A 57671-nucleotide genomic window follows, 5' to 3' on the forward strand; every position below is an offset into this window, starting at 1 on the left:
AAGATGCGCTTGAACAAACAAATAAGAAAATCAAAAAGTTAATACAAAGTCAACTGGAGCAGTGGATCTCAGGCCTACCTAATTATATCAAGGCTTATTTACCGATTTCACTCTGCGAAAGTTGAGTTATTTATTATCATAAACTGCTATCCATTTTTATTAAAATCCAGATACATTACATAACCTCTGTTCAAAGTCATTCTCAACCAATAATCATAAGAGCCGTATCCTCTTAAATTATCGTCTTTTTTAAATTTCAATTTTTCAAAAGTCCTTATCAATTCTTGTTGAGTTATATCGGTCATCTTAATTGGAACAAACTTTACTTCTGCATTAGTCTTTCTGAAATTAATTTTTCTCTATTTATCTAGGTCATATTTATTAAACCTTACTTGAGAATTACTCCTCTTTTAATATAAATAATGATTAATAGTTATCTTAACATTACTGTATTGTGAATAATATACAAACTAGTATATTTGTAACTGGAATTAAAATGTAAAATAGTATATATAACACTAGAAATATTTAGTGCCATTAACTTAATATGTAAATGTATCACAAATATTCTTGAATGGAGGGAGTGTTTAAAGGATGTTTAGAGTTATTTCAAAAATATTTTTATTCATAACTTTAATTTTAATTTCAATAACTGGTTTGAATCTTAAAGTTCAAGCGGAAGAAAATGATAACGTTGATGTTTATAGTCCCGAGATAGAGACTATTACCGAAACTATCTATCTAGAGATTAGTAATAACTATACTAAACAAATTGCAACAGAAACTTTTGAGGATATTCGAGAAAAAGCACAAGCATCTTATGATGAATTAAATGAAAATAATATCAATTATTCCGAATCTAAAGCACAAAAGGAATCTAATTTTACTCAAAATTCAGCCACTCCCTCTTCAATTACTAGTTATGTAGAAATAGATAGAGTTACAACATATAATAGCGTTACAAACAACATTAATTTAAAATCTACTATTAAAAGCATTATTGGTAGTACACCAACTATAATATTAACTGGTAACCACTTGTACAGTAGCAAGACTTTAGAAGGTAGTTATTCAAAGGTTACTGGATTTGATGTTGAATGGACAGGCAGCAATATTTATGTCGGAAAATCACATTCTATTGATTATAAAGTAACATCTTCTAACTTTTGGATAACTAAAGGCACTGGGGTTACAGGCTATGCAGGCATAGGTACAAAATCGACTTCTAATCAATCCGATCCAGTTTTAACAAATAAGAAAGCCAGTATATATCCAACCGTTTACAATTCTCATGCGAGGACTTATATGCCTCGCCCAACTCAAGCTAATATGTCTGTTGTACCATTAGAATCAAGAGTACCTTGGGATAATACTCTAAGAGGAAGTTATATTTCTGCTTATATAGGTTCCTATGGAAGTCCTTCTTGGGATTGGGCAGCTTATGATATTCACCATGTAATTCCTAGAGAATACGGAGGTACAAACCAGTTTTCGAATTTATTCCCAGTACCGAGAACTGTACATCAACAAACTATAAACCCATGGTGGTCTGCTTACTAAATTTGACGGGGGGAGTAATTTGCACTTTATAACGGAATCTTTAAAAACACTTAAAAATCGTTTAGATCCTAACAATAAAATTGTAATTTATGGGGAAAAAGGAGTTATTAATGAATCTATATGCTTTTTTAACTCACCTGCCTATGAGGATGAAATATTACAATTTGAGAAAGAAAAGAATATAAAATTACCAGAAGATTACAGACTATTTTTAAAATTTTGTAATGGAACAAAATTATTCCAAATAATGATAGGTGAAACAAACATAGGTGGTGGACTTGAGTTATTTTCATTAAATGAGATAAAACAACATTCAGTTAATATTCGACTACCATTTCTACCAATAGGATACGTGTCTGAGAATTACGTTACAATAAATGTAGATAGTATTAAAGATAACTCTCCCAATTATTTGTTTATTAGTAGCTTTTTGGAGTCTAGGTCACTTAATTTAAATGTAGAGCTTTTTATAGACAGATATATTACCTCTCAAGGATCTAATTTTTGGGATTGGCCAATCTATTCAGCAAAAAACTTCTATAACTCCTAGAAAATATAACTGACTCGCAAAATTACTTTTGCAGTAAGAACAATTAATTCAGCATGAATGTTTATACGCAAAAAGCACACTTCCTCAAATTTGAAGTGCACCATATTATATAGACAGTTTAATAAAAATTATGCCATAATGAATACGGTGAAGAGATGACTTCGGTATGCTGCCATGGTCATCTTTTTATGTCCTTTGTTCAAGAGATAACATATATCATAAGTTTCAAGAGGTTCTTCATCTTTAATTTTTCAATCTATTTATTTTCAAACCTCAATTACATCTTGCCTTTAATAACTCTACACACTACTCGCTGTTTTTTATCAAATATCTTTCCCAGATTCTATAATCACTATCAATTTCTTTGACCTTCAAGGAGATAGGATGGTAGATATATTTGTATATCGCTTTCATCTTTTGGCCCTTGCGCATTTTCAATTTAACTAGATAATAAGCTAATTCATATATATGTATTGCTTGTATTGTTTCTAGACTTGATTCGTATTTATCACACTAACCTGAATTATGCGGAGAGAATTCGAATCCCTGGAACAAAAGTATAAATAATCTTTCGTTTTAATATGGGATAGTGACTTAACCTCTACACAGTCATCCTTAATATCCTGCGCAGGATTATAAGAGGTATAGACAGCAATTTGGGATTCATTAAAAATTGAGAACATCTTTACGATAGGAAGCCCAGCCTTCATTCATAACCTTCGTTTCTAGTTGTGGCCAGAAGTATAACATCTCTTCACGCATCATTGTTAATATATCACGTTGCCATTCTTCTAACTCACGACTATATTCTTCGATAAATAATAACAAATCCTTCTCAGGTCTTGGTGGGAACTTCTTCTTTCTTTGGCGAGTAAAATGATCTTCACTGTTTGGCTGATCAATATTCCACAGATCATCATAAGGAGTTTTTGGTTTTAAGATTATTTCCTCCTCTTCTTCGAAGTCACTGTACATGAGCTTCGGTCTTAGTAGTGATGGATCAATATGCTCTTGGATTGCCAGTACTGCATCTAAAAATTGCTCCACTTCATCTTTTCCATATAAAATTTCATATTGTGCTATGCGTTCAGCCGTGGATGTCATACTTTCAACCATATCTCTTCTTGTATTGGAAAAACGCACATTATTTTTGAAGAAATCACAATGGGCTAATACATGGGCAATAATTAATTTGTTTTGCGTTAGTGTGTTTGTATCAAGTAAAAATGCGTAACAAGGATTTGAATTAATAACCAGTTCGTAAATTTGGCTTAAACCAAAATCGTATTGAAGCTTCATTTTATGAAATTGTTTACCGAAGCTCCAATGAGTAAAACGGGTTGGCATACCATAAGCACCAATTGTATAAATTACATCTGCCGGGCAAATTTCATAGCGCATTGGAAAGAAATCTAACCCAAACCCAACGGCAATCTCGGTTATTTCATCAATCGCTTTATGAAGCTGTTTTTCCATAAAATGAATCCCTCCATCCTCCGATATATTGGGAACGTTTAATTTGCAAGGCTATATTAAGCCTCAACTGGTTTTTGGAAAAATCTTTTTAGCGCTTCGTATACATCATTTTTTTGTTTTAATATATAGTATCTGAATTTCGGGTCATCAATTTTACGATAGACACTCATTAACGTTGAGTAACGATTATGTGCATTGACTTCCCCATATCCAAACATGCTCGATACTTCCATTAATTCTTTTACTAACTTCAAACATTTTTCATTATCCGTTGAGAAATTATCACCATCTGAAAAATGTACAGGATAAATATTGAAACGCTTAGGATTATATTTTGCGTTCACTAATTCAAGTGCCTTTGCATATGCTGAGGAGCAGGCTGTACCTCCACTTTCCCCTTTAGTGAAAAATTCTTCCTCTGTTACAACTTTTGCCTCTGTATGATGGGCGATAAATTCAATATCTACATATTCATATTTAGTCCTTAAGAAACGTGTCATCCAGAAGAAAAAGCTTCTTGCACAATACTTCTCAAATGTTCCCATTGAGCCACTTGTATCCATCATCGCTAATACTACAGCCTTGGATTCTGGTTTAATGACCTCATCCCAAGTTTTAAATCTAAGATCATCGTTGGCAATTGGGGCTATTTTTGCTTCGCCTTTCATGGCATTTCGTTTAATGGCAGTTAAGATCGTTCTCTTTTTATCGATGTTCCCCATAAGACCTTTTTTACGAATATCATTAAATTCAATTTTTTCAATTGTTATATTTTCTTTTTCCTTTTGTTGTAAGTTTGGAAGCTCCAGCTCATTGAATAATAAACTTTGTACTTCTTCTAAACTTACTTCAGCTTCATAGTAATCGTCACCTGGGGAATCACCTGGTTTACTTCCTTTACCAGGACCCTTTTCAGCCGTTCCTCGTTCACGGGCAATGACGTCCCCTACTTTACTGTCTCCTCTTCCTTGACCAACATGTTTTGATTTGTCGTAATTATAGCGAATTTTGTATTCATCTAAAGAACGAATTGGTACTTTAATGACTTCTTTACCATTCGACATGATAATACTTTCTTCACTGACAATATCCGGCAAGTTATTTTTTATAGCTTCCCTAACCTTCTCCATATGACGTTGTTGATCCTGATGCCCTTTGCGATGGAGGGACCAGTTTTCCTTGGAGATAACAAAGTTTTTTTGATCTTCGCTCATATTATCCTCACCCATCTATATTTTTAATTTTCATCAACTTGTGGACAACTCGTCAAAAAGTGCAAATTCTTGGTGAATATTCAAAGAGGAAAAGCACTTTTCTTATAATATGAGAATTTTCTGACATATTTCACTGAATTTGAAAAAAATTAAAAAGAGTGTCCTAGATTTTTTTATTAATCAATTAGATGCTCTTTTTAATATTTTTTTGCAATTAGTTTTTTATAGATAAGTAGTGGGATAGGTTTTAGGTTCTGTATATGGAAATAAGTATCCTGATTCTTAATCAAGAAACAGTTATAACTTTTCCACTTTTTCATTTGAGGAAGCATACTTAACTCTTTGAAGATACGAAGATAATGTCATTAGCACAAAGAAAATGATTAACATAACAAACATGACTGGGAATGGAAATTCATTATAAAAGTAAAATACAAATGTTGTATAAACTATTAAACTTACAATACTACTTTTCCAATAGTAAGCTCTTCTTATTGCAGAATGTACAAACACCCATATAAATAGGATTAGAATGCTTAACCATAAGTTCACCTTAATCATCCCTTTATAAAATTCGGTTCTACTTATATGTCATCAACTTTAGAAGATCGCTCTTACTTTCAATTTTACGTCGCATCATTTCCTAATTATACCATAAATAAATGAAGGGAGAGCTTCTGGTTTTTAGAATTTCCTGAAACTTATTGCAAGGTTTCAAGTAAATATACAATTAAGAGAGTACCCCAACAATAGGGCACTCTCTTTTTATTCATACACCGTACTAATTCTTTTTATCTGTTTAAAAGACTTCCAACATATCGTAACAATTCATTCGCACTTGTTGTGTTGTAACCATATTCATCAACAAGTGTTGCAACAACTTCATTAATCTTCTTAAGCTGTGATTCATCAGGTGTTTTAGATGAAGTTGTAATTTTGACGATATCTTTTAGATCTGCAAATAGCTTTTTCTGTATTGCTTCTCGTAATCTCTCATGAGAATTGTAGTCAAAACGTTGTCCTTTTCTAGCATAGGCCGATAAGCGAATAAGGATTTCCTCACGGAATGCTTTCTTCGCATTTTCAGAAACTCCAATTTGCTCTTCAATGGAGCGCATTAGTTTTTCATCTGGATTCATTTCCTCGCCCGTTAACTGATCACGAAGTTTATTTTTATTACAAAACGCCTCTACATTATCTAAGTAATTATTCATTAGATGTTTCGCAGATTCTTCATAGGAGTAAACAAATGCTTTTTGTACTTCATTTTTCGCAATTTCATCGTATTCACGTCTTGCTACAGCTATATAGTTTATATATTTCTCTCGATCCTCTTGAGAAATCGATGGATGTTGATCGAGACCTTCTTTTAATGAGCGCAGAACATCTAACGCATTGATGGATGGCACTTCCTTACGAATGATAGCAGATGAAATTCTATTGATGATATACCTTGGATCAATACCATGCATACCTTCGTTAGGGAATTCTTTCTTCAACTCTGCTACATCGACATCATTGAAGCCTTCAACATTTTCTCCATCATATAAACGCATTTTCTTCAGTAAATCGATACCCTGTTTCTTCGGAATTTCAAGTCTAGTTAATACTGAGAAAATAGCTGCTGCTCTTAAAGCGTGTGGGGCAATATGAACATGTGCCATATCACTTTCACGAATCATTTTTTGATAAATTCGTTCTTCCTCACTCACCTTCAAGTTATAAGGAATCGGAATAACGATAATACGTGAATGAAGCGCTTCGTTCTTTTTATTAGCGATAAAGCTGCGGTACTCTGTTTCATTCGTATGTGCGACGATAAGCTCATCTGCAGAGATTAACGCAAAACGACCAGCTTTAAAATTACCTTCCTGCGTTAAGGATAATAAATGCCATAAGAACTTCTCATCTAATTTCAACATTTCCTGGAATTCCATCATGCCTCGGTTTGCCTTATTTAGCTCTCCATCAAATCGATATGCACGTGGATCGGATTCAGATCCATATTCTGCAATTGTAGAGAAGTCAATGCTTCCAGTTAAATCCGCAATATCCTGTGATTTAGGATCTGAAGGTGTAAATGTTCCAATACCAACTCGTCTATCTTCTGAGAAGAAAATACGTTCAACTAACACATCTTCAATTCGACCACCATACTCTTGTTCCAGACGCATCGTGTTTAATGGTGATAAACTTCCTTCGATACGGATACCGTATTCCTCATAAAATTCATCTCTTAAATGATGCGGAATGAGGTGTAATGGATCTTCATGCATCGGACAGCCTTTAATGGCATAAACAGCACCTTCATCTGTTCTAGAAAATTGTTCAAGACCTCGTTTTAACATCGTTACAATCGTCGATTTACCACCACTTACTGGACCCATTAGAAGCAAAATTCTTTTCCTTACATCTAGTCTTCTTGCGGCTGGATGGAAATATTCTTCAACTAATCGTTCTAATGCTGTTTCAAGACCATACATTTCTCTATTGAAAAAGTTATATGATTTTTGTCCTTCAATTTCTTCTACACCTGCTGTTCTTATCATATTGTAAACACGGGAATGAGCTGTTTGAGCAATTTCTGGTCTTTCTTTAACAAGTCTTAAATATTCCGCAAAAGTACCTTCCCACTTCAACCTGTCCTCATCTTCACGGTATTTCCTTACCTTGTTTAAGATGTCGATAGTCTTACCTCCATTCTTCATGGCATGGTTTATTAAACATACTATGAAGTTCGAGGGATTATGATTCCAAGTCAAATTCGAATTACCGATTGTTAATTTTCACCAATTGTATATTTCACGGCATATTTCACCAATTCTATCTATATTTTTTATTTGCTTGACATAAGTGGAAAAGCAGTAAATTATTATCCGGGGCAATAAACTTATATAATATAGGTAAATTATGCACTAAAACCATACAAACAACTAAAGGAGTGATCATTATGTCAGAAAATTACTATGACAAAAGTAAAGCAAAAAACATATTCCAATTAAAAGAATTAGCTCCTGAACAACTGAAAGCTTTCCAACAATTCGATGTTGCCGTATTAAAAGACGGTGCACTTTCTAAAAAGGAAAAGGAAATTATTGCTGTTGCTATTGCACATGTTACGGAATGTCCGTATTGTATTGAAACTCATACGAAAAAAGCAAAAGTAGCTGGGGCAACGCTTGAAGAATTAGCAGAGGCTGTTTTTGTCACAATGGCAATAGAAGCAGGTGGTGTTGTAACTCATAGCACACATGTTCACAATGCTAACAATGCAGATGCTCCTGATGAATTGTATGCTCGGTCTAATTTAAACTATCTAAAAGAACTAAATAAATATGCTCCAGATGGATTTAAGGGATATTCAAACTTTAGCCATGTTGCCATGAAAGAAGGTCGACTTTCAGCTAAGTTTAAAGAAATCATTGCTGTTGCCGTTGCAACTGCTACCCAATGTCCTTACTGTATTGATGTACATTCTAAAAAAGCTCTCGAAAAAGGAGCAACCAATGAGGAACTTGCTGAAGCAATTTTAGTATCCTCTGCATTATGTGCTGGTGGAGCGTATGCTCATATGATTCAGATGATTGAAAGCTATAATAGTTAGAGCACTATTAATAAAAAAATAATGGGCTACATTCTTTGATTATAGTAATTAAATCACATGCCAAAAGAGTTGTAGCCCATCTTTATTTTGAAAGAAATATATTAAGTTTTTTGTTTTACAATAAATAAAAAGAAAAAGCCAACTACCACCCTTAATGCCCATTGGATAGCAGTTAACGATTCTTGGCCATGAAAAAAATCCACAATGATTCCTCCGTCTATATATGCTTCATTTATTTTCACCTTTTGCAAATGAATTATTCAATTGGTAATCCAATCTTTAAAATTCGTCATTTTTCGATGAAAATAATGAATATTCGAACGCACCCCTTCATATATTTGACATGGTAATGCAATTGAAAGGAGGATATCATGCATTCTCATTCTCAGTTTAAATATTGGCGCCCTTTCGTCGGCCCTTTTGATCCATGTAAACCAATACGTGTAAAAAGTTATTCAACACCTCCAAACTTATATATGAACTTCCAGCCACCTGGACTACCGCAATTCCAATCTCCTAAACAAGCATTAATGCACGGTACACTTTGGCCACAACTATATAGCCCTTACCCAGATCCTAATAAAGGGGTGGAAAAACCGTGAAGAAGCAATTACCACCTGAGTATTACAAGCTTTTAGAAGAAATCCAAGCCATTGATTTTGTAATCGTTGAGTTAAGCCTCTATCTCAATACTCACCCACATGATATGGAAGCAATAAAACAATTTAACGAAGCTTCCCATCATTCCATGCTTCTAAAAATTGAATTTGAAAAGCAATTTGGACCTTTGATGAATTTTGGAAAGAGTTATTCAAATTATCCATGGGATGTAGATGACTCGCCATGGCCATGGCAAGTTTAGATTGTTTAACATGATTGTTAGATGATAACTGAAGTGAAAGGCTTATTTGGAGAAAGTGAGGGGAGTGAATAGGTAATGTTTTATTACGAAAAGAAGCTCCAATATCCGGTTAGAGTAAGTCAATGTAACCCAATGCTAGCAAAGTTTTTAATTGAACAGTATGGTGGAGCAGATGGTGAACTTGCAGCAGCTCTCCGTTATATGAATCAGCGTTATTCAATTCCTGATAAAGTAATTGGTCTATTAAATGATATTGCGATGGAAGAATTCTCGCATTTGGAAATGATTGCCACTATGATATATAAATTAACGAAAGATGCTACTCCAGAAATGATGAAAGCGGCTGGTTTAGGCGATCATTATTCAATACATGACAATGCGCTATTCTATCATAATGCATCTGGTGTTCCATGGACTGCAGCATATATTCAAGCTAAAGGTGACCCTATTGCAGACCTGTATGAAGATATTGCTGCTGAGGAAAAAGCACGTGCAACGTATCAATGGATTATAGATTTATCCGATGATCCAGATTTAAATGATGGTTTGAAGTTCCTACGTGAGCGTGAAGTGATCCATTCTTTAAGATTTAGAGAAGCAGTTGAAATATTAAAAGACGAACAAGGTAAGAAGAAAATATTCTAAGAAATAAATTTCTCCCCTCGCATTAGCAAGGGGATTTTTTATGTTAGAATGACAAAGATTATATTCTTGTAAACTCAATATCTACCATAAGGAGATATAGTTTATAAACAAGCTAGAAAGATTGGTGTAGAACATGAATTCAAAAGCATTAATACTAGCACTTATTACCGTTCTTATATGGGGATCAACATTTGCAGCAAATAGCGTTAGTTTAAATGGAGGATATTCACCTGGACATTTAATACTAGTACGATTTATCTTAGCATCTATTATCTTCATCATTATTGCGATGATTCCAAGGGTTAAATTCAGATTACCTGCTAAAGAGGATTTGTTAAAAATATTCCTATTAGGAGTACTAGGAATAAGTGGTTATCATATTTGTGCTACTTTCGGTCAAGTTACAGTTAGTGCAGGAACTGCAGGTTTATTAATAGGATCTGGTCCAATATTTACTACACTTTTTGCTATGTGGTTCTTGAAAGAGAAATTAGGAAAAGTAGGTTGGTTTGGGCTAGCATTTGGTCTTTTAGGTATTGTCATCATCTCAATCGGTTCAGGAGATTCCTTTGGTATTTCACCAGGAGTGGTATTTATCATATTAGCCGCTATTGCGACCTCTTTATTTTTCGTTTTTCAAAAGCCATTATTTACAAAATATACAGCTATTGAATTAACTGCTTACTTTACATGGGCTGGAACGATTCCGTTTTTCGTCTTTGCGCCTGGGTTACTAACGACAATCCAAAACGCATCTCTTGAGGTGAATATGACGACAATTTATATAGGAATATTCCCTACAGCTGTTGCCTATTTAACTTGGGCTATTGCATTGTCACTATCAGCAGCTAGTTCTGTTTCAAGTGTACTTTATCTTGAGCCCGTTATTGCAATAGTAGTTGCTTGGATTTGGATTAGTGAATTACCTTCCATGATGTCTATTTCAGGGGGGATCATCGCTATTACAGGAGTTATTATTGTTAATTATTTTGGAAAACGTCAGTCAATTATTGAACAAAGAACACTCGAATCCACTACAAAGTAAAAAATCCTTCCTAATGTTCACAGCATTGGGAAGGATTTTTAATTTATTTTTCACGGTATACTATATAATTCAAGATTTGTTTTAGATAAGTTGTGTTTCGCGGAATATTTTCTAATGATTCGATTGCATCGCAATAGTGATCCCACATTGCTTTTTTGGCTCCATCTATCCCTAAAATAGATACAAATGTTGAATTGTTATTATCTACATCAATCCCAACTTTTTTACCGAGTAATGTAGAGTCTCCTTCCACATCTAACAAATCATCTTTAATCTGAAAAGCAATTCCGGCGTGTCTAGAGAACACTTTTAAATAATCTATTTCCTGTTCAGTTGCTTGGGCTAAAATAGCAGGCATGATTAGACTAGCCTCAAATCCTAAACCTGTTTTATAAAAACTAATCGTATTTAACTCTTTTAATGAGAGCGTCCTACCTTTTGACTCTAAATCCATCGCTTGACCTTGACACATTTCAGCAGTCATTCTCGCAGTATATTGTATAAGCTTCACTACAGATTTCGGGTCAAAATTCTCCAACGAAGCTTGCTCTTCAAATGCTTTTTGAGTTAAAAAAAGTCCAGCAAGTTCAGCAGTCGCTACATTAAAAATTTGGTGTACGGTTGGATGCCCTCTCCGAGTTGAAGCATTATCTTGTGATGGTAAGTCATCAAAAATCAATGAAGCAGTATGCATATATTCTAATGATCTTAGAAGTGGGAAAAGATTAAATTCATCTAAACCATAAACTTTAACTCCCATAAACCAAGTCATGATTGGGCGAAGTCGTTTTCCACCACTATCAAGACTATAGTTAGCCGCATCTATTACAGATTCTTTGACATGAAAACTAGAAGAATCAATTTTTAACTGGGCATTTATTTTTTCTTCAATCTCTTTAATTGTATCAGAGAATTCTTCTTGTTCTTCCTTCTCCTTATTAAAGGAATTTAACATTTGATCTCTTAAAAGCTTGTCATAAAAATCAACATCATCTGCTCTATTAACCATTTTCTCAATTAATTTTTGTAGATGACTATTCTTTAAGGCAAAAAGGTTCATGACCATTTCATATGTCTCTATTCCGTTCTTCTCTTTAAAACGCTTCAATCCATTTATCGCTCTATCCAATAGTACTTCTCGTGTTTTTTCGTCAGATCGATAAACATTATGAATTAAGTTCGCAATGACCGTCCAATACATTTCAAAAGGATTAACTAAATCCTTCCTTGTTTGATGATATTTTAAATAGTAAGTATAAGGCGTAACAGCTCCATCATTCTCATCTTGAAACATATCAGCGAAATCATCTGCTAGTTGATTGTAAATTCCATATAAAAAGGTTCTCTCTTCAAACCCTTCGTCTTCTTTTACATTGGTCATTGTTCGAGCAATTAATCTTGAGGATGAGGATTTTAATATGACAGGAACATAGATTTCTTCATTGGTATATTGGGAATTGGATAGATCCTTATTACGATCTACCTCTTGTGAATGAAAGAACACATAGGATTGCTCGTAGAATTTAATTTGTTCCTGCTGGTAGTTTCTCATATATAGAAATGCCTCTTTTAATTCGGCATGAATATAGTTCATGAGCTCTTTATTTTTCCCGTTCCATTCTCCAAAATCGGGAACAACGCCTGTGATTAATGTTTCTCTTATTAAATTTGAATATCTCTTTTTTTCATCAGGATCTAAAACATTTGAATCTAGTAAATCATCTATAAATGGATATGTTAACCCATATGAATAGCCTAATCGAATAGCTTCCTCAAATTTTCGTGAACGTTCATCTTCTGTATAAGACTGATCCATCTCTTCATTCATATGAAGCATAACACCAGCAATGATCTTAATGAGTTTTCTTCTTGCATTTAGAGCGTCCATCTCTTCTGGAAGGTTTTTCGTCACCTTTTGTAGTTTTTCAAACAACCAAATCATCGTCGTTTCTACTTTTTCTTTTTGAGCTTTACGATACATACCTTTGAAACTAAACAACTCAGCAAATTCATCATTTTTTGTTTGATGAGGTTTTTTCATCTGTTCGATTAAGTTTGTAACTATTTCATCGATTCGTTTTTGTGTTTCAATAGAATCTAAAGTTCTACCTAAATCTCGTAAAAAAATATAAGCAACACTTCGTTCTAAATAACTTCTCAATTTTCCTTTGTATTCTAACCAATTAATATATTGATGGTAATTTAGGCTCTGCCGTGGGTCCTTCTTACCTCGTAAAAATGAGAGTATTGCAGTCCGAAAATGAACATGATTCTTTTTCCATAACCGTATATCTTCAGTTAAAGAATGGATATAGGATTGTTTTTGAATTTGGTTATTTAATAAAGTGAAATAGCGCAATGCCTTTTGTTCTTCTTCTAAAGTAACTCTATTTGTATCAATTACGTATAAATCATTATTCATTAAACTCACCTTTACATATATACTGTAAACCTTCCGAACTAAGACACTGTACTTTAATATATATTATTATTTAAAACATTTTAATACGCATAAGTGAAACTTCAATTAATGAAGTGCCAATCTTAAATTAAACTTAATATAGATAAATAAAGGGCTTAACCAGCTAAACCGATTAAGCCTCATTTACTATTATTACTTTTTTATGTTTATATTTCCATTATGTGTTTCGAGTTGGATTAAATTTTTTCCATTTCCAACCACTGTGTCGAAATGTTCTGATCCAAATACTTCGATATTACCATTATGCGTTTTCAATTGATATGTCACATTCGTTGGTTCGTGATCTGTTAGAATTGTTACATTCCCATTATGTGTTTCAAGGCTAATTGGTTCATATAGTTCATTTTTTGTAATACGTACATTTCCGTTACTCGTTTCACCTATGATTTTCCCTGTACTATTTTCTAGAATGATTTCCCCGTTATTGGATTTAAGGTTAATCAATGAACTCTTAACATCTTTTACAATAATTTTCCCATTGTTTGTTTTCATCTTAAGTTCTTTTGTTTCAACATCATTCACGTCAACCTTACCATTATTCGTTTTAGCTTGAATCGATTCATACATATCTTTTGGTAGGTAAACGTTTAATGTAGGGGTTTTAAAAGAAAAGTCAAATGCAAACCAGCCAAACCAAGGTTTCTCAACTTCAATATCAAGTGTATTCCCCTCAATATCTACATTTAGTCGATATTTTTCTTTATTTACTAGTTCTACAAATGCCTCGCCATCAGTTATTTGTAAGTTAATATCAGCATTATTTGTATCAATCTCTATATGATCAAATCGTTCTGTTTCAAGTGCTACCTTTTCTTTCCCTCCCGCTGTAAAGAATCCTGTTATAACACTAGATAAACTAATTCCTATTAGAATGACAAGTAAAATAATAATATACGATTTCTTCATGATTTATTTCGCCCTTTCTCTTCTGCTCGATATCTATATGATAAAGAAAAGCTAATGAAAGCAACATGACCCAAATAAGTAACTTCTTCTAAGTCTCTAGTCTTAGATGGGCACTTCCAGATCGTCAAAAACCTTTGAAACTCTACTTGTGTGCAACTTTCCGTATGTATGTCCTTACTTTATGAAATAAAAAATTTAAAAACTACATCCGCCATAAGAAGCAAACGTAGTTTTAAATGTCTTATTAATTTTTCACATTATCAAGAACATCATCAATTGACTTTGCGACAGTATGTGCGATTGGCTTCCATTCAACTTTCTTAAATAGTGCTACAATTGCAATTGGAATGTACGTAAACATGAAGAATGGAAATGTAAATGAATACCAAATCTTTTTCCAACCAGTACTGTGAATTCGATTCCATTCAGTAATCGTCGTAAGAATTCCCATAAAGAATAAAATACTGTAATACCAAAGGAACGATTTCAAAATAGACATCGTTGTCACTAAAATAATGTCCTTTTCATTGATAAAACCGAAAATGGCAGCAAAATAAAAGCTACTATTTACAGCAATACTAAAACAAGTGATTAACATCGCAGGCATGAGTGTCATAGCCATATCATAACAAGAAAATCTATTCCCTCTATTAAATAAAATTCCACTAAATAGTCGCTTGCCATAATGATTAATTACTTGATAAAAACCTTTTGCCCAACGTAATCGTTGGTGCCATGATTGTTGAAACGTAATTGGCTGTTCATCATAGAGTACTGCATTACGACAATAGCCAATTTTGTCGCCTTGAAGAATTTGAGAAACAGAAAACTCTATATCCTCTGTCAATAAATGATGGACCCATCCACCATTTTCTTTGAATAAATCAGCTTTTACTAAAAAACCAGTTCCAGAAATTGCACAACTATTATTCAATCTCATTCTTGGTAAATTCAAATATTCAGCTTCATGTAAAAACCACAGTCCATAACCTGCCGAAATCCAGTTTTGATCGTAATTTTTTGAATTACGATAACTTGTAATCACTCGATAACCTTCATTGAATGTCTTATTCATTTCTGAAATATAGTTTTTATCTAGTAAATTATCTGCATCTAACACTAAGTAACCATCGTATTTTTTATGTGAGAATTCTTTTTCAATGAATTTCAACATAAAATCTAATGCATAACCTTTACCAACCTGTTCAGTATTAAATCTTTCTTTTACTATCGCACCTGCTCTTCTTGCGACAACAGCTGTTTGGTCGGTACAATTATCTGCAACAACAAAAATATCAATTAATTGTTTCGGGTAATTTTGTGCATGGATACTATCAATCAGTTGGCCAATTACCACTTCCTCATTTCTTGCTGCAATAATGACCCCTATTTTATGGAATTTAAGTTCAATATTATTTAACTCACGTGCCCGTTTTGCTTTAAACGCAATAAACATATAAACGATTTGATATAAATACATCATTGCAAATAATAAAAACATAGCGAAATTAAAGTTTTCTATAAAGTTCGTAATTTGAGAATTCAAGTTTATGCCTCCACATAAAACATTTTAAAAATTCTTTTCCAATTGCTTTAAAAACTTTGTTGTAATAATATTAGACGTTCCAAAAAATGAAAAGTTCTATATTTAAATGTAAAAATTGTTAATTTATAATTAATCATTGTAAATTTGCTATTTATACCATTATTTACCCAATCCTGATGATTATATCCATAACATTGAACAAAAATGCATTTTATGTAATTTTTTGTTTGGAATGATTACTTTTTACTTATTTCCCCAAACAAAAAAGCTGTGTAAATGGACATTATTATCTATATACACAGCACATCGTATTATATTATTTTGTATTGTTTTCTGCTTCCCATTTCGCCACTTCTTCACGGACGATTGGAGCCACCTCTTTACCTAACAGTTCGATTGATCGCATTACATCTTCATGCGGCATTGAACCAACTGGACAATGAAGCATAAAACGGGTTACCCCTACATGTTTACGAAGATAGATAATCTTCTCAGCTACTGTTTTAACATCCCCTACATATAATGCACCTTCTAGACTGCGTGCATAGTCGAATGTTTCTTTCGTATATTGTCCCCATCCGCGCTCTCTTCCAAGAACATTCATAGCATATTGTGTTGGAGGGAAGAACTTATCAACCGCTTCCTCTGTTGTTTCAGCAACAAAACCATGGGAATGAGAAGCAACGCTAAGTTTTGAAATGTCATGCCCCGCTTGTTCTGCAGCACGATAATATAACTTTACAAGCGAACCAAATTGAAGTGGACTGCCACCAATAATAGCAAGAGCAAGAGGTAGTCCCAACACACCAGCACGTACAACAGATTGAGGTGTTCCACCACTAGCAATCCAAATTGGAAGATTTTCTTGGACAGGTCTTGGATACACACCTCTATTTGGAATTGAAGCGCGGTGCTTTCCTTCCCAATTAACAATTTCGTTGTCACGAATTTTTAATAGCAAATCTAACTTTTCATCAAATAATTCATCATAATCCTTCAAGTCATAGCCAAATAACGGAAATGATTCGATAAATGATCCACGACCAGCCATAATTTCAGCTCGACCATTCGATATAGCGTCTACAGTTGAAAACTCTTGAAAAACTCGTACAGGATCATCAGAAGAAAGAACTGTCACTGCACTTGAAAGTCGAATATTTTCCGTTCTAGCAGCTGCTGCAGCTAATAAAACTGCTGGTGTTGAACACGCATAATCTTTTCGATGATGTTCCCCCACCCCATAAATATCTAATCCAACTTCATCAGCTAATACGATTTCTTCTACTACTTCACGTAAACGTTCAGCATGACTTTTTACTTCTCCAGTTTTGACATCAGGTGTTGTTTCAACAAATGTTGTTAAACCTATTTCCATTTTGACTCCCCCTAGTAATATATCCTTTATGATTTCCTACATTTTCTACATTCCATTTCATCATACATTACAAATTGTATACCTTCCAAATTTCCTGTTTCTTGTTTAGATGACGGTTTCTTTAAAATGCGACCCCATTTTATAGAAAAATATCATGGACTCTAATTTTTTTGAGAGAATTTTACATTATACGTATGTTTCATCTACTTGGAAAAGAATATTAACAGGACTTATATGGTTATGATGTAACTAACCATTCACAATGATTAGTAAACATTTATTTTAGAGGCTTCATTCGGAGGGAAATTTTCATGAATCTATTACAAGTACGAAAAGGTCAATTTGTCTATTACAACAATGAGTTACACAAGGTATATTCAGTGAAAACTATGTTTAAACAATCCGTACATCTAATTCGCTTGCGAGATATGACACAACAGTTGTGTATTGCAAAGGAGATCGAAAAATACCAACCGAGGGAACATGATAGTTTTATTTTCAACAAAAAACGTTATACCTTGAGCAAAGAACGCACTGCCCAAGTTGGTGACTATATATTAATAACGAACCCAGATCCTGATTACTTAGATAACTATTCACTAAATGAAATTGAAGTTGTTGCAGTAGTAGAATCTAAAGGGGTTATTACAAAAAACTCAAATGGGATTAAACATAGCGAATATTTGTTAATGATTCCAGGTAGATTTGAATATAGTAATCCTATTGATTATCAGGATAAAGCATTATCTGTTGATGATGATATTAATGAAAATAACTCAGAATATGACGATGAGTCATTACCTTCTATTGGTGATGTATATAAAAAAGTTGATAATGGTTTAGAAGCTATGGTAATTGCCATTCAAGGGAACACCGTTTTTCTAGGTGGTGGTTTCCAATTACCACAAGAAGATTTAATGAATAGTGAAAAGTGGGAATTTCTTTATAACATATTAGATCAATAATAATTGAAAAAATGGGCTGTTTTGAAAGTTTAGCTTTCAGAACAGCCCATTTAAGTTAAAAATTATTGGTAACTAAGTATTCGTAGAAGAGTGATGTGGCACTCGTTAAACGACCATCTTCCGCTTCTACTAAAACATATCCCCATTCATAATCATTTAAATGCAATGCCGTTTTATGATGATCAATAAGCTTTACATTTCCATTTACTTCGTAAAATTGCTGCAACTTTTTTTCATTTTGTTCATTTGGTGATAAGTCTGTAATAAATAAAAATGTGTCAGGATTATCATTTTCTAGGAAGTATTCTATTTCCCGATTTAAAGATGCAATAGAATTATAACGGACTTTTACATCTTGTCCAAAGGCAAGCTTTGCTAAAATTCCACACCCCACTCCATCCAAATCATTATGGGATAATAATTTATACATGTTACACCTCAAATCACTTGAATCAATGAGTTAATTTTCGTTCTACATTTCTAAGGATGATTTTACTACGTGGTATGCTTGGGAATTCATTCATTTCATAGGATAAATCCTGCTTTGGAACCTCGTAGTCCATATGATTTACTAAATAATCTAAACTAATTTTCATCATTTCAATTGTTAGTTGTTCTCCCGCACAGCGATGTCCAGTTAAATACTCTCCACCACCTTGTGGTATAAAGCTAAAACGATCATTTCCTTGGTCAGCAAAACGGTTTGGATTAAATTCTTCCGGATACAACCATAAATTTTCGTCATGGTTTGTACCGTATAAATCCAAATACGCTAACGTATCTTTTTTAATTCGATAATCTCTCCAAGTAAAGTCTTGTTTAACTTTAGCTGCAACAAATGGGAAAAATGGATAGAATCTACGAACTTCATCGATAAACATATACGTGTACTTCTCATCAGCATTTTTTAACTTCTCATACTCATCTGGATGTTGAATGAGTGCATGAGCAACAAAAGCAATATAAACGGATATTGCTACAATTGGTCTGTATATATTTAACATTTCAACCACTACAACGGATGGGTCTAATAATTTCTCATCGGCATCTTTAGCCCAAGTAAATTGGTGTAATGCTGTGTCTTCTGGTGGTATGAGTTTACCATCTCGAATCTTTGTCACTAATTCCATCATCCACTTTTCGACTTTATTTTGAGCATTTCTACCTTTCCAATGTAAAGGCCCAACTGCTCCAGCACCTTCAAACATTTCACTTAATTCTTTTGTTAGCCAGTCTACCTCTTCCTCTTCAACGAGCACACCAGCCCATAAACATGCAACTTTACAAAGTAATTCTTTTACTTCCTCATATAGAACGATTTCTTCTTTCTTACTCCACTGATCCAAAGATTGTTCCCAATATTGGACTGCTATCTCTTGGAATTTTCTTATATTTTCCTCGCCCATGATGGACATAATCATTTCTTTTCGGCTGCGATGTTCTTCCCCGTCTAAAGTTTGAACACCATTTTCACCAAACAAGGTTTGTACTATTCGGTTCGGTGCAGCACCTTCTCTTTTAAATAGATCTTTATCATAAAATACTTGTGCTGCGTCTCTTCCACTCATACATAATGATTTTCTCCCCATAATACGAGTTTCAAAAATTTGAGAATTAAAACTTCTCTTCCTATTCATAATGAACTCGTATCCTTCTTTTAAAAGGGGCATTGTATGGTCTATTCCTTCTTCTCTTGGTATTTGATTTTCTGGCATAATGACATCTCCTTTTTATCTAGTATCGTTATTGTTTGTGAATGTTCAAAAATTACACATTCTCCGTCACCATTCATAATTTGTGCAATTTTTGTTGATACTATTAGAAAGACGTCATTCTTCTTAAATTTAGTTGAATGTATGTCTCGACTTTGTAGGTTTTTCACTGGTTTGACTATGGACAAATAATTATTAAGGGATGACAGCTATGAGTCGACAATCATCGAAAGTAAAAGAAAACAAAATTACATTATTATTACTACTAAGCATATTAAGCTTTGGTATTGTAATTTCAATTTTAAATTTCCTATCCATCGAACCAAGTCTAACGGATCTTCAATTTTACTTAACATTACTAGTCGTAATAGCATTATTATTTAAACCATTACGTATTAATTTGCTTTACATGATAAGCATTGTTGTAAAATCAATGTTGAATATTATTAACAGGTTCATTTTACGGAAGGGTTATACGAATAATGCAAATAACGTTAGTGAACTAAATTGTATGGAAGTTGTACAATTTCTTAAACCAATATTCGAGAAACAAGGCTATCACACTGAGTTAGCAAATAATTCGAAAGAGCTAGAAGCGGACTTAATTTTAAGAAAAGGTTCAAAGACATTCGTAGTTCAGACAAAACGAAAAAACCACAAAGTTGGCACAAAAGTACTTCACGATGTTGTAGGAATAGTTAGACAATACAGCGCAAACGGTGCAATTGTTATTACGAATCAATATTACACATCGTCTGCCAAAAAGTTTGCTAAAAATAAAAATATTAAGCTAATTGACCGGGACGAGCTAATGAAAATGTTAAAAACAACAAATAGAAAATACAGATTTGCAACTGCTTTATCATTCATCTTAAACAAATAGAAATATACAAAACAGGTGCTAGTTGCCCCACAATTTAGAATCATTTCTGAAATGTGTAGGTGACTAGCACCTTTATTATGTTATCCTTTCATATATACATTTTTATGGAAGGTGGCAACTTATCAAACTTTTATATGAAGTTGATACGAACATGGCACAAGATATTGAAGCAAAACGTTTCAGTGAGGTAGAACTTTTTTTAGGAACCGTTCTAAAATATGCAGAAAAACACGGATTAGAAGCTCCAGTTAACAAAATGTTATACGAAAAAATTATTTCCAAAGAATGTGAATATGTTCGCTATAAGATGGCCATAACTTTATCGAACGAAGAGATTGTAATAATTTTGAATAATAAAAGGCTGATTCCAATAAGAATCAACCTTTCTAAATATATCTTTTTATTCGCTAGGAGTTCTACCTCTTAATTGTGCTTCAGCCATTTGCACAAGGCGTTTGGTAATCTCTCCACCTACTGAACCATTAGCGCGTGAAGAATTATCTGCCGATAACTGAACACCAAACTCTTGTGCAATTTCATATTTCATTTGATCCACTGCTGCTTGCGCCCCAGGGAATACTAACTTATTTGAACTGCCGTTGTTAGAAGCCATTTCTTTCACCTCCTTGTGTCATTTAGAATGCACCAGGAGGCTTTTTTAATACATTGTAAAATATTTATTATTGTTATGGATTTTAAACTATCCATTTTTCATCTGTATTAATAGTTTTCAAAGAAATTTGAATGTAATTAATCTTTAATGGCAATTTTTAAGTTAATAAAATTCCAAACTAAATTTCAGAAAAAAGTTCCCCTAGTCGTTTCATTCCTTCTTCAATTTGGTCTGGTGAACTAGAAGAGAGGTTTAAACGCAAATGACGAATCCCATCGTCTGGGTTTTTACAAAAATGAATTCCAGGTACGAAAGCTACTTTATAATCATTAACAGCTTTCTTAAATAGTTCCAAAACATCTGGTTTACCCGGTAGTTCAACCCAAATAAATAACCCACCTTCAGGTTCTGTATATTTCGTACCTTCAGGGAAATATTTTTGAATCGCATTTAACATTGTTTTTAAACGCACTTCATAAATTGGGCGAATTTTTTCGAGATGCCCTGGTAATAGTCCACGATTTAAAAATTCCGCGCAAATTTCTTGTGACAAATTAGACGTATGTGTATCAGCACCTTGTTTTGCAACCGTTAACTTCTGAATAATCTCCGGTTCAGCTAAAACAGTACCAACACGTAATCCTGGAGAAATAATTTTTGCAAAACTATTTAGTAAAACAACATTTCCAGTTTTATCAAACGTTTTAATATTTGGAACTGTTTCTCCTTTAAATCTTAAATCACAATAAGGATCATCCTCTAATACGATAAAATTATGTTCACTCGCAAGCTCTGCAACTTTTTGACGTCTATCCACAGGTAATGTTCTACCAGTTGGATTTTGGAACGTTGGAATTGTATAAAGCATTTTTGGATTATGCTCTTTAATTTTCGCCTCTAAATCTTCAACAATTATGCCCTTTTCATCCATAGAAACAGGAATACATTTTACAAAGTATTTATTAAACACTGAGAAGACACCTAAAAATGTTGGAGATTCAACTAATACAACATCACCAGGATTTAGAAATACATCAGCTAATAATTGAATTCCTTGAGAAGCACCTGTAGTCACAATGACATTATCAACTGTCGCATTAATTCCTTTTGGTTTAGCAATATGATCAACATATGCTTGTCTTAAAGCTGGCCATCCTTCTGTAATACCATATTGTAAAATTTTCGGACCCTTTTCTGTTAATGCTTGATCTGTAATTTCTTTAATCACTTCAATTGGAAATGATTCATTTGCTGGACTTCCGCCTCCAAAAGAAATAATTTCAGGATCTGCTAATGCTTTAAAAATTTCGCGAATAGCGCTAGCTGAAACTTGTCCCATTCGGTCTGCGAATTGATACATAACTGATTTCCTCCTCTAATACAATCCATATCATCTATTTATTATTTAGAATCTAACTAAGTAGTTTTCGATATCGTAATGAACGATTATTTAATATTGTATACCTTATTTTTTAAAATTGTATAAATAATTTCCAATTGTCTTGAAATAGTTCGCAATTTACCAGAAACTTGCTATCGCTATGGAAATATAGAGGTAACTATTTTTAAGAAGCTTTTAAAACTTTTTTATATGACCCACAGCTTGTACGTTTTAATTCTACTCTTATAATCATACATTTAATTACTATTATTTATTGTTATTAGAGAGGAGTATCTTTGTGGCAAAAAAATCACATGATAGTTATGATTTAGTCCTTTATTCAATTGGACTAGCATTAACATTTTTAGTGTTTTTATTATCTAGATGGTTATCAGGGTCAGTAATGAAAGAAATTGAGTCAGGCACTTCATTAGTAGACCTTGTTTTCGACGGAAGTGATCAAATTAGTTTTTTATGGAATTTACTATTACCTACCCTTTTACTCTTCACGGGAATTTCCATTTTACTAGTATTGTTATGGCAAATGGTTAAATCAATTGTTACTAGACATGATTCTAAATTTAATAAACTACTCCTAATATTAATTGTTCATGTAATTGTCATCGACCTGTTATTTGCCTTCAAAAATGGTTGGCAATTACTGTTGTTAAACTTTCAATATATAATCATTACAGGTATTCTTCTTTTCTTATTTGCTTCTACTGTTCGATATTTTGTTAAGGTAAAAAAGAACTAACAAATGATTAAATACATAAATACCTTCAAAATGATAAAAGCCCAAAATCCACAGAGATTTCGGGCCATTTTTATTTAATAAAAACAACGGTATCACCAATATTATATATTTGGAAAACTCGTTCTCCTTTATAATCCCAGCCTAATTGTACTTTTCCGCTATCTAACATACTTTTGATTTCTTCTTTACTTACTTCCCCTGTATATAAAATAATTTCAGCTTCATGAACAAATTGAGCACTTTTTTCATCATTATATTCCTTATATTTTGCCCCTAAATATAAATCGCTTCCGAGCAATTCAGTAATATATTCGGGAATCTCTACTTCTAGGTTTTGAATCTCTCTTGGATAATTTACTTTTAATGAAAAAGATATTTCTTGAAACTTACTTTTATCCGAGTATTTTTCTTTATCATATAATATTAATTATTTATATGTTTCTTCATCGATAGGAGTAATTTCAGTACGTATTAATACCGCAGGGTTAATTTGAAAATAAAGATAGCAGCCTGCGACGATCACTCCTAATAATGCGTAACAAAGGATTTTTAAAGTTATTTTATGTTTCATTTAATCCCTCGCATTCGATAGATGTAGTTCTACTAGTACAAATCAAACCCAATATTCATTTCTATAGTTATCCTATATGCATAAAATTTACTTTTAATTAATAAAATAAATTAATTTTGCAAATTTAACTGTTCTATATTATCGTTGATAATTTTCTAAAAATTTTGTTTAGGCTATTGCTTTTCATGGAGAATCGATGTATTATTTTAATAATTAAATTTAATACATACTTATTTCAAAAAATTTGAAGTAAGGATAGAGGCGCAAAAACCATTAGTACACTTTTTGAGGATGATGAGATCCGATGATAACTGTGGAAAGGGGAATTTGCCGAAGTTTCAAGAACTCTCATTGGTCTTGAAGCTGGTTCTGCATTGAATAAGTGCAGGATTGTCATATAGGAAACTATGTGGAGGGCTATCTTACGCGAAGAAATGAAGTCTATTTCTAAGCAACAACGACCCTTCGTTGTTGCTTTTTTGCGTTTATTTTAACGCCCTTCTCCCTCTATTTTTTTTTAATAAAAAGTTAAGGATGTGGAGAAGAATGAATTTCGGAAATATTTTAACGGCAATGGTAACTCCTTTTGACCAACAAGGTGAAATTGATTGGCAAGCAACTGAAAACTTAATTAACTATTTAATTGCAAACGGTACTGACGGATTAGTTGTATCGGGTACTACTGGTGAATCACCAACGTTATCTGATGAAGAAAAAATTCAATTATTTAGATTTGCAGTAAAAGTAGTAGATGGAAGAATTCCTGTCATTGCAGGTACAGGCTCATATAATACAAGAGCTTCAATTGAACTAACAAAACAAGCTGAAAATGCTGGTGTTGATGGCATTATGCTTGTTACACCATACTATAACAAACCTTCTCAAGAAGGAATGTACGAACACTTTAAAGCAATTGCTGCTGAAACGACTTTACCAATTATCCTTTACAATATTCCTGGTAGAAGCGTTGTAAATTTATCTGTTGATACAGTAGTTGAGCTTTCTAAAATTAAAAATATTGTTGCTATTAAAGAAGCAAGTGGCGATTTAAGTGCTATGTCTGAAATGATTGAAAGAACTCGAGATGGATTTTCACTATACAGTGGAGATGATGGGCTAACAATCCCTGTGTTATCAATTGGGGGAACTGGCGTTATTTCAGTGGCATCTCATATCATTGGAAATGAAATGCAAGCAATGGTTAAAAAATTCCAACTTGGTAACTTCCAAGAAGCGGCTCGTGATCATCGTCGACTTCTTCCAGTGATGAAAATTTTATTCGCTACACCTAACCCAACTTCTGTAAAAGCGGCTCTAAATTTAAATGGTATTCCTGTTGGTGGTGTTCGACTTCCAATGACACCATTAAATAATGAACAGCTAGTTTCATTACAAAGAGTTTTAGATAACCACTTACAAAATGAAGTTTTGTCTTAATAGATTCAGTAAGAGTGTGGGTCAGTTAGCCCCACTCTTATTTTTTTGTTCCATGTTTATAAGAATTAGTAGATAATTAGTTGAAAGATAATTTTGACAATAGGGGTGTCACTTATGAATACATATAAAATCGCAGTTATTCCTGGAGATGGCATAGGAAAAGAAGTTGTTCCTGCTGCCATTGAAGTATTAGACAAAATCGCTGAACTTGATGGTCGTTTTAAATTTGAATGGACTTATTTTCCTTGGGGTTGTGATTACTATTTAGAACACGGGGTCATGATGCCAGAAGACGGTATTGATACATTAAAACAATATGATCAAATCTTTCTTGGCGCAGTCGGAATGCCCGACCTTGTACCAGACCATATTTCACTTTGGGGGTTACTAATTAAAATCCGCAGAGGAATGAAACAATCGATAAATGTACGTCCCGCTAAACTTCTAGCTGGCTTAGAATCACCTTTGAAAAACCCTCAAAACTTCGACATCACTGTTGTTCGTGAAAATTCAGAGGGAGAGTATTCAGATAGTGGTGGCCGCATTCACAGTGGCTCTGATGAAATCGCGATTCAAAACGCAGTATTCACAAGAAAAGGTACAGAAAGAGTTATGCGTTATGCTTTTGAATTAGCCAAACACTCTAGAGGACATGTAACAAGTGCAACGAAATCAAATGGTCTAACATATTCAATGCCATTTTGGGATGAAGTTTTTGAAGAAGTAAAACTAGAATACCCTGAAATTAATACAGTCTCTAATCATATTGATGCTTTAGCAGCCTTTATGGTCATGAAACCACAAACATTAGATGTAATTGTTGCTTCGAATTTATTTGGTGATATTTTAACAGACCTTGGTGGAGCTATTATGGGTAGTATCGGCATAGCACCTGCCGCAAATTTAAATATCGAACGCGAATATCCTTCAATGTTTGAACCGGTTCATGGCTCAGCACCTGACATAGCAGGAAAAGGAATTGCCAATCCTATTGGCCAAATTTGGACTGGAAAAATGATGTTAGATTTCTTAGGATATCATGAAGCTGGCACACGCGTATTGGACGCAATTGAAAAAACACTCGCTTCTGGCATTAAAACTGGAGATTTAGGTGGAAGATCTACGCTTGCGGAAGTAACTGAAGCTGTTATTAGTAATTTATAAATGAAATGTTAAGGCGCGGAGCCCCTTTCTTGGAAAGGGGTTTTTTTAGTGAGTTTTGGGGGTAATAGACAGGTCGGTCAAGTTAATAGACAAATCCCCTCGGATAATAGACAATTTTTTGGTGATATTTGACAATCTTGCTCTTTTAATAGACACATCTATTTTTATAGGAGATCTTGGCCACTTGATGAACAGAATATTCGCCAGTTTGAAGAAGTTATTCGCCAATTTTTGAAATTTATTAGCCAATTCTCACTAATTATTCGCCAAACTCAAGTCTTTATTAGAATTTCATTTAAATTCGAACTCCCCCAAGTATTTACCAAAATCGCAACCTTATTAGATCCCCAACTACACTCAAACAAAAAAGCCATACAACATACTATCTGAGAGTGTTGTACAGCCACTAAAATCCTATAACTCTGAACTTGGAATGCTAATTGTTGGATGACCTGCTGCATATGGTGCTACATCGTATTGTTGGAAGATTAGATCAATGCCACTTTCTGTAAAGTAAAATTGAGTATCATTACTTACTGCAAAATCCGCAATCATTTCTTCACTAAAGAAAAGATCTTGGTGTTCCTTTATATAATTTTTTACAAATTGAGTGATACTTGCAAATTTTGATTCATCAGAAATGATGTCTTTTAGTGTATAACGTTCACCTGTCTGTGTATTGAAGTTAAATCCAGTAACACCTTCAAGACCATGTGCTCCACCAGTATAAGTTGCGTCATATACTAAAATACTTAGCTTTCCATCTTGGTTAAATTTTACTTTAAATCTTGTATTATAACTATATTCGCAGGAATATGGGAATTCCTTGCAATGTTCTTTATCCTCTTCTTTGAACTTTTCCATTTGTTCTTTCAGTTCCAGATATCCCTTATAGGAATTTTCAATGTGAGCCTGAAAAGCTTCGTTAATTTTATTCTCAGCTTCTTTATTATCTTTAATTGTTACTTGTGGATAAATTAAAAAGTCTTCTTTATAGGTTTTAGATTCTACAATTACCGGTGCAGTCTCTGTTGTTTCACTAACCTCTACTAAGTCGGGGGACTCGAAAAAATCAAAGAATGAAAATATAGCACTAAAACTAACAAACATTTTAAACAGGTTCGTTGCAATCATTTCAATACCACCATCTTTCCATTTTTCAACTTAGATTGAGTAGATTTTATTCATTCATACAACAATGAATCGAGGATTTTCGTATATTTAACTAATTATTTAACACATTTCGTGAATAAGCTTTATTAAAAGCTTACTAAAATAAAAAGGGGTAGGCAATATATGGATAATAAGTTCATGATTGACAATACTTTTCAAAATTTAAGTGAAAAAAGAATGTCATTTGAACAAGTGTTTCGTTATATTGTTCAATTTATGGAGAAAGATCCTACCGGAAATTTTCGTTTAATGTTTGGAACCGACTCACAAGTTCATGGTAAGCTAACAAAATTCATAACAGGAATCGTCATTCAACAGGAGCGGAAAGGTGTTTGGGCATGTTTTAGAAAAGTCATTGTTCCTAGGAAAATGGCAAACTTGCATGAGCGAATATCCTATGAAACCACCTTAACAGAAGAAGTTGTTTCTCTGTTTACAAAAGAGAAAAAGGAACAGTTAATACAAATTGTTTTGCCAAATGTCTATAAAGGGGCGAATTTTACAATCGAAGGTCATATTGATATTGGTTCTGGAAGTCGAAACAAAACTCGAGTTTTTGTTAATGAAATGATTTCTCGCATGAAATCAATTGGATTAGAAGCAAAAATTAAACCGGATTCTTTCGTAGCAAGTAGTTATGCAAATCGGTTTACGAAATAGCAGATGCAAAAAATCAAAAATTATTAATTTAAGCATAGATAGCTAATTTACTATAATGGATTCGCGAGTTATGATTAACAAAATTGTACTTATTTTACAAAGCGAACCTTGGATATTTAATCTGAGAACATTAGGATAGGTGATTATTTGACACGCATTCATTATAGTTGGATTATTCTTGTCATTGCATTCTTTGCCAATATCGTTGCAGCAATTGTAATATCTTCTACAGGGGTATTTTTAACTCCTTTTGAACAAGAACTAGGCTGGGATCGTTCTGTTATCTCGTTAGCCTTTGGAATTACACTCTTTTTATACGGATTATCTGGGCCATTTATGGCGGCATTATTAGAAGTAATTGGATTAAGAAAAATGATGACCGTATCAATGGCCACATTAGTTATTGGCACTTCCCTTGCATTCTTGATGACTGAACCATGGCAATTAATCATCATTTGGGGAGTAATCTTCGGACTTGGGTCAAGTGTATTTTTAACAGTACTAAGTCCGTATATTGCCAATCGCTGGTTTGAGAAAAGAAGAGGTTTGGTAGTTGGTATACTTACATCAAGCACTGCTACTGGACAATTAATCCTTTTACCTGTTCTAGCAGCCATTATTGAAAATTATTCGTGGAAGCATGCCATCGGACTAATTATGTTGCTTAGTTTTATCATGTTTATACTTATCTTTCTTTTTATGAGAAATTCTCCAAGGGAAATGGGGATTCTTCCATATGGACAGGTAGATAAAACTGAAGATGAACCGATTAATCAGAATAAAGAAAACCCAATTATCATTGCTTTTAGAGGTTTATTTGAAGCATTAAGGATAAAAGAATTTTGGTTACTTGCTGGAAGTTTCTTTATATGTGGTCTTTCCACAAACGGATTGATTGGGACTCACTTTATCTCTTTATGTATTACTTTTGGAATTCCTATGGTGACCGCAGCCTCACTACTTTCATTTATGGGAGTATTTAATCTAATCGGGACTACATTATCAGGTTGGTTATCGGATCGTTTTGATAATCGTTGGTTACTATTTTGGTATTACGGTCTAAGAGGAGCCTCCCTCGCTCTACTACCATTTGCACTTAGTCAAGGTTCTTACTGGCTAATTATCATTTTTACTATCTTTTATGGACTTGATTGGATAGCGACAGTTCCACCAACCATTAGTATTTCAAGAAAAATATTTGGCATTCAAAAAAGTGCTATCATTTACGGTTGGATTTTTGCGGCACACCAATTAGGAGCAGCAGTGGCAGCATTCGGTGGCGGATTAATCTATCAATACTTCAACACATACACATGGGCATTCTTCTTAGCGGGTGTGTTTTGTATATTTGCAAGTTTGTTTGTAATTCTAATAAAGAAAGAGAAAGTAGCACTATCAACTTCAAATTAATGATTATAGGTTCAAGGGCAGATCAACTTAATGATTTGCCTTTTGAATTTTACCCTGTTTTCATTCTTCTCCCCCTCTAATTTGTAGATTCATTTTACAAAAAAGCCATTATTTTTCACCTTTACTATGATACTATTAAAACATTAAGTTAACCTTTATTCGTTTCCTGTTAACGTATAAGTCTGATCATAGGGGGATATAAAAATGATTCAATTGCGTGGACATCACCTATTTTGCCTATTAGGATATCGTGGTATGGGGTATTCTAAGGAATACGTAGTAAATATGACGAAATTACATCAACGACTTCGAGAATATCCCGATACTGTTGTAGAATTAGTAGAAGGTCCAGATCAATTATGTGAAAAATACCCTAATTCTGGAGAGTACCATTGTAAAGATCAAAACATTTATGTAAGAGACGCTGTTATATTAGAGAAATTAGGACTAAAGCTTGGTGAAGTCTTACCATGGCATGAGATAGAACATCGTGTTAAGGATTTCGTTATCCCCTCGGATATTCAAACAGTATGTGAAACTTGTAATTGGAGATCATACGGTGTTTGCGAAGAAGGGATACAACATATTATTGATGGCAAAGGGTTATGGGAAGTGAAATAACATCTTTTATCTATATTAATATAAAAGGCATCTCCTAGTTTTAAAGAGATGCTTTTATTATTTCAATCTATTATCTACACTACTTTTCCCCTCTATTTTCTCCCCTATAAATGGCTTTATTTACCTATCATTCAAACTAGCAATCTTGATTTTTTTATTTTTGCAATAATTTCTTGTTCCACTATATAGAGAATCGTGTTAAACTAGGTTCTATCAAAGTGTCCGTACAGACAGTACAAATGTTCACTGCAAAAATATTCAACTAGTCATTCGGAGGAGACATCATGAAAAATATTGTAGTCAAATGGACAGAAATTAGTTTAGTCGGAAGGATCTTTGCGGGGATTGTACTTGGGATTCTATTTGCATTAACAATTCCTAACCAAGCACAATGGATTGCGATTTTTGGTGATTTGTTTGTTAGTGCTCTAAAAGCCGTTGCCCCAATATTAGTTTTATTTTTAGTTATGCACGCCATCTCAAACCATGCGAGTGGTAAAAAAACAAATATGAAATTAATATTATTCCTTTACGTCATTGGTACTCTGACTGCTGGGGTTGTCGGAGTAGTAACGAGTTTCTTATTCCCAGTTACGTTAACACTAACAGAAGGTGCAAACGATGTATCTCCACCCGAAGGAATACTAGAAGTATTTAAAACTTTACTTTTTAATATAGTAGATAATCCTGTCCATGCATTATTAAATGCAAACTATCTTGGCATTCTTACATGGGCTCTTATTATAGGATTTTTATTAAAAAAATCTTCTGATGCTACGAAAACAGTCATTGCAAACTTATCAGAAGCAATCACAACTCTAGTAAAATGGGTAATTGAACTTGCACCATTTGGTATTATGGGTCTTATTTTCTCATCTATTTCAACTAACGGACTTCAAGCATTAGGTGAGTATGCACAACTACTGGTACTATTACTTGGCAGTATATTCTTTGTTGCATTCATTATTAATCCACTTATCGCTTTTATCTATATTCGTAAAAACCCTTATCCTCTTGTATGGAAAACAGTTAAAGAAAGTGGTCTTACTGCATTCTTTACACGAAGTTCAGCAGCGAATATTCCTGTGAACTTAACTTTGTGTAAAAAATTAGGCTTAGATGAAGATACATATTCTGTATCGATTCCATTAGGTGCAACTATCAACATGGCTGGTGCGGCAGTTACGATTTCCGTGTTAACACTTGCAGCTGCAAACACACTAGGTGTTGAAGTTGATATTTGGACAGCAATTATCTTAATGGTAGTATCTGCAATATCTGCAGCAGGAGCTTCAGGTGTAGCTGGAGGATCTTTATTATTAATTCCACTAGCTTGTAGTTTACTAGGTATTTCAAATGACGTTGCAATGCAAGTTGTTGGGGTCGGATTTATCATCGGTGTTTTACAAGACTCTACTGAAACTGCATTAAACTCATCATCAGATGTATTATTCACGGCAGTTGCTGATATTGTGAAAAAGAATAAAGAATCTAAATAAGTCTTAACCAAAATGAAAAATACACTAAAAACAGTCCATCACAAAATGTGAAGGACTGTTTTTAGTTTAACCTGGCTTTATATAATGAAAAATTACCCTTGGCCAAAGAAACTCATTATATTAAATCCTGTAGGTAGTGGAAGTGTTAACATATAAATTGTAGAGATTAAAAAACTGATTAATGAAATTGTAATGATTACAATACGATTTTTTCTACTCTTAATCGTGCCAGCTATACCAAGTAAGAATAACACGACACCGTAAACGACTGTTACTAATCCAAAGGCATCATCATGAGTATTATCTTTCTGCCCTTCTTCAAGCTTTGCATTCGATTCCGCTAACAATGTGTTCGCAGACTCGAAATAGCTATCAGTAAAGCCTTCTTCCTCAAATGGTGAAACGAGAGCATTTTCATTTTCCATCCATGTAATGATCGCTTCTGTTGGATCGTCACTTTGATTTTCTGTCTCCCAACCTAGTGCAGCTGCCATTTCTTCGGAAAGGTTATCATTTAATTTAAAGTACAGTTTGTTAGAAAGTTGTTCTAGAGCTAATTCATCACCGTGATCTTGTGCAAAAATAATATCAATCTGTAAATCACTGATTTCATTCCACAATAGCATATCTTGCATCAAATTTTGAACACCAGCATTGTATTCTGAATTACCTTCTGACGCAAAGTTATTACTCTCCACATAGTTTGTAGCCTGGTTCCCTCCATGTAAAGCACCAACCCAACTTGCCCAAGCTGTTAAAAGAGCCGTAATACCAAGCATTACAACTACTATTATTTCTAGTGTATGATCTAAGTTTTCCCTTTTTTTCTTCTACTTGCTTATTCTTTATGAAAAATATACTAGAATTCAGTTCCTTATTTTTTAATGGATACTATCTTAGGAATATAAGTAGTTCTCGCTTATAATATAGGTAGACGATCAATTGATACATCCTTATTAAGTAAGAAGAAATAATAAGTGGTTACTGGATTTATTGGGTGCTTAAGTTTCTTATGATGGGAGAAGAGATGATGAAAAAGATTGTGTTATTCGACGGTGAATGTAACTTTTGCAATTCAAGTGTTCAATTTATTATCAAGAGGGACCCTCACAATGAATTTCAATTTGCTCCACTTCAAAGTGATATAGGAAAAGCATTTATCAATAAATTCCATATTCCATCTAATATTGATAGTTTAGTATTGATTGATGATGAACGCTGTTATCTTCAATCTACTGCTGCACTAAGAGTGTGTAAGTATTTGAAGGGATCTTATAAATTGCTCTATTGCCTTATACTCATTCCCAAGCCGATTCGAAATGTTGTTTATCGCATAATTGCAAAAAATCGATATAAATGGTTTGGTAAAACAGAAAGTTGTATGATTCCTTCCCCAAAGGATAGAGCTCGGTTCTTATCATAAAAAAAGGTCCTTTTTTCAAAGAGAGGACCTCTCCTCATACTCCATATAAAATTTTCACATGATTCTAAAAAATATGGTAATATTGGTAAATAGAATTTCAAAGGGGAGATTTTGTTTATGTTAGTAAATTTCGAAGAGAACTTAAAAAAATACGCACAACTTCTTGTATCAAAAGGTATTAATGTTCAACCTGGAGATTGGGTGAAGGTAACCATTAATGTGGATCAAGCACCACTTGCTCGTTTAATTACAAGTGAAGCTTATACATTAGGTGCAGAGAAAGTTATTATTAAATGGTCTGATGATGAGATTTCAAAACTTAATTATTTACATCAACCAATTGAAGTGTTAACAGATATTCCACAATACGAAATCGATGAAGTTGAAGATCACGTATTAAATAAACGAGTTAGCCGTCTTACTATCGTTTCAAGCGATCCTGGTCTTTTAAATGAGGTAGACCCGAAAAAAGTAGCAGCATATCAACAAGTTGCAGGAAAAGCATTCCACGCACAACGAAAAGCTACGCAAAATGATGATTTAAAATGGACTGTTGCCGCTGCAGCTGGAGCTGGTTGGGCTGCGAAAGTATTCCCTAACTTAACAACATCCGAAGAACAAGTAGATGCTCTTTGGGATCAAATTTTCAAAACTTGCCGTGTTTACGAAGAAGACCCAATTGCTGCTTGGGATAAACATAAAGAAATATTAAATGAAAAAGCTGCAAAATTAAATGAAATCCAATTCGATGCCCTTCATTATACGGCACCTGGAACAGATTTCACTTTAGGTTTACCTAAAAATCACATTTGGGTATGTGCTGAAAGCTATAATCCAAAAGGCGAGGAATTTATCGCAAACATGCCAACTGAAGAAGTTTTCACTGCACCTGATACTCGTCGTATGGATGGAGTTGTACGCAGCACATTACCTTTAAGCTATGCGGGTACATTAGTTGAAGGCATTGAAGTACATTTTAAAGATGGTAAAATCGTTGATATCACAGCTGAAAAAGGCGAAGAAGTAATGAAGAAATTAGTCTTCGACAATGAAGGTGGAACAGGTTTAGGAGAAATCGCATTAGTTCCAGATCCATCACCGATTGCTCAATCAGGAATCACTTTCTTCAATACTTTATTTGATGAAAATGCTTCAAATCACTTAGCGATTGGTTCTGCTTATCCAACTACAATTGAAGGCGGAACAAAAATGAGCGCTGAAGAATTAAGAGCTAATGGTCTGAATACAGGAACAGTTCACGTTGACTTCATGATCGGTTCTGCTCAAATGAATATTGACGGTATTAAAGAAGACGGTACAGTGGTACCAGTATTCCGCAACGGTGACTGGGCAATCTAGTTTTCTTTAAGTTACGAGACATTTCAGTTGAATTCCTCAGCGAAATGTCTCGTATTTTTTGTTTTGCGACTTTTCATTGGTTCCCACCATTCAAAATGTCCTATATCCATTGGTTTTGGGACATTTCAGGTGAGCTCACCCATCAAAATGTCTCATATCTACCGGGTTTGAGACATTTCAGGTGAGCTCACCCATCAAAATGTCTCATATCTACCGGGTTTGAGACATTTCAGGTGAGCTCACCCATCAAAATGTCTCATATCTACCGGGTTTGGGACATTTCAGGCGAGTTCACCCATCAAAATGTCTCATATCTACCGGGTTTGAGACATTTCAGGTGAGCTCACCCATCAAAATGTCTCATATCTACCGGGTTTGGGACATTTCAGGTGAGTTCACCCTTACAAATGTCTCATATCTACCGGGTTTGGGACATTTCAGGTGAGCTCACCCTTACAAATGTCTTATATCCATCGATTTTGAGACATTTCATTTAGGCTTCCCCATCCAAATGTCCCGATCATACTAAAAAAAGCAATCTCTCACCCTAACAGTGTGGGGATTGCTTTTATTTATCAATTATTATTCCATTATGCTTCTCGAAGATTTAAGAATAAATTCAATACAAATAATATTACACCTAATATAACAATTAGAGAACCGATAATAATACCAATTGTGAGAGATGTATTACCAGTTAATAACTCTAAAAATAATGTCCCCTGCATGATTGGCAAACCAATATTATGAAGCCAAAAATGCGCTTTCGCTAATGACGTTTCTCCAGCTTTTTTATAAACACTATAAATTAGTCCAAATAATGCCATCGATACCCAACCAAGTAAGTTTAAATGTGCATGGACTGACGTAAAAGCAAAATTTTGAATGATTCCCATAACAAGTCCAAGTATTACAGCAAGGAAGAAATACACTCCAGCGATCTTGATGAATCGTGATCCCACCTTTCCACCTCCTATCATATAACTTTTAAGACAATTACTTAAGTAATTGCCATTCAACTCAATACAACAATATGCAACAAAATCCAATAATATTTTGATTTGAAAAAATAAAAAAGTGAGAGCATTTGAAATCCCACTTTTTTATCAATTTATTATTTTAGCCAAATGAATACAATTAAGATTTTATTAGTTTAAGACATATTCCCTAAAAACACTGGAATAATGTTAGGTAAGAACACTTCCCACGATAACTCACCAGCAAAAATTGCAGCAGGGATGATAAACATATTAGCTACAACGTGTTGGAAACCTATTAATACAAATCCCATAATTGGAAACCAAATGGCCAATATTTTCCCACCGAAGCTTTTTGCACCAAAACTTAACCAAACAGCCATAGCAACAAGCCAGTTACAACCTATACCGGAGACTAATGCCTGCCAAAAGCTTGCTTCTACTTTACCATTTGCTGTACTTACAGTTTTCTGTAGAAAGTCCCCTTCAGTTAATCCTATAAAATGTCCAAAAAAATAGGCAACAAATAAAGCACCGATAAGATTAAATATAGTAATCCAAAACCAATTCCGCATTAGCTGTATGAGCTTTATCTTCCTAGCAAACCGTATTATTATTGTAGCGGAGAATAATATAAAAAAACCAAATCTCATTTATCCTGGGGATCAACTTCGGATTGTCAAAAATGATTCCAATCAAAGCAGTTTATCATCTACGCATAAGACTTATATTGTAAAACCAGGTGATCCCCTTTGGAAAATTGCAAAAAACTATGGAACAACAGTAGACAAATTAGTAAAGGTTAATAATATTAAAAATCGTAATTTTATATATCCTGGAGATCAAATTAAAATTTATTTATTTGAGTTAATAAGAAGAAGAGTTGTACTAAATGGCTTTAATAAATAAAAAACGAACTATTTGAAACGTTTACGTTTCAAATAGTTCGTTTTTTTTATTATTCTCTCGAAAAAACCGTAGTTAATCTCGATATCTCATCGTTAACCCTTTAATGAAGTTTCTTGTGAAGTTATCACCGCATTCTTTATAGTTCCGGTGATCTGCTTTCCTTAAGATAGCACCAATTTCACCTTTCGAGACATTTAACCCGGCGTCATAGAAAATTTCAATCATGTCTTCAGTTGTTAAACTTAAAGCCACTTTCACTTTCTTAATAAATAGATTATTTGGCGCATCCTTTTTTGTAGGAGTCTGCACCTGTAACTGTGCCTGACCTGGTTTTGGCTCTTGTTTTCCTCGCTTAAAGATAATCAATCCATTTAAAAAGGCATCTAACATTTCGTAATCACAAGGGATAAATTCATCTGTTGGTGTTAGATCCATCTCTCCATCTTCATCTACTTTTGGTTTTGAAAGAATCTTTAATACCTCTTCTTTAGTGAACTCCATTCCGCCTAAACGAAACATTTCCACCACATCTGTATTTTTAATATCAAGCGCATAACGCAAACGAATTAGTAAATCATTATTTATCATGTTGTTTCTCCTTATTAGTCCGCTAGATGAAATCTTATATTCTTAACTTTTCTCAGATTATTTTCTCACAAAGACCATTAAATTAAACTCTTTACATTTTACCATACCAAACCCTTTTTACCCTATTAGTGGATATCAATTAGATAGTTTTGGAAATTTGCTAGTCTTTTTCATGTTTAAAAGAAAACATCTTTGTCCATGATAACTAAAAAGAGTTGTAGTATAGAAGATTTTTAGCTGCTTTTTATTATTTATATACATTTTACAAAGGAGGATTTCTATTAATATGGATAATGAAAAGAGTCAATTACTGAAATTAATAGGATCAAAAATAATCAATTTTGGAGTTATCGTTAGTTTTTTATTGATCACAACTTACGTTATTGTAGCTGGACTAGGACAACAATACGAATCAAACACATCGATTGAACATCAAGATTTAAATAAAGAACCATTTAAATCTGAGATTACAACAGCTACAGAAACAATTTCGGATGAATTACTTGAAAATACTACAACTGAACAAACGGAAGTAGATACAACAACCGATAAGTCTTCATTTGCTCTACTTCAAAATAACCCTACATTAGGGAAGACATCTTTACAGGAAGCAGAAAACGAGGAAATGGACGAGTCTCAAGCCGCCCAAGCTGAAAATGAATCAAACAGTACTCCAAACGGTTCCGTTGAGGATGAGTTAGAAATAGCTGCTAATGAAGAAACATCTACTGAAACTGAACTTGAAGAGCCTTCTACTAATCAAGAAGAAGTAGAACCTAATAGTATAGAAGATTCTTCAAATACAACAATAGAAAACGATCCAGCTCTTGATAAAACGATCGTTACACAACAGGAACAGCCATCATTCCCATATAGTGAAAAGCTTCCTCTACCATATGAACATCAAGAATATCTATATTCACTTAGCATGCAATATGGACTAGAATATGAGAAAGTTTTAGCAGTGATGGAACATGAAAGTAAATTTGATCCAAATGCAATTGGAGCAACTTCAGATTTTGGGTATTTCCAAATTAATACAATCAATCACACTTGGCTATCTGAAACACTTGGAACACCAAATGCCCCACTAGATCCTTACGTTAATATGCAATGGGGAACATTCTTCTTGGCTGATTTATATGAGTACTGGGAAAATCAAGGATTAACTGGAACGGCATTAGAAGAAGCTGTACTAAGTTCTTATAATAAAGGGAAAACTGGTTTCCGTAGAACAGGTAAAGCTACTAACTATATTGAAAAAGTAAGAGAGTCCTATGCTTTAATTCAAAATGAATATATGTAAAATACAAAAGGGTCATTCAACATAGTTTTGAACGACCCTTTTCCATTTATCTTAAAATCAATTTATATTAATAACTTCAAGTACTTTTCGAAGTTTATGCCTTCAACTTCTGGAATACCCTCTATATAAGTATCTTTAATAGCTTCGATTAAAAACTTCTCTGCAAGCTGTACAGATTGTTGAAGATCTTCTCCGCGCATCATACTTCCCATAATAACAGAGGCAAATAAATCTCCCGTTCCAGAATAACTTTTTCCGTTATAAGGACTCTGGCTATATACTGTATTCGTCCCATCTAAATACATATTTCCAACAGTTTCTTTTGAAGGTGGATTTACTCCGGTAATGATAACCTTTGCTTGGGTTTCTTGTTGTAATATGTTTCCTGCTTCTTCTAATGCTTTAAGGAAATCATTTTGATCTATGTACTGATGAAGCTTCTCATAAGATAAGCCAGTTAAAAGACAGCATTCCGTTACATTTGGAGTAATAATATCCGCTCTTTTAACAAGTTCTCGCATTTGAATTAGCAAAGCATCGGTAAAAATCTTATATGCTTCCCCTACATCCCCCATTACAGGGTCTACAAGTACTTTTGTTTCTTCTTTATTAAAATTATCTAAAAATCGTAGTATATTATTAATTTGCTCCTGTCCAGTAACAAAGCCAGTATAAATTCCGTCAAAGGTTACATTCATCTTCTGCCATTCTTCTTCGAAATAACGCATTTTAGAAGTATAATCATCATAGTAAAAACTTGGAAATCCCGTTTGAGCTGATAATATTGCAGTAGGTAATGGACATGCTTGAATACCCATAACCGAAAGAACTGGAATAGCAGCGGTTAATGAGCATTTTCCAAAAGAAGATAAATCCTGAATTACAGCGACCTTTTTCATAAATACCTCCAAAAGATGAACCAAATCGAATTTTAGTTAATAGTACCATAAAATTGAGAGCTATTAATGATAAGTGTCCTAAAAGACTACAATTAAAGGGACCGACTTAGAATTTTTCATTCTTTGACAGCGCCAAATAATTTTATATTAGCGTTCAAGGCCAGCGATTCCAAAACCACCAGGTCCTGCATGGGTAGAAATCATTGCGCCTGCTTCCATCCATCTTACATTTTTAAATCCTTCATTAATTGCAATTTCATCAATCCGTCTCTTATTACTTTCATCTAGTCCAATAGAGTAGAGTAAGTAGAGCTGATTTCGATCAATATCATATTCTGTTAAATAATCTTTCATTAATTTTTCCGCAACAATGCTCATATGCCCACGATATTTCTTGGTTGAAACAAGCTTTCCATCTTTCAATTCAATACATGGTTTTATTTTTAATAATGCGCAACCAATATAGGCGAGATTACTTACACGACCACCTGCTTTTAGAAAATCTAAGCTACCTGGAATGAAGGATAGCCTTGATTTTGGCACAACTACTTCAACTTTTTCTTTGAAAGTTACAGGGTCAATGGAAGGTTCTTGTTCAAGTAAATTGGCAGCATACAAAACAACCGCGCCTAAGCCACCCGTTACATTTAACGCATCAATTAGGAATAGATTATCAAAATCTTGTGCTGCAATTACTGCACTTTGAAAGGAAGCTGATGCTTTAGATGTATATCCAATGTGAATAATGATACTATCTGGGAATTCTTCTCTAATTCTCGTAAATAAATCATGGTATTCTTGTTCATTGGTTGCTGCTGTTGAAGGAATCTTTTTGGTTCTATAATGATAATCGAATACTTCCTCTACTGATAATTCACCATCTAAATAATCTTTACCTTCCATAATAACGTGCATTGGTACTACTTGAATTTGATATTTTTCAACTAGATCTTTTGGTAAATCCGCTCCACTTTCTGTCGAGATAATAATTCTCCCCATTTGACAGCTCCTTCAATGAACACGACTACTTCTTGTGCTCAATTATAGTTATATATATTACTATACACCAAATAGGGAGATCCTCCACTTAAACATTCTGAATTTTTCGAACCTAAGGATACTTTGATTGCAATTGCAGTTAAGCCAATCCCTAATCTTCTAAACTAACCCACTGTTCCATTACTAGCTCTAATTCTTTGGATAATTCCTCTTTTTTGGCATACAGTTTATTTAAACTTTCATAATCACTTTGGTCTGCCATCATCGCTAGATCGATTTCCTCTATTTCTTTCTCAAGTTTCCCAATCATAGTAAGGGCTTGTTTCTTTTGTTTTTCATTATTTTCAGTTTTTCCGTTGTTTTGAACTTTCTTCTGTTTTTCCTTTCTTTCAACTACTCTATTTGCTGGCTCTTCCTTTAGCAAAAGGTTTAATTTATCTTTTTCATTCTTATAGTCATCATAATTTCCTTGATAACTTTTAAAGGTTTGATTTTCAATAGCAATAATGCGCTTGCTCATTTTATTGATAAAATAGCGATCATGGGAAACGAAGAAAATAGTACCTTCAAATTCCTCTAATGCCTCTTCAAGAGTTTCAATACTATCAATATCAAGGTGATTTGTTGGTTCATCGAGTATTAATAAATTGATTTCTTGATATAAAAGTATGGCAAGTTTTAGTCGTATTCTCTCCCCACCTGATAAATGCTTTACATTTTTAAAGACAGTGTTTTTGTAAAACATAAACTTCGATAAATATTCTCTAGCCTTCCCCTCTAAAATAGAGATATTTTCACGGAAAGTTTCAAGAACAGTGAAATTTTCATTGTTAAAAGTGATCTTTTGAGGTAAGTATGCTGGCATTACATTAGCTCCTAATTGCACAATACCCGCATCAGGCTTTTCATCACCTAACAGCATTTTTATAAAGGAAGTTTTCCCGCTACCATTTTGGCCGATTAGTCCAATACGTTCACCGTACTGTATTAACATATTGGCATTCTTTAAGATTACTTTGTCTCCATAAGATTTTGTTAAATCAATAGCTTTTATTGTTTCATTGCCTGATCTTTCTCCAGCTGTTAAGTTTAATCTCATATTTCGTCGTTCAAAAACTGGTTTATCGATTCGATCTAATTTATCGAGTTTTTTCTGAATACTAGCTGCTCTTCTAAAGAACTTATTATTATCAGCCCTCATAGCCCAATCCCTTAAATCTTTAATGGTTTGCTCCATATTTTTAATACTTTTTTGTTGTTCTCTGAAGTGTTCAAACTGGATCCGCATATTTTCTTCTTTTTGACTAATATAAGAAGAATAATTTCCTTTGTAGCTAATCGATTCCATATCCTCGACTTCAACTATTTTCATAACAACATTATCTAAAAAGTATCTGTCATGGGATACGATGATGACAATTCCTTTATAACTTTTTAAATACCCTTCTAACCATTCAATGGATTCCATATCTAAATGATTGGTAGGTTCATCGAGTAGTAAAATGTTTGGATTATGAATTAACAGTTTACCAAGTACAACAGTGGTTTTTTCTCCACCACTTAAAAGATCAAAATCTCTATTCAGAAAACTTTCATTCATTTTCAAACCAGTACAAACTTTACTCAATTTCTCATCTTTCTCATAACCACCTTTTAGCTCAAATAATTGAACTAGGTTGCTATATTTATTTAAAGCCTTTTCTAACTCGGAACCTTCTAACGACTTCATTTGTTCCTCTAATTGGCGCATTTGTTCTTCTATCATGTGAATTTCTTCGAATGCTAAATTTAACACATCTATTACTTTTAAACCTTTCGGATAAGTTGGTATTTGCTCAAGATATGCACAGGTAACACCTTTTGAGATTTGGATTAACCCCTCATCGTACCCTGGACTTGAAGTTTGTGGGTAACCAGGATAGTAATTCGTTGGTTCAATCCCAGCAATCAGCTTTAGTATGGTACTTTTACCACTCCCATTAGCGCCAACGATCCCTATTTTCTCTCCTTCATATGCCTCAAATGATATATTCTTTACAACTAGCGTAGCTTCCATATATTTTTTAATTCCGATTAGTTTTAACTCAAACATAAAGTTCCCCTCATTTCTCCATAATTCAAGTTACACTGTTTATGGATAGGGCTAATAGACAGACGAAACCTACTTATCAAATTTTATTTGGTTCAAGTAACTTGTACTCCAATAAACGCAAAAAGACCGTAAGAAGACGTTCTTCTTACAGTCTAAAATAGTCATAGAATAATTAGCATTTAGTTATCAATGGCACAGAAAAGCATCAGCTATTAAAAATAGCAGACTTATGCCCTTATCCTAGTATTCAATCTACTGGTAACTATATGATATTCTGATTTTAGTGAAAGTAAGTAACCTTCTAAATTGCCCGATTCATAAAGAGCATAACAAATAAACCTAATAAAATTAGGCGTTTTTCACACTCATAAATAAATCCTATTAATTTTTAAAATAAATTAATATTAGCAATTAGTTGGCGTCATAAACTTACTCTCTCCTTCCAGAATTATCTACATTATGGCACTTTTTATTTAATTTGTAAATAATTCGAAATAATTTATTTTTTTATACTTACTCCTGTAACATCACCTTGTTAAATTCATTTACATATTCCTCATACCGGAGATTTACAGCTATTTTTGTTAAAACAGGGTGAATTCCTAAATTTTTATCATTAAACATTTAGTCAAAAAAGGTCAAATTAATGTTGACATAAGAATTCATTGGTGTTATTATAATCTCGTAAAGGTCAAAGTTAGTCAAAGTCAGAAAAACGATTGACCTATTAATACAAACAAATACTATTAGGAGGTTATTCATATGTTATTTAATACAAATTTCTTTAAATCCATGTTCGATGGTCAAAGAGTATTAGAAATGAAAGCCCCAAATGGTGCAGTTTATCGCTTTGCAACTAATACAATTGATGAAAAAACGCTTAACGATTTTCGATCTAAATTAGAAGAAGCTACTAAGAATAATGACCAAAATGCATTTGATCAAACATGGAATGAGTTAACTGGCGACGTTCGATTATCTTTAGAGTTCGAAGGTGAATTCAAACAATTACAAAATCAAGTTTTACAGTTATTTAATAGAAATCCGTTCTTTAGCAATAGTAACTTCCCATTACTAATTGACCCATTCTTCTCACAAGCAGAAACTAAATCAATACCAGAAGAATTATCTATTGATCAACAAATTGAACAATATCAACAAAAAATAGAAGAACTACAAAAACAAAAAAATAATATAAACAAAGAAAATAGAAAACAACAAATTTTGGATGAAATCGCGAATAAGAAAAACAACATCGACGCTAAATTAGATGAGTTTGCGAAAAATCTAGATAATGAGGAAATGAAGAAAAAACTAACAGATGAGATGACAAAATTAAATGAAGAAATAAAACAACTTGAAAATGAATTACAAAGTTTATAATTCAATTGAATTCTTATAAAAATTAACCATAAAAATCCGAGATCTCTTTATTAGAGTCTCGGATTTTTATTTTATGTTAAGGTAATCTCCACTTTAATTCTTCAGTTAAACCACTATCTAGACAAATCTTTCTTTGTTTCTCAATTTCACCTTGCCACTTTGTGAGTTCGTTTATACATTCATCTAACTTAGGATTCATTTTATTACTCATCAATAAACGCTCCACATTATATTTCAATCAATTCTTTATAAACTATAGATTTATTATCATGATAATCTTTATACTCTACATGTTCAACTTTACCAGTTGATGTGAAATGAAAAATTAGCTGTTCATTAATAAGTTCTGTTTTGAATGTTGCAGTTGCTTCACTATGGTCAATTGCTATAAGTTTGAATTTATATAACACGCCATACATTTTTGGAACTGTTACATATAGTTCATTTTCTTTAGTTGATAGTTCTAATATTGTCCTACCTTCTTTAGTGAAATATTTCCCTACAATTTTTTCTTTATAAGGGAAATGAATAGGCGTTACAGAAGAAAGCAATGAATCATCTTCTACACCTTCAAAAATGACCTTTGCCATTTCCTTCGTCAAATGCGTTACTGGCGTTACGTTCAAATTGCTCAGAAAAATTATCGTTATTTCATCATCTACAAATCTTAAAAAATCACTAGAATACCCACTAATATCGCCGAAATGATGTTCACATCTTCTTCCAAACATTTCGGAGATCATCCAACCGCAAGCATATGAATCTCTATAAGCTGTAAACATTTTATTAGTTAATCTTCACTTAAAAGCTTGTATGATCTTAATGCTTGTTCCCATAAAAATAAATCCTCTGTTGTTGAATATAATCCATATGCTCCTAATGGAAATGAAAGGTCTGTAAATGCAGAATGGATTGGCTTTTCCCAGTATGAATAGCCTGATGCCAAATTTGGTACTATTTGAATACCATCATCACAACCAGTATTGTTCAATCCTAATGGAATGCAAATGTTTTCTTTTATGTAATCTGCATAAGTCATGCCTGATATATTTTCAATGATTGCTGTAAGTATGGCGTAACCTGAATTGGAGTAATCAAACTTACTACCAGGTTCAAAATCCAATGGAAGACCTTTAAATCTATCAATTAGTTGTTCTAATGTCATAGGGAGTCTCATTGTAGTAGACCAAAAATCTGGGAAACTCGTATAATTAGGAATTCCTGAAGAATTTGTTAGGCATTGGTAAATTGTTATTCTATCCTCATGTGGAAAAGCAGTTAGGTATTTATTTAAGTAATCGTCAATGCTCAATTTTCCCTTTTCATGTAATTGAAAAATAGCAAAAGCCGTAAAAGCCTTAGTAAGAGATCCAATACGGAATTTCGTAGTCGCTCTATGGGGTACCATATGCTCCCAATTTGCAATTCCAAACCCTTTGTTCAAAAGAATCTCACCCTTAGAAGCAATTAATATTGACCCATTTAAGTATCCATTCTCTTCGTATCGTTTTATCCATTTAATTATCTTTTTTTCTTTCATCTATTCTCCCCCATAAAATACACTGTAACTTACATTCTATGTAGTATTAATAATTCCTTCTAAAAACGAATTGTAACTTTTGGGACTCTCTCGCACAAAAAAAGGATGTTCCAAAATTATTTTTTCATTTATCTTTTCTCCTTATATTTTTTTAAGTTTTAACTAGTTTTTATAATGCCTTTACCTGTTATTTTTATTCTTATGTTTTTAATAGTGTATTATTTTGCTAAAAACAAAAGAGAACTCAAAGGAGTCCTCTTAACTACATCATATTATTAATTGATGAACATTCTCTAGATCAACATTTCCACCTGAGATAACGGTTACTACGTTTTCACCTTGGATATTTAATTTATTAAACATTGCAGCAGCAATTGTTGTAGCACTTGACGGTTCAATTAATTGTTTCATTCGTTCTAATATAAAACTGAAAGCTTGTCGAATTTCATCTTCACTTACTAAGACGATATCGTCTAGGTATTTCATTAATATTGGGAAAGTTAGATCTCCTGGTTGATTTGTTCTTAAACCATCCGCAATGGTTGTTGTGGCTGGTATAGCAGTAATCTTTTTATTGTGTAATGATAAATATGTATCATTAGCAAGCTCTGGTTCAACACCAATTACTTTTATTTTCGGATTTGTTTCTTTAATTGCTATAAGAATTCCAGATACTAATCCTCCACCACCGATTGGTACAATGATTGTATCCACATTTTTAACCTGCTCTAATATCTCAAGTCCTACCGTTCCCTGTCCAGCCATTATGAATGGGTCGTCATAAGGAGGAATATATACACCATTCTGTTGTTCAGCTATAGCTTTTGCTCGTGGTAGTCTTTCTCCAGAAGTCGTACCACACTTTTCAACTGCCCCATTATAACCTTGTATGGCATTTACTTTACAGACACTTACATTCTCAGGAACTACGATCGTTGATGGAACACCAAATTTATTTGCAACATAGGCTACTGCTTGACCATGATTACCCGATGATGCAGCAGTCACATACTTCGCACCATTTTCAATTTCATGGATTACTTTATTGCTAGCTCCGCGAATTTTAAACGAACCTGTTTTTTGTAGATGCTCTGATTTTAAATAGATTTGATTTCCGCATTCTTTTGAAAGTAACTCTGATTGTAAAATCGGTGTTATGTACGAAATTTCTTTAATTCGTTCCCTTGCCTCTTTAACATCATTTAATGTAATCACGTAACTTTCCTCCCTATTTCACTGCAATGATAAAATCAATCTCAATCGGGGTATTATTTGGAAGTTCTGCTGCTCCAATCGCTGAACGAGCATGACGTCCTTTTTCTCCAAAAATATTTGTAAGTAACTCAGAAGCAGCATCAAGCACTTTTGATGGTTCATGAAACCCAGGAGACGTTTGAACATAACCTGTTACCTTTAAAATTTGCTCTACATTATCGAGACTACCTATTGCTTCTTTTAAACAACTTAGACCTTTTAATACGCAAAACTCAGCAAGTTCTCTCGCCTGTTCAACTGTTAATTCCCCACCTACTTTACCTGGATAAGGAATTACACCATTAATTCGTGGGACTTGTCCGCTAACATAGGCTACCCCTTGATGAATCGTAACAGGAACATAATGAAATAAAGGAGCAGTTGCTTCCGGTAACTTTAGGCCCAACTCTTCCAATCTACTCTCTATCAAACTCATAATCTAATCCTCTTTCATAATAAAATTTATGTTTGTTTAACAATTCAAGAATGCAAAGTGATATTCCTTCTTTAGAAAAATTTAACGATTTTTCATTATTTATATTTCTTTGTAACTATTTCTATATTTCTTACGACTAAACAGTGTAATATATTACCTATTTTCAAGGAGAAAAACACTATGCGCAAAAGATTCTTATTTATTCCTGCGTTCTTTTTGTTATTAATTGTTACTATTTTATCTGACTATATTTATTTTCCACTTATTAGTTTCAAAGCTGAAGAGGTTGCAAAAAAAATATCTAGAGGAAAAGTATGGAGAGGACTTTGTAATTAAGGAATCAAGCTTTTCAAAAGCACTAGGAGATGAGAAGGGGATTTACTGGATTTATGCTCATCCTTTGAATAACCCCGATATATCTACTCAAATTACAGTTTCCGAAGATATGTTGATGATATCGGATGATTATTTAAAAATGAAGTGGCGTTCAGAGCTAAATGAACAATTTAGTACTACCTACAAAGGATGTTAAATATTAATTAAAGGCACTCAGAGGAGTGCCTTTTATTCTACCTTTTATATCTCATCCTTAATATAGCTTTGATCTAATTATTAATCAGAAAATTCTACACTATTAAATAACATGTTCGGGAACCTTCTCTAGAATATCTTCAGGTACTCGGCATTCAGTAGGATAAACTTTTCCGTTTTTCATAACAAATGCACAGTCCATTAAAGCATATGGATCTGTTAGCAAGTCACGATTCCATGCTGAAATATCTGCTAACTTACCTGGCTCAATAGTACCAACTATATCATCAATCTCCAATATTTCCGCATTATTTTTAGTTGCTGCTGCTAAAGCACGGAATGGGTCCATTCCATTATTTAACCAAGCCCAATACTCCCAGCCATGCTCGTATGCATTATGGACAGTTACAAATCAGTACCATACCCTATTACTGCCAGTTTATTTGTGAAATATTAAGCAAAGCAAACTCTAACATTACCTTCTTTTTGAGCTATGGACCTACAATTAATTATAAAATCATAAATTTGCTTTTGATCCCAAGGTAATGAGTCAATATCTGAAAGTAGAATTCCTCTTTTACAAAGTTCTTTGAAATTATTCAAAGCCCTTTCCATTTGTTCTACTGTATAAGTCGCTACAACCCCTGATCCACTAACCCCTGCGTCATACTTAGTTGCGTCAAGCACATTGTATATTATTCTTGCATTAGGATTACCCATGCTAAAACGTGCATAAGCTATTTCTTTTCCTTCTTTATTGTATCCTGCAATATCGTGACCCATTTATAGTCCTCCTGTCATGATTTTTGCCTACTTTACCTCAAATTACTGTCAACAGACAATGAAATAAAACAGTTCACATGATTCAAAACTCGTAAGAGTTTAAAGGTTATTAAACTATTTTCATGAAGGAACATAGAAAAGAATTAAAGTATTTAAAAGTGGATAACATTGAAGAATAAATTTAGTGGTCATTAAAGACAATATTGAAAAGTAGATTTGTAATATTAAATAAAAACTTAATAGTTGGAAAATAAAATAAAAAAAGTAGAAATTTGAGGTAAAGCGAGGCTATCTATATTATATTTCATAATCTACTAAACTTGTCAAAGGCATTCGTTCGACATAGTTCGACCGATTTATTGAATAATTCATACTGTTAAGAACCATAAAAAAGCCTACAAACATTGAAATTTCAACATTTGTAGACTTCAATTTATTATATTATTTCATTTTCATTCGCAAAAAATTGATCGAGTAATGCACGGACTTCATCAGATGATTTTGTATTCATCAATTGATTTCTTAGTTCACCTGCTCCACGGAATCCTTTGACATAAATTTTGAAAAAACGATGAAGGCCAGAGATGGAACGAGGCAGTTCTTCAAAATACTTGTCGAAAAGATCAAGATGTAATCTTAAAAGATCTAAGTATTCCTTAGGACTATGGTCTTTTGGTTCTTTTTCAAATGCAAATGGGTTTTTAAAAATACCGCGCCCGATCATTACGCCGTCCACACCGTATTTTTCTACTAACTCCAAGCCAACTTGTCGATCAGGAATATCTCCGTTAATAGTTAGTAATGTATTTGGTGCGATTTCATCACGCAATTTTTTAATTTCAGGAATAAGTTCCCAATGGGCATCTACTTGACTCATTTCTTTTCTTGTACGCAAATGAATCGAAAGGTTGGCGATATCCTGTTTAAATATGTGGGTTAACCATTCTTTCCACTCTTCAATTTCCGAATACCCGAGTCGTGTTTTCACACTTACAGGAAGTCCTCCAGCTTTAGAAGCCTCGATAATTTCTGCAGCTACTTCAGGACGCAGAATAAGGCCACTCCCTTTTCCACGCGATGCTACATTTGGTACAGGGCAGCCCATGTTAATATCGATTCCTCTAAATCCTAACTCAGCCATCCCAATACTCATTTGACGGAAATATTCAGGCTTATCCCCCCAAATATGTGCCACTATTGGCTGTTCATCTTCCGTAAACAACAAACGTCCACGAACGCTTTTCATTCCTTCTGGGTGGCAATAACTTTCCGTATTTGTGAACTCCGTAAAAAATACATCCGGTCTACCTGCTTCACTTACTACATGACGAAATACAGTATCTGTCACATCTTCCATTGGTGCAAGTACAAAAAATGGCCTTGGTAAATCTAGCCAGAAATTTTCTTTCATATTGAAACTACAGTCCTTTCGTTATCGTTGCAATGTATAACTTTCGACCAATATATAAAGTCAAACGATCATTATTTTATATTTATAACATGCTGAATATCTTCATAAATAAACATAAGGTTCTATTGAAGATTAATAAATTTTAAATCTATTGTCAAAATCAGAAATGTTTATTTTAACAGAATTCCTACCCAATTGCTAAATGTAAATTATTCATTTCTAGTCTGATTTTTATGTGCTTTCGCCGCAAAAATAATCGCATTTTCAATCATATCCATAATAATACCCTCGTTCTAAAAATATTGGATTAGTTTCTTATATCTTCTGGTAGTTAATGGATTATTTACTTGTCATTCAATAAACTAAGGTCAATTTCAAATTCAGCATGATCGCCAGCCACATGAGCTACCGGCATACTAATACCAAGAAAATTTTCTGTTATATAAACGTAAATACCACTTTCGCTACCTTTAGTAAGCGCTAAGATTAAATCTTCGTCATTATTATACTGACTAAATACTATTTCTCGAATTTGTTCTTCATTTTCCTCACCTAAATCACCAACATATTTGGCATTTTTCAAGATAGAAACAAATTTCTCATCTATATTCGAAACGAAATCAGATAAAAATAATTGTTTACCTGTAGTTAAATCTATATTTGTTGTGAAAAACAAGTTATATGGATGTGCAGAGGAACTAATATTGTTATAACTTTTATAAGCAATACTTAGTAATTGATTATTTTTTAACTTAATTTCATATTTTCCTTCTGCCTCATATTTCTGGCCAGGCTCTAAGTTTTGTATTGTGTTTAGATAAGGTGCTAATGCTTCTTTTTTAATCAATTCATTGATTTCTTGTTGTTTCCCTTCATCAGTGAAGTTAATAATTTGGGGATATTCTATGTGTACATTATCTTTGGAATAAGTTTCCGTTACGAGTTCATATTCCTTTTGAACATCGTTCTGTTTAGAGACAGTTTGATACTCCTCATCATTTATTTTTGTTACTTCTTCAGTGCCACATGCCGATAAAATAAATGCAAACATCAAAATCGATGCTCTGCTTAATAATTTTTTATACACATTAATTCTCCTTTTCAATTAGCTTTGCGATCCATTCCTCTATAACACATAGTACCCAATAATCGAAACGAAACACAAAAGAAAAAGAACGACATCCGTAATTGGAATATCGTTCTTCGTATTTTGCTTTACTTATAGATTAATGCTGGCAATAAAAATGCCCAGCCCATGGTCTTTATTTATTTGCTAAAATCTCTCGATTACGTTCATTAAATTTATCATTATGTGAAGAAACCATTGCATAGCTTGATGCATCCGGCTCAATGAATCTCTTTGCTCCATTTACAGCTAAAACAGCATCTGTAAATGTACCAACTAATAAGTAAACTTTATCATCATAAGCTACGATATCTCCAACTGCATAGATACCAGGGATCGAAGTTTTACATTGTCCTACACTGTTAAATTGCATGTATTCATTTCTTACTGGAGCGATTGAATCACAGAAATCTAAAGAAACTTCACGATTATAACCGTGACATACTAATACATCGTCCGTTGCTATTTCGTACTCATAGTTATTCTCTTTTAAAACTACACGTTCAATTGCTGTCTTATCCTCATTTGAAATGAGTTTTGTCATTTCTGTATTTAATTTAAATTCGACACCATGCGCTACTAGTTTTTTTATTTGTGCCTCATGTGCTTTTAATTCGTCACTTCGGTAAATAATTGTTAGCTTTTTCGCGCTAGGTAATAGTTCAACAGCCCAATCAATAGCTGCATTTCCCCCACCGGAGATTAAAATTTCTTTGTCTTTAAAACGCTCAATCCCGTTAATCGTGTAATGAAGGTTCTGCATTTCAAACTTTTCTGCACCTTCAAGATCTAGCTTAATTGGCTCTACTATTCCCCCACCAATTGCGATAATTATAGTTTTCGAATAGTGTTTTTCACCAGTATTAGTCGTAATAATAAAATACTCTTCCTCTTTATCAATACGATCAACTTTTTGACTTAAACAAATGGCAGGTTCAAATGTCATAGCTTGTGCGATTAAGTTTTTTATAAAACGACTTGCCTGAATTGGTGGTTGACCGCCTACATCCCAAAGTACTTTTTCTAAAAAGGTATTCACTTTCCCACCTAAGTACGGATGATATTCGATAATTTTAGTTTTCATGTCGCGCATACCACTATAAAAAGCACTGTACAACCCGGCAGGTCCACCACCTATAATCGTCACATCATATATTTCCATTTAAAACACTCCATTATTTTTTATTCAGATAAATTGAGAACATTTCTCAATTAGATTACAGAATCATTCATTAAAAGTCAATTTCTAAATGAAATTCATTCTCAAAAACTTATTGACATCGTAAAAATTTCGAGTATTATAAATCTTGTAAGTGATAATGAGAATCGTTATCATTTACCTCAAATAAATAATAGTAACAACAAAGTGAGGCTATTCATAATGAAAAAATCATTATTATTTTTAATTACTTCAATAATCGTTTTAGTACTTGCCGCATGCGGTAATAACACTTCAAAAAACGAAGAATCAACACCATCAGAAACGGAAAACGACAGCCAGTATCCAATCGTCATTAAACATGCATTTGGTGAAACAACAATCGAAGAAAAACCAGAACGTGTTGCAACAGTAGCTTGGGCTAACCACGATGTTGTATTAGCACTTGGTGTAGTACCAGTAGGCTTCTCTGCTGCAAATTACGGAATCCAAGATGAATCTGGTTTATTACCTTGGACTGCTGAAAAGTTAAAAGAATTAGGTGAAGAAGATCCAAACGTTTATCAAGATACTGACGGTTTAGATTTTGAAGCAATTGCTGATAGTAATCCAGATGTTATCCTTGCAGCTTATTCAGGTATTACACAAGAAGAATATGATACTTTAAGTGAAATTGCACCAGTAGTTCCTTATGAAGAAACACCTTGGGTAACACCATGGCGCGACCAAGTATTATTAAATGCTAAAGGTATGGGCATGGAAGAGGAAGGTAAGAAGTTAATCGCTGAAACTGAAAAATTAATCGAAGAAAAAGCAAATGAGTATTCTGTTATTAAAGGGAAAAAAGCTGCATTCGGTATGTTTAACACAGCTGATTTATCAAGCTTCTATATTTATACACCTGCAGATCCACGTGGGGAATTCTTAACTGATTTAGGTATGGAATATCCAGAAGGTATTAAAGAGTTAATTACTGATGACGGCTTCTACATTCAAGTAAGTGCTGAAAATGCAGATGCATTAAACGACACTGAATTATTTATTACTTACGGTAACAAAGATACATTAGCTGCTTTACAAGCAGATCCTATTTTAGGGAAAGTTCCTGCAATTGCTGCTGGAAACATCGTTGTAATCGAAGATAACACACCATTAGCAGCTGCAGGTAACCCAAACCCACTTTCAATTCAATACACAATTGATGAATACTTAACTTTAATCTCAGACGTAGCGAAGAATATTAAGTAATCATGAAACAAGTGAACGTTGAACAAATGAAGCAATCTTTCCTTCCGAAAAATTTAGGAAAGTTAACAATTATATTATTGATCCTACTTATAGTATCAATAATTGCTTCTATAGCTTTTGGCTCTCGTTCAATTGGGTGGTCTACAATTCTGGATGGTTTATTCCATCCAGAATTAAATGACCATGAATCTAGTGTCGTTCGTCAGCGTGTTGTACGAACGATTTTTAGTTTTATGTGTGGTGCGGCATTAGGTGTATCTGGGGCACTTATGCAATCGGTCACGCGAAACCCAATTGCTGATCCAAGTATTTTAGGAGTTAATACTGGGGCATCCCTATTTGTTGTAAGTGGAATTGCCTTTTTAAATATTAGTTCTTCAAGTGAATATGTATGGTTAGCTATAGCAGGTGCGATTCTTACTGCTATTTTTGTGTTTACAATTGGTTCTCTTGGAGGAAGCGGTGCTACTCCCCTTAAACTCGTCCTAGCAGGAGCTGCAACAAGTGCTATTTTGTCGTCACTTGTTACAGCAATAATGATTCCTCGTCAAAATGTCATGGAACAATTCCGCTTCTGGCAAGTAGGAAGCGTTGGAGCTGGTACGTGGGATAGTATTCAATTATTTCTCCCCTTCTTAATTGTAGGAGTGGTAATTGCTCTTATTACAGCACCAGCTTTAAATGCAATGGCATTAGGAGATGAAGTAGCAACTGGCTTAGGTGTTAAAACAGGTACAATTCGTTTAATCTCTGCTTTTGCAGGTGTATTACTTTGTGGTGCTGCAACAGCTTTTGCAGGACCAATTGGATTTATCGGTCTATTAGCTACTCATTTAATCAGATTAATGATTGGATCCGATTTACGTTTTGTTATTCCTCTTTCCGCCTTATCAGGTGGAATAATATTAACGATTTCCGATGTAGTAGGAAGATTAATCGCTCGTCCTGGAGAGGTTGAGGTTGGGATTTTAACAGCCTTTATTGGCGCACCGATTTTAATATATATTACGATGAAAGCGAAAATGCGTAGCCTATGATGAACAACGATACTTTACAAGCCATTATTCAATCAAAATCAAAACGTAAACGCCGATATATTGCAACGGTGGTTATATTAATCGTTATTGCTTTTGCATTATGTTGCGCCATGCTGATGCTTGGTAATACGATTTATCCTGTAAAAGATGTCATTGCTGTTTTGTTAGGTGAAGATGTGAAAGGAGCTAGCTTTACTGTAGGGACTTTACGTTTGCCTCGTATGTTAGCTGGACTTTTTGCTGGATTTGCTTTTGGAGTTGGAGGCTATGTATTCCAAACAATGTTAAGAAATCCATTAGCGAATCCAAATGTAATTGGTATTACTGCGGGTTCTAGTGCTGCAGCTGTATTTTGTATTGTTGTTCTACAAGCAAGTAACACAGTGGTATCTATTGCTGCAGTTGTAGGTGGATTACTGACAGTTGCCATTATATACGTTTTTTCTAGAGTAACTTCATTTTCTATTGGTCGATTAATATTAATAGGCATTGGAATTCAAGCAATGTTAAATGCGTCGATTTCATATTTAATGTTAATTGCGAAAACACATGATTTACCGACTGCTCTACGTTGGTTAAGTGGAAGCTTAAATGGGGCTAAGATAGAAACCGTAATGCCGTTATTCATTCTTTTAGTTATTTGTACACCTATACTTATCTATTTTGCAAATCATCTAGAAATGCTAGAGTTAGGTGAACAAGCAGCTACATCATTAGGTGTTTCCACAAATCGTGTTCGGATTATTTTATTAGTAATTGCTGTACTAGTCATTGCTCTAGCAACTGCAACAACAGGACCGATTGCTTTTATTTCATTTTTAGCAGGACCAATTGCAAGACGTTTAGTAGGGGTTGGATTTTCAGCATTAATACCTTCAGGATTAATCGGTGTAATTCTAGTACTTGCAGCTGATTTAATCGGGCAGTTTGCGTTTGAAACACGTTTCCCTGTAGGTGTTATCACAGGTATTATCGGAGCACCTTATCTTATTTACTTACTAATCATGTTGAATCGAAAGGGGAATATATAATGACTCATACATTAGAAGCAAAAAACTTACATTCAGGTTATGACCAAAATCTCATATTAAAGGATGTAAGCCTATCGATTCCTTCAAATAAAATTAGTATTATTATAGGTTCCAATGGCTGTGGAAAATCTACCTTACTAAAAACGATGGCACGATTATTAAAACCGACAAGTGGCGATGTACATTTAGACAATAAATCTATTTACAATATTCCATCTAAAAAGCTTGCTCAAACAGTTGGACTTTTACCTCAGTCCCCTATCGTCCCAGAAGGTATTACTGTTGCAGATTTAGTTGGTCGTGGTCGTTTTCCACACCAAAAGATGTTTGCAAGTTGGTCTAAGAAGGATTACGAAGCCGTTGCAACAGCTCTTGATATGATGAATATCTCAGAATTTGCTGACCGTCATATAGATGAATTATCAGGTGGTCAACGCCAACGTGTTTGGATTGCTATGGCTCTTGCTCAGCAAACTGATATTTTATTTTTAGACGAGCCGACAACCTATTTAGATATTACATATCAAGTAGAAATTTTAGATTTATTGAAAGACTTAAATACGAAATACGGAACGACAATCGTGATGGTGCTTCACGATATTAACCTTTCTGCACGATACGCAGATCATTTATTTGCAGTAAAGGATGGGAAACTGATTGCTGAAGGTTCACCAAATGAGATTGTAACAAGTGAGTTGATAAAAGAAACTTTTAATTTAGACTGTCAGGTCATAAACGATCCAATTTCGAACACACCACTAGTTCTTCCAATTAGTCGATATCATAAATAAAAAAAGTAGAATTTGGGATCGTCTCAAATTCTACTTTTTTTGCTTTATATGGCAAGATCTACGCTGTACTAATTCTGGGTATTTTTTAAAAAATTTGTATCTAACGCCATGAAACTTATAATATAATAATTTAGAAAATTGAAATATTTTATGAGGGAGGAGCGTTATCAATGACACAGAAACTAAGTCATAAATATTATAAAGAATTATTGGATTTAAAAGATGTAGAAGGAATTGAAGCTCAGATTCAAAGTTTACTAGATGTGCCGATTGAATCTGTATCAGACCTAGAAAAATGGCTAAAAGAAGAAAAAGAATTAATGATAAAGATTGATGAAGCGGTGACGGGCCACCAAATCGACTTCTATCGAAACACAGAGGATGCTGACATTAAGTCAATTTATCTTCACGATCAGCAAGTTATTCTACCGCTTTTCATGAAATATGAAGCAAAGTTGAATGAGAAATTCTGCAATTCTCCATTTGTAAATGAATTGGATGAAAAACGTTACGGATTAATGCGAAAAGTTCGCGAGTCTAAAGTTAAGCTGTTCAGAGAAGAAAACATCCCATTATTTGTGAAAGAACAAGAACTTTGTACAAAGTACGATGAAATTATGGGAAGCCTAACTGTTGAATGGGAGGGAGTTGAGAAACCTTTACCATTCATCGACTCACAACTAGATCATCTGGATAGAGCCGTACGAGAAAAGGCGTATCAGGCTAAGGCGGCGGCTTTTCGTCGAATTAAATCAGACGTGGATGCAATCATGGACGAGCTAGTTCAAATTCGTCATCAAATCGCAGTAAATGCAGGTTTTGACAATTATCGTGATTACATGTTTATTGCTAAAAATCGTGAATATAGCATACAAGATTGTTATGATTTCCATGAAAATGTAGAGAAGTATATTATCCCTGCTTGGAATCGACTTGCAGATGTTTTCAAATCAAAGCTTGGTGTCGATACATTCCGTCCTTGGGATAACACAGCAAAATTAATGAAAAAACCTCCATACGATGAAGTTTCCGCGCTTATGGATGGGGTTTCTGAAATGTTAGGCAAAACTGATCCATATTTTGCTGATCGATTCAATTACATGAGAGAGAATGGATTATTAGATCTTGGAGATCGTAAAGGAAAGGGTCAAGGTGGTTTCTGCTCTACTTTACCTGTTTCTGGAGATACTTTCGTTTTTGCGAACTTTAGTCCAACCTTCTTCTCTCTTATCGCTTTAATCCATGAAATGGGCCATGCAGTAAATGGATACCTTCAGT

The 57671-nt window shown here is 33.7% G+C and carries 56 protein-coding genes, 4 pseudogenes and 1 riboswitch (1 of these 61 running past the window's edge); of the genes and pseudogenes, 28 read left to right on the forward strand and 32 right to left on the reverse strand.

Going from position 1 to position 57671, the window contains the following annotated elements; all coding sequences use genetic code 11:
- Positions 1–594: 594 nt before the first annotated feature.
- Both ACOQFO_RS02340 and ACOQFO_RS02345 read left to right on the forward strand, forming a co-directional pair.
- A complete protein-coding gene (locus tag ACOQFO_RS02340) occupies positions 595–1560 on the forward strand; it encodes a hypothetical protein (RefSeq protein ID WP_421688111.1) in 966 nt (321 codons plus the stop codon).
- 19 nt (positions 1561–1579) lie between these two features.
- The gene (locus ACOQFO_RS02345; RefSeq protein WP_421688112.1) at positions 1580–2110 is read left to right on the forward strand and encodes an SMI1/KNR4 family protein; all 531 of its coding nucleotides are present in this window, start codon (positions 1580–1582) and stop codon (positions 2108–2110) included.
- A gap of 690 nt (positions 2111–2800) precedes the next feature.
- Here the strand turns inward: ACOQFO_RS02345 and ACOQFO_RS02350 are convergent.
- From ACOQFO_RS02350 to ACOQFO_RS02365, 4 genes and pseudogenes are all read right to left on the reverse strand, one after another.
- Positions 2801–3586: pseudogene (locus ACOQFO_RS02350) on the reverse strand (SpoVR family protein); the annotation flags it as partial.
- A 56-nt stretch (positions 3587–3642) separates the two neighbouring features.
- Positions 3643–4800 (reverse strand): sporulation protein YhbH, encoded by a 1158-nt coding sequence (gene yhbH, locus ACOQFO_RS02355; protein WP_421688113.1) that lies wholly within the window; start codon positions 4798–4800, stop codon positions 3643–3645.
- A gap of 297 nt (positions 4801–5097) precedes the next feature.
- On the reverse strand, positions 5098–5352 hold the full coding sequence (locus ACOQFO_RS02360; protein WP_421688114.1) for a hypothetical protein: 255 nt from the start codon (positions 5350–5352) through the stop codon (positions 5098–5100).
- A 239-nt stretch (positions 5353–5591) separates the two neighbouring features.
- Positions 5592–7487, reverse strand: coding sequence for a PrkA family serine protein kinase (locus tag ACOQFO_RS02365; protein ID WP_421688171.1), 1896 nt, complete (start codon positions 7485–7487; stop codon positions 5592–5594).
- 263 nt (positions 7488–7750) lie between these two features.
- Here ACOQFO_RS02365 and ACOQFO_RS02370 point away from each other — a divergent pair, with 263 nt between their 5' ends.
- The 5 genes from ACOQFO_RS02370 (at position 7751) to ACOQFO_RS02390 (ending at position 10956) form a co-directional block, all read left to right on the forward strand.
- Positions 7751–8404 carry a carboxymuconolactone decarboxylase family protein gene (locus ACOQFO_RS02370; RefSeq protein WP_421688115.1) on the forward strand — a complete coding sequence of 218 codons (654 nt, stop codon included), beginning with the start codon at positions 7751–7753 and terminating at the stop codon, positions 8402–8404.
- 371 nt (positions 8405–8775) lie between these two features.
- Entirely contained in the window at positions 8776–9006 is a 231-nt protein-coding gene (locus ACOQFO_RS02375; protein WP_421688116.1) for a spore coat associated protein CotJA, read from the forward strand.
- A complete protein-coding gene (locus ACOQFO_RS02380; RefSeq protein WP_421688117.1) occupies positions 9003–9266 on the forward strand; it encodes a spore coat protein CotJB in 264 nt (87 codons plus the stop codon). Before ACOQFO_RS02375 ends, ACOQFO_RS02380 begins: the two co-directional genes overlap by 4 nt.
- Positions 9267–9341: 75 nt before the next feature.
- Positions 9342–9911 (forward strand): manganese catalase family protein, encoded by a 570-nt coding sequence (locus ACOQFO_RS02385; RefSeq protein ID WP_421688118.1) that lies wholly within the window; start codon positions 9342–9344, stop codon positions 9909–9911.
- Positions 9912–10044: 133 nt separating this feature from the next.
- Positions 10045–10956 carry a DMT family transporter gene (locus ACOQFO_RS02390; RefSeq protein WP_421688119.1) on the forward strand — a complete coding sequence of 304 codons (912 nt, stop codon included), beginning with the start codon at positions 10045–10047 and terminating at the stop codon, positions 10954–10956.
- 43 nt (positions 10957–10999) lie between these two features.
- On the opposite strand, the gene ACOQFO_RS02395 is transcribed toward ACOQFO_RS02390, so the two are convergent.
- The 4 genes from ACOQFO_RS02395 to ACOQFO_RS02410 form a co-directional block, all read right to left on the reverse strand.
- The gene (locus ACOQFO_RS02395) at positions 11000–13378 is read right to left on the reverse strand and encodes a polyprenyl synthetase family protein (RefSeq protein WP_421688120.1); all 2379 of its coding nucleotides are present in this window, start codon (positions 13376–13378) and stop codon (positions 11000–11002) included.
- A gap of 192 nt (positions 13379–13570) precedes the next feature.
- Positions 13571–14344 (reverse strand): DUF4097 family beta strand repeat-containing protein, encoded by a 774-nt coding sequence (locus ACOQFO_RS02400; RefSeq protein WP_421688121.1) that lies wholly within the window; start codon positions 14342–14344, stop codon positions 13571–13573.
- Positions 14345–14588: 244 nt separating this feature from the next.
- Entirely contained in the window at positions 14589–15890 is a 1302-nt protein-coding gene (locus ACOQFO_RS02405) for a glycosyltransferase family 2 protein (protein ID WP_421688122.1), read from the reverse strand.
- Between the two features lie 316 nt (positions 15891–16206).
- Positions 16207–17265, reverse strand: coding sequence for an LLM class flavin-dependent oxidoreductase (locus ACOQFO_RS02410; RefSeq protein ID WP_421688123.1), 1059 nt, complete (start codon positions 17263–17265; stop codon positions 16207–16209).
- Positions 17266–17576: 311 nt separating this feature from the next.
- On the opposite strand from ACOQFO_RS02410, the gene ACOQFO_RS02415 reads away from it, so the two are divergent.
- Complete coding sequence (locus ACOQFO_RS02415) at positions 17577–18230, forward strand: hypothetical protein (RefSeq protein ID WP_421688124.1); 654 nt, start codon at positions 17577–17579, stop codon at positions 18228–18230.
- Positions 18231–18297: 67 nt separating this feature from the next.
- Here ACOQFO_RS02415 and ACOQFO_RS02420 read toward each other — a convergent pair.
- Both ACOQFO_RS02420 and ACOQFO_RS02425 read right to left on the reverse strand, forming a co-directional pair.
- A pseudogene (locus ACOQFO_RS02420) lies at positions 18298–18660 on the reverse strand (oligoribonuclease); the annotation flags it as partial.
- 22 nt (positions 18661–18682) lie between these two features.
- Positions 18683–19945 carry a cytochrome P450 gene (locus ACOQFO_RS02425; protein WP_421688125.1) on the reverse strand — a complete coding sequence of 421 codons (1263 nt, stop codon included), beginning with the start codon at positions 19943–19945 and terminating at the stop codon, positions 18683–18685.
- A gap of 208 nt (positions 19946–20153) precedes the next feature.
- On the opposite strand from ACOQFO_RS02425, the gene ACOQFO_RS02430 reads away from it, so the two are divergent.
- A complete protein-coding gene (locus tag ACOQFO_RS02430) occupies positions 20154–20825 on the forward strand; it encodes a restriction endonuclease (RefSeq protein ID WP_421688126.1) in 672 nt (223 codons plus the stop codon).
- A gap of 121 nt (positions 20826–20946) precedes the next feature.
- Positions 20947–21252, forward strand: coding sequence for a ketopantoate reductase family protein (locus tag ACOQFO_RS02435; protein WP_421688172.1), 306 nt, complete (start codon positions 20947–20949; stop codon positions 21250–21252).
- Here the strand turns inward: ACOQFO_RS02435 and ACOQFO_RS02440 are convergent.
- Both ACOQFO_RS02440 and ACOQFO_RS02445 read right to left on the reverse strand, forming a co-directional pair.
- A complete protein-coding gene (locus tag ACOQFO_RS02440) occupies positions 21226–21438 on the reverse strand; it encodes an alpha/beta-type small acid-soluble spore protein (RefSeq protein ID WP_036184910.1) in 213 nt (70 codons plus the stop codon). The genes ACOQFO_RS02435 and ACOQFO_RS02440 overlap by 27 nt on opposite strands.
- A gap of 178 nt (positions 21439–21616) precedes the next feature.
- Entirely contained in the window at positions 21617–22798 is a 1182-nt protein-coding gene (locus tag ACOQFO_RS02445; protein WP_421688127.1) for a PLP-dependent aminotransferase family protein, read from the reverse strand.
- Positions 22799–23117: 319 nt separating this feature from the next.
- On the opposite strand from ACOQFO_RS02445, the gene ACOQFO_RS02450 reads away from it, so the two are divergent.
- The gene (locus ACOQFO_RS02450) at positions 23118–23576 is read left to right on the forward strand and encodes a hypothetical protein (protein WP_421688128.1); all 459 of its coding nucleotides are present in this window, start codon (positions 23118–23120) and stop codon (positions 23574–23576) included.
- Positions 23577–23646: 70 nt separating this feature from the next.
- Here ACOQFO_RS02450 and ACOQFO_RS02455 read toward each other — a convergent pair whose 3' ends face one another.
- Entirely contained in the window at positions 23647–23874 is a 228-nt protein-coding gene (locus ACOQFO_RS02455; protein ID WP_421688129.1) for a hypothetical protein, read from the reverse strand.
- A 129-nt stretch (positions 23875–24003) separates the two neighbouring features.
- Positions 24004–24147 carry a hypothetical protein gene (locus tag ACOQFO_RS02460; RefSeq protein WP_421688130.1) on the reverse strand — a complete coding sequence of 48 codons (144 nt, stop codon included), beginning with the start codon at positions 24145–24147 and terminating at the stop codon, positions 24004–24006.
- Positions 24148–24395: 248 nt separating this feature from the next.
- A riboswitch (Lysine riboswitch) is annotated at positions 24396–24575 on the forward strand.
- A gap of 118 nt (positions 24576–24693) precedes the next feature.
- On the opposite strand from ACOQFO_RS02460, the gene dapA reads away from it, so the two are divergent.
- The gene (gene dapA, locus ACOQFO_RS02465; RefSeq protein ID WP_421688131.1) at positions 24694–25584 is read left to right on the forward strand and encodes a 4-hydroxy-tetrahydrodipicolinate synthase; all 891 of its coding nucleotides are present in this window, start codon (positions 24694–24696) and stop codon (positions 25582–25584) included.
- Positions 25585–25698: 114 nt separating this feature from the next.
- Positions 25699–26748 carry a tartrate dehydrogenase gene (locus ACOQFO_RS02470; protein WP_421688132.1) on the forward strand — a complete coding sequence of 350 codons (1050 nt, stop codon included), beginning with the start codon at positions 25699–25701 and terminating at the stop codon, positions 26746–26748.
- Between the two features lie 414 nt (positions 26749–27162).
- Here the strand turns inward: ACOQFO_RS02470 and ACOQFO_RS02475 are convergent, their stop codons facing one another.
- Positions 27163–27882 (reverse strand): DUF3298 and DUF4163 domain-containing protein, encoded by a 720-nt coding sequence (locus ACOQFO_RS02475; protein ID WP_421688133.1) that lies wholly within the window; start codon positions 27880–27882, stop codon positions 27163–27165.
- A gap of 162 nt (positions 27883–28044) precedes the next feature.
- On the opposite strand from ACOQFO_RS02475, the gene ACOQFO_RS02480 reads away from it, so the two are divergent.
- From ACOQFO_RS02480 to sstT, 4 genes are all read left to right on the forward strand, one after another.
- A complete protein-coding gene (locus ACOQFO_RS02480) occupies positions 28045–28581 on the forward strand; it encodes a ribonuclease H-like YkuK family protein (protein ID WP_421688134.1) in 537 nt (178 codons plus the stop codon).
- Between the two features lie 147 nt (positions 28582–28728).
- Entirely contained in the window at positions 28729–29991 is a 1263-nt protein-coding gene (locus ACOQFO_RS02485) for an MFS transporter (RefSeq protein ID WP_421688135.1), read from the forward strand.
- Between the two features lie 204 nt (positions 29992–30195).
- Positions 30196–30612, forward strand: coding sequence for a DUF1284 domain-containing protein (locus ACOQFO_RS02490; protein WP_421688136.1), 417 nt, complete (start codon positions 30196–30198; stop codon positions 30610–30612).
- A gap of 284 nt (positions 30613–30896) precedes the next feature.
- Positions 30897–32111 (forward strand): serine/threonine transporter SstT, encoded by a 1215-nt coding sequence (gene sstT, locus ACOQFO_RS02495; RefSeq protein ID WP_421688137.1) that lies wholly within the window; start codon positions 30897–30899, stop codon positions 32109–32111.
- A 92-nt stretch (positions 32112–32203) separates the two neighbouring features.
- Here the strand turns inward: sstT and ACOQFO_RS02500 are convergent, their stop codons facing one another.
- Positions 32204–32890: a hypothetical protein gene (locus tag ACOQFO_RS02500; RefSeq protein WP_421688138.1), complete on the reverse strand. Its 687-nt coding sequence runs from the start codon at positions 32888–32890 to the stop codon at positions 32204–32206.
- Between the two features lie 251 nt (positions 32891–33141).
- On the opposite strand from ACOQFO_RS02500, the gene ACOQFO_RS02505 reads away from it, so the two are divergent.
- Both ACOQFO_RS02505 and ACOQFO_RS02510 read left to right on the forward strand, forming a co-directional pair.
- Entirely contained in the window at positions 33142–33534 is a 393-nt protein-coding gene (locus ACOQFO_RS02505) for a thiol-disulfide oxidoreductase DCC family protein (protein WP_421688139.1), read from the forward strand.
- Positions 33535–33651: 117 nt separating this feature from the next.
- A complete protein-coding gene (locus ACOQFO_RS02510; RefSeq protein WP_421688140.1) occupies positions 33652–34893 on the forward strand; it encodes an aminopeptidase in 1242 nt (413 codons plus the stop codon).
- A 590-nt stretch (positions 34894–35483) separates the two neighbouring features.
- Here the strand turns inward: ACOQFO_RS02510 and ACOQFO_RS02515 are convergent.
- Both ACOQFO_RS02515 and ACOQFO_RS02520 read right to left on the reverse strand, forming a co-directional pair.
- Positions 35484–35855 carry a cytochrome-c oxidase gene (locus ACOQFO_RS02515; protein ID WP_421688141.1) on the reverse strand — a complete coding sequence of 124 codons (372 nt, stop codon included), beginning with the start codon at positions 35853–35855 and terminating at the stop codon, positions 35484–35486.
- A 191-nt stretch (positions 35856–36046) separates the two neighbouring features.
- Positions 36047–36493: pseudogene (locus ACOQFO_RS02520) on the reverse strand (formate/nitrite transporter family protein); the annotation flags it as partial.
- On the opposite strand from ACOQFO_RS02520, the gene ACOQFO_RS02525 reads away from it, so the two are divergent.
- Complete coding sequence (locus ACOQFO_RS02525) at positions 36453–36779, forward strand: LysM peptidoglycan-binding domain-containing protein (RefSeq protein ID WP_421688176.1); 327 nt, start codon at positions 36453–36455, stop codon at positions 36777–36779. The pseudogene ACOQFO_RS02520 and the gene ACOQFO_RS02525 overlap by 41 nt on opposite strands.
- Before the next feature lie 72 nt (positions 36780–36851).
- Here the strand turns inward: ACOQFO_RS02525 and ACOQFO_RS02530 are convergent, their stop codons facing one another.
- The gene (locus tag ACOQFO_RS02530) at positions 36852–37367 is read right to left on the reverse strand and encodes a DUF1456 family protein (protein ID WP_421688142.1); all 516 of its coding nucleotides are present in this window, start codon (positions 37365–37367) and stop codon (positions 36852–36854) included.
- A gap of 286 nt (positions 37368–37653) precedes the next feature.
- Here ACOQFO_RS02530 and ACOQFO_RS02535 point away from each other — a divergent pair, with 286 nt between their 5' ends.
- Positions 37654–38673 (forward strand): transglycosylase SLT domain-containing protein, encoded by a 1020-nt coding sequence (locus ACOQFO_RS02535; protein ID WP_421688143.1) that lies wholly within the window; start codon positions 37654–37656, stop codon positions 38671–38673.
- A 62-nt stretch (positions 38674–38735) separates the two neighbouring features.
- On the opposite strand, the gene ACOQFO_RS02540 is transcribed toward ACOQFO_RS02535, so the two are convergent.
- The 3 genes from ACOQFO_RS02540 to abc-f form a co-directional block, all read right to left on the reverse strand.
- Positions 38736–39572, reverse strand: a complete 837-nt coding sequence (locus ACOQFO_RS02540) for a pyridoxamine kinase (RefSeq protein WP_421688144.1) — start codon at positions 39570–39572, stop codon at positions 38736–38738.
- A gap of 147 nt (positions 39573–39719) precedes the next feature.
- On the reverse strand, positions 39720–40571 hold the full coding sequence (locus tag ACOQFO_RS02545) for a DegV family protein (RefSeq protein ID WP_421688145.1): 852 nt from the start codon (positions 40569–40571) through the stop codon (positions 39720–39722).
- A gap of 151 nt (positions 40572–40722) precedes the next feature.
- Entirely contained in the window at positions 40723–42663 is a 1941-nt protein-coding gene (gene abc-f, locus ACOQFO_RS02550) for a ribosomal protection-like ABC-F family protein (RefSeq protein WP_421688146.1), read from the reverse strand.
- Positions 42664–43425: 762 nt separating this feature from the next.
- On the opposite strand from abc-f, the gene ACOQFO_RS02555 reads away from it, so the two are divergent.
- Entirely contained in the window at positions 43426–44046 is a 621-nt protein-coding gene (locus tag ACOQFO_RS02555) for a hypothetical protein (RefSeq protein ID WP_421688147.1), read from the forward strand.
- Positions 44047–44122: 76 nt separating this feature from the next.
- Here the strand turns inward: ACOQFO_RS02555 and ACOQFO_RS02560 are convergent, their stop codons facing one another.
- From ACOQFO_RS02560 to ACOQFO_RS02580, 5 genes are all read right to left on the reverse strand, one after another.
- Positions 44123–44245: a hypothetical protein gene (locus ACOQFO_RS02560; protein ID WP_421688148.1), complete on the reverse strand. Its 123-nt coding sequence runs from the start codon at positions 44243–44245 to the stop codon at positions 44123–44125.
- A 28-nt stretch (positions 44246–44273) separates the two neighbouring features.
- On the reverse strand, positions 44274–44777 hold the full coding sequence (locus ACOQFO_RS02565) for a hypothetical protein (protein WP_421688149.1): 504 nt from the start codon (positions 44775–44777) through the stop codon (positions 44274–44276).
- A 59-nt stretch (positions 44778–44836) separates the two neighbouring features.
- Positions 44837–45586, reverse strand: coding sequence for a serine hydrolase domain-containing protein (locus tag ACOQFO_RS02570; RefSeq protein ID WP_421688150.1), 750 nt, complete (start codon positions 45584–45586; stop codon positions 44837–44839).
- A 267-nt stretch (positions 45587–45853) separates the two neighbouring features.
- The gene (locus ACOQFO_RS02575; protein ID WP_421688151.1) at positions 45854–46801 is read right to left on the reverse strand and encodes a threonine ammonia-lyase; all 948 of its coding nucleotides are present in this window, start codon (positions 46799–46801) and stop codon (positions 45854–45856) included.
- Positions 46802–46814: 13 nt separating this feature from the next.
- Complete coding sequence (locus tag ACOQFO_RS02580) at positions 46815–47276, reverse strand: RidA family protein (protein ID WP_421688152.1); 462 nt, start codon at positions 47274–47276, stop codon at positions 46815–46817.
- A 286-nt stretch (positions 47277–47562) separates the two neighbouring features.
- Here ACOQFO_RS02580 and ACOQFO_RS02585 point away from each other — a divergent pair, with 286 nt between their 5' ends.
- Positions 47563–47808: a hypothetical protein gene (locus ACOQFO_RS02585; RefSeq protein WP_421688153.1), complete on the forward strand. Its 246-nt coding sequence runs from the start codon at positions 47563–47565 to the stop codon at positions 47806–47808.
- A gap of 102 nt (positions 47809–47910) precedes the next feature.
- Here the strand turns inward: ACOQFO_RS02585 and ACOQFO_RS02590 are convergent.
- The 5 genes and pseudogenes from ACOQFO_RS02590 to ACOQFO_RS02610 form a co-directional block, all read right to left on the reverse strand.
- A pseudogene (locus ACOQFO_RS02590) lies at positions 47911–48177 on the reverse strand (amidohydrolase family protein); the annotation flags it as partial.
- An 83-nt stretch (positions 48178–48260) separates the two neighbouring features.
- A complete protein-coding gene (locus tag ACOQFO_RS02595; protein ID WP_421688154.1) occupies positions 48261–48590 on the reverse strand; it encodes a hypothetical protein in 330 nt (109 codons plus the stop codon).
- Between the two features lie 436 nt (positions 48591–49026).
- Positions 49027–50001 carry a tRNA dihydrouridine synthase gene (locus ACOQFO_RS02600; RefSeq protein ID WP_421688155.1) on the reverse strand — a complete coding sequence of 325 codons (975 nt, stop codon included), beginning with the start codon at positions 49999–50001 and terminating at the stop codon, positions 49027–49029.
- A 343-nt stretch (positions 50002–50344) separates the two neighbouring features.
- Positions 50345–51088, reverse strand: coding sequence for a PdaC/SigV domain-containing protein (locus tag ACOQFO_RS02605; protein ID WP_421688156.1), 744 nt, complete (start codon positions 51086–51088; stop codon positions 50345–50347).
- 175 nt (positions 51089–51263) lie between these two features.
- Complete coding sequence (locus ACOQFO_RS02610) at positions 51264–52289, reverse strand: NAD(P)/FAD-dependent oxidoreductase (RefSeq protein ID WP_421688157.1); 1026 nt, start codon at positions 52287–52289, stop codon at positions 51264–51266.
- A 219-nt stretch (positions 52290–52508) separates the two neighbouring features.
- Between ACOQFO_RS02610 and ACOQFO_RS02615 the strand changes: the two genes are divergently transcribed.
- The 5 genes from ACOQFO_RS02615 to ACOQFO_RS02635 all read left to right on the forward strand — a co-directional run.
- The gene (locus tag ACOQFO_RS02615) at positions 52509–53534 is read left to right on the forward strand and encodes an ABC transporter substrate-binding protein (RefSeq protein ID WP_421688158.1); all 1026 of its coding nucleotides are present in this window, start codon (positions 52509–52511) and stop codon (positions 53532–53534) included.
- Positions 53535–53560: 26 nt separating this feature from the next.
- Positions 53561–54571 (forward strand): FecCD family ABC transporter permease, encoded by a 1011-nt coding sequence (locus ACOQFO_RS02620; protein ID WP_421688173.1) that lies wholly within the window; start codon positions 53561–53563, stop codon positions 54569–54571.
- Positions 54571–55602 carry a FecCD family ABC transporter permease gene (locus tag ACOQFO_RS02625; RefSeq protein WP_421688159.1) on the forward strand — a complete coding sequence of 344 codons (1032 nt, stop codon included), beginning with the start codon at positions 54571–54573 and terminating at the stop codon, positions 55600–55602. The genes ACOQFO_RS02620 and ACOQFO_RS02625 overlap by 1 nt, the downstream gene beginning before the upstream one ends.
- Positions 55602–56393 carry an ABC transporter ATP-binding protein gene (locus ACOQFO_RS02630; RefSeq protein WP_421688160.1) on the forward strand — a complete coding sequence of 264 codons (792 nt, stop codon included), beginning with the start codon at positions 55602–55604 and terminating at the stop codon, positions 56391–56393. Before ACOQFO_RS02625 ends, ACOQFO_RS02630 begins: the two co-directional genes overlap by 1 nt.
- Before the next feature lie 170 nt (positions 56394–56563).
- On the forward strand, positions 56564–57671 hold the 5' portion of the coding sequence (locus ACOQFO_RS02635; protein ID WP_421688161.1) for a M3 family oligoendopeptidase. 593 nt of this gene lie beyond the right edge of the window; 1108 of the gene's 1701 nt are visible here — the first part of the coding sequence; the start codon lies at positions 56564–56566; its stop codon lies off the right edge, out of view.

The sequence above is a fragment of the Ureibacillus sp. MALMAid1270 genome, from assembly GCF_049202975.1.
In the GTDB taxonomy this organism is placed as follows: Bacteria; Bacillota; Bacilli; order Bacillales_A; family Planococcaceae; genus Ureibacillus.

Excerpts from the sequence above, each read along its gene's own strand:
- ACOQFO_RS02625 (WP_421688159.1), top strand. The coding sequence starts at position 54,571 with ATGAACAACGATACTTTACAAGCCATTATTCAATCAAAATCAAAACGT.
- ACOQFO_RS02530 (WP_421688142.1), bottom strand. The coding sequence starts at position 37,367 with ATGATAAATAATGATTTACTAATTCGTTTGCGTTATGCGCTTGATATT.
- ACOQFO_RS02580 (WP_421688152.1), bottom strand. The coding sequence starts at position 47,276 with ATGAGTTTGATAGAGAGTAGATTGGAAGAGTTGGGCCTAAAGTTACCG.
- ACOQFO_RS02525 (WP_421688176.1), top strand. The coding sequence starts at position 36,453 with ATGAGCTTTATCTTCCTAGCAAACCGTATTATTATTGTAGCGGAGAAT.
- yhbH (WP_421688113.1), bottom strand. The coding sequence starts at position 4,800 with ATGAGCGAAGATCAAAAAAACTTTGTTATCTCCAAGGAAAACTGGTCC.
- ACOQFO_RS02390 (WP_421688119.1), top strand. The coding sequence starts at position 10,045 with ATGAATTCAAAAGCATTAATACTAGCACTTATTACCGTTCTTATATGG.
- ACOQFO_RS02400 (WP_421688121.1), bottom strand. The coding sequence starts at position 14,344 with ATGAAGAAATCGTATATTATTATTTTACTTGTCATTCTAATAGGAATT.
- ACOQFO_RS02340 (WP_421688111.1), top strand. The coding sequence starts at position 595 with ATGTTTAGAGTTATTTCAAAAATATTTTTATTCATAACTTTAATTTTA.
- ACOQFO_RS02415 (WP_421688124.1), top strand. The coding sequence starts at position 17,577 with ATGAATCTATTACAAGTACGAAAAGGTCAATTTGTCTATTACAACAAT.
- ACOQFO_RS02440 (WP_036184910.1), bottom strand. The coding sequence starts at position 21,438 with ATGGCTTCTAACAACGGCAGTTCAAATAAGTTAGTATTCCCTGGGGCG.
- ACOQFO_RS02375 (WP_421688116.1), top strand. The coding sequence starts at position 8,776 with ATGCATTCTCATTCTCAGTTTAAATATTGGCGCCCTTTCGTCGGCCCT.
- ACOQFO_RS02565 (WP_421688149.1), bottom strand. The coding sequence starts at position 44,777 with ATGTTTGGAAGAAGATGTGAACATCATTTCGGCGATATTAGTGGGTAT.
- ACOQFO_RS02595 (WP_421688154.1), bottom strand. The coding sequence starts at position 48,590 with ATGGGTCACGATATTGCAGGATACAATAAAGAAGGAAAAGAAATAGCT.
- ACOQFO_RS02615 (WP_421688158.1), top strand. The coding sequence starts at position 52,509 with ATGAAAAAATCATTATTATTTTTAATTACTTCAATAATCGTTTTAGTA.
- ACOQFO_RS02395 (WP_421688120.1), bottom strand. The coding sequence starts at position 13,378 with ATGAATAATGATTTATACGTAATTGATACAAATAGAGTTACTTTAGAA.
- ACOQFO_RS02430 (WP_421688126.1), top strand. The coding sequence starts at position 20,154 with ATGAGTCGACAATCATCGAAAGTAAAAGAAAACAAAATTACATTATTA.
- ACOQFO_RS02505 (WP_421688139.1), top strand. The coding sequence starts at position 33,142 with ATGAAAAAGATTGTGTTATTCGACGGTGAATGTAACTTTTGCAATTCA.
- ACOQFO_RS02445 (WP_421688127.1), bottom strand. The coding sequence starts at position 22,798 with ATGTATCAATTCGCAGACCGAATGGGACAAGTTTCAGCTAGCGCTATT.
- ACOQFO_RS02510 (WP_421688140.1), top strand. The coding sequence starts at position 33,652 with ATGTTAGTAAATTTCGAAGAGAACTTAAAAAAATACGCACAACTTCTT.
- ACOQFO_RS02630 (WP_421688160.1), top strand. The coding sequence starts at position 55,602 with ATGACTCATACATTAGAAGCAAAAAACTTACATTCAGGTTATGACCAA.
- ACOQFO_RS02570 (WP_421688150.1), bottom strand. The coding sequence starts at position 45,586 with ATGAAAGAAAAAAAGATAATTAAATGGATAAAACGATACGAAGAGAAT.
- ACOQFO_RS02470 (WP_421688132.1), top strand. The coding sequence starts at position 25,699 with ATGAATACATATAAAATCGCAGTTATTCCTGGAGATGGCATAGGAAAA.
- ACOQFO_RS02410 (WP_421688123.1), bottom strand. The coding sequence starts at position 17,265 with ATGGAAATAGGTTTAACAACATTTGTTGAAACAACACCTGATGTCAAA.
- ACOQFO_RS02460 (WP_421688130.1), bottom strand. The coding sequence starts at position 24,147 with ATGAAACATAAAATAACTTTAAAAATCCTTTGTTACGCATTATTAGGA.
- ACOQFO_RS02475 (WP_421688133.1), bottom strand. The coding sequence starts at position 27,882 with ATGATTGCAACGAACCTGTTTAAAATGTTTGTTAGTTTTAGTGCTATA.
- ACOQFO_RS02490 (WP_421688136.1), top strand. The coding sequence starts at position 30,196 with ATGATTCAATTGCGTGGACATCACCTATTTTGCCTATTAGGATATCGT.
- ACOQFO_RS02480 (WP_421688134.1), top strand. The coding sequence starts at position 28,045 with ATGGATAATAAGTTCATGATTGACAATACTTTTCAAAATTTAAGTGAA.
- ACOQFO_RS02555 (WP_421688147.1), top strand. The coding sequence starts at position 43,426 with ATGTTATTTAATACAAATTTCTTTAAATCCATGTTCGATGGTCAAAGA.
- ACOQFO_RS02385 (WP_421688118.1), top strand. The coding sequence starts at position 9,342 with ATGTTTTATTACGAAAAGAAGCTCCAATATCCGGTTAGAGTAAGTCAA.
- sstT (WP_421688137.1), top strand. The coding sequence starts at position 30,897 with ATGAAAAATATTGTAGTCAAATGGACAGAAATTAGTTTAGTCGGAAGG.
- ACOQFO_RS02545 (WP_421688145.1), bottom strand. The coding sequence starts at position 40,571 with ATGGGGAGAATTATTATCTCGACAGAAAGTGGAGCGGATTTACCAAAA.
- ACOQFO_RS02560 (WP_421688148.1), bottom strand. The coding sequence starts at position 44,245 with ATGAATCCTAAGTTAGATGAATGTATAAACGAACTCACAAAGTGGCAA.
- ACOQFO_RS02500 (WP_421688138.1), bottom strand. The coding sequence starts at position 32,890 with ATGCTTGGTATTACGGCTCTTTTAACAGCTTGGGCAAGTTGGGTTGGT.
- ACOQFO_RS02425 (WP_421688125.1), bottom strand. The coding sequence starts at position 19,945 with ATGCCAGAAAATCAAATACCAAGAGAAGAAGGAATAGACCATACAATG.
- ACOQFO_RS02370 (WP_421688115.1), top strand. The coding sequence starts at position 7,751 with ATGTCAGAAAATTACTATGACAAAAGTAAAGCAAAAAACATATTCCAA.
- dapA (WP_421688131.1), top strand. The coding sequence starts at position 24,694 with ATGAATTTCGGAAATATTTTAACGGCAATGGTAACTCCTTTTGACCAA.
- ACOQFO_RS02620 (WP_421688173.1), top strand. The coding sequence starts at position 53,561 with ATGAAGCAATCTTTCCTTCCGAAAAATTTAGGAAAGTTAACAATTATA.
- ACOQFO_RS02535 (WP_421688143.1), top strand. The coding sequence starts at position 37,654 with ATGGATAATGAAAAGAGTCAATTACTGAAATTAATAGGATCAAAAATA.
- ACOQFO_RS02610 (WP_421688157.1), bottom strand. The coding sequence starts at position 52,289 with ATGGAAATATATGATGTGACGATTATAGGTGGTGGACCTGCCGGGTTG.
- abc-f (WP_421688146.1), bottom strand. The coding sequence starts at position 42,663 with ATGTTTGAGTTAAAACTAATCGGAATTAAAAAATATATGGAAGCTACG.
- ACOQFO_RS02540 (WP_421688144.1), bottom strand. The coding sequence starts at position 39,572 with ATGAAAAAGGTCGCTGTAATTCAGGATTTATCTTCTTTTGGAAAATGC.
- ACOQFO_RS02600 (WP_421688155.1), bottom strand. The coding sequence starts at position 50,001 with ATGAAAGAAAATTTCTGGCTAGATTTACCAAGGCCATTTTTTGTACTT.